Annotated in this window: 47 protein-coding genes (2 of these 47 cut by a window edge); 31 read left to right on the top strand and 16 right to left on the bottom strand. The window is 60.3% G+C overall.

Features of this window, described 5'->3' with window-relative positions:
• The 6 genes from AC07V8_RS06640 to AC07V8_RS06615 form a co-directional block, all read left to right on the top strand.
• Positions 1 to 1,573: the 3' portion of an acetolactate synthase 3 catalytic subunit gene (locus tag AC07V8_RS06640; RefSeq protein WP_494679535.1), read on the top strand. It extends 155 nt beyond the left edge of the window; 1,573 of the gene's 1,728 nt are visible here — the last part of the coding sequence; its start codon lies off the left edge, out of view; its stop codon occupies positions 1,571 to 1,573.
• A 2-nt stretch (positions 1,574 to 1,575) separates the two neighbouring features.
• Positions 1,576 to 2,067, top strand: a complete 492-nt coding sequence (gene ilvN, locus AC07V8_RS06635) for an acetolactate synthase small subunit (protein ID WP_014005248.1) — start codon at positions 1,576 to 1,578, stop codon at positions 2,065 to 2,067.
• Between the two features lie 87 nt (positions 2,068 to 2,154).
• Complete coding sequence (ilvC, locus tag AC07V8_RS06630; RefSeq protein WP_494679534.1) at positions 2,155 to 3,171, top strand: ketol-acid reductoisomerase; 1,017 nt, start codon at positions 2,155 to 2,157, stop codon at positions 3,169 to 3,171.
• Positions 3,172 to 3,443: 272 nt separating this feature from the next.
• A complete protein-coding gene (locus tag AC07V8_RS06625) occupies positions 3,444 to 4,394 on the top strand; it encodes an ion transporter (protein ID WP_494679533.1) in 951 nt (316 codons plus the stop codon).
• 163 nt (positions 4,395 to 4,557) lie between these two features.
• Positions 4,558 to 5,325, top strand: coding sequence for an SIMPL domain-containing protein (locus AC07V8_RS06620; RefSeq protein WP_494679532.1), 768 nt, complete (start codon positions 4,558 to 4,560; stop codon positions 5,323 to 5,325).
• Entirely contained in the window at positions 5,322 to 5,516 is a 195-nt protein-coding gene (locus tag AC07V8_RS06615; RefSeq protein WP_494679531.1) for a hypothetical protein, read from the top strand. The genes AC07V8_RS06620 and AC07V8_RS06615 overlap by 4 nt, the downstream gene beginning before the upstream one ends.
• Before the next feature lie 70 nt (positions 5,517 to 5,586).
• On the opposite strand, the gene AC07V8_RS06610 is transcribed toward AC07V8_RS06615, so the two are convergent.
• The gene (locus AC07V8_RS06610) at positions 5,587 to 5,856 is read right to left on the bottom strand and encodes a hypothetical protein (protein ID WP_494679530.1); all 270 of its coding nucleotides are present in this window, start codon (positions 5,854 to 5,856) and stop codon (positions 5,587 to 5,589) included.
• Positions 5,857 to 5,893: 37 nt separating this feature from the next.
• On the opposite strand from AC07V8_RS06610, the gene AC07V8_RS06605 reads away from it, so the two are divergent.
• The 4 genes from AC07V8_RS06605 (at position 5,894) to AC07V8_RS06590 (ending at position 9,781) form a co-directional block, all read left to right on the top strand.
• A complete protein-coding gene (locus AC07V8_RS06605) occupies positions 5,894 to 6,538 on the top strand; it encodes a phosphatidylserine decarboxylase (protein ID WP_211445283.1) in 645 nt (214 codons plus the stop codon).
• 91 nt (positions 6,539 to 6,629) lie between these two features.
• Positions 6,630 to 7,502, top strand: a complete 873-nt coding sequence (gene pssA / locus AC07V8_RS06600) for a CDP-diacylglycerol--serine O-phosphatidyltransferase (RefSeq protein ID WP_494679529.1) — start codon at positions 6,630 to 6,632, stop codon at positions 7,500 to 7,502.
• A 113-nt stretch (positions 7,503 to 7,615) separates the two neighbouring features.
• Positions 7,616 to 8,098, top strand: a complete 483-nt coding sequence (gene lysM / locus AC07V8_RS06595) for a peptidoglycan-binding protein LysM (protein ID WP_494679528.1) — start codon at positions 7,616 to 7,618, stop codon at positions 8,096 to 8,098.
• A 132-nt stretch (positions 8,099 to 8,230) separates the two neighbouring features.
• Positions 8,231 to 9,781, top strand: a complete 1,551-nt coding sequence (locus AC07V8_RS06590; RefSeq protein ID WP_494679527.1) for a 2-isopropylmalate synthase — start codon at positions 8,231 to 8,233, stop codon at positions 9,779 to 9,781.
• Between the two features lie 432 nt (positions 9,782 to 10,213).
• On the opposite strand, the gene AC07V8_RS06585 is transcribed toward AC07V8_RS06590, so the two are convergent.
• Together AC07V8_RS06585 and AC07V8_RS06580 are read right to left on the bottom strand one after the other, a co-directional pair.
• Complete coding sequence (locus AC07V8_RS06585; RefSeq protein WP_494679577.1) at positions 10,214 to 10,903, bottom strand: gamma-glutamylcyclotransferase; 690 nt, start codon at positions 10,901 to 10,903, stop codon at positions 10,214 to 10,216.
• 92 nt (positions 10,904 to 10,995) lie between these two features.
• The gene (locus AC07V8_RS06580) at positions 10,996 to 11,322 is read right to left on the bottom strand and encodes a hypothetical protein (protein WP_494679526.1); all 327 of its coding nucleotides are present in this window, start codon (positions 11,320 to 11,322) and stop codon (positions 10,996 to 10,998) included.
• Between the two features lie 187 nt (positions 11,323 to 11,509).
• Between AC07V8_RS06580 and AC07V8_RS06575 the strand changes: the two genes are divergently transcribed.
• Positions 11,510 to 13,006: an aminotransferase-like domain-containing protein gene (locus AC07V8_RS06575; protein ID WP_494679525.1), complete on the top strand. Its 1,497-nt coding sequence runs from the start codon at positions 11,510 to 11,512 to the stop codon at positions 13,004 to 13,006.
• Here the strand turns inward: AC07V8_RS06575 and AC07V8_RS06570 are convergent.
• Positions 12,998 to 13,939 carry a sugar kinase gene (locus AC07V8_RS06570; RefSeq protein WP_494679524.1) on the bottom strand — a complete coding sequence of 314 codons (942 nt, stop codon included), beginning with the start codon at positions 13,937 to 13,939 and terminating at the stop codon, positions 12,998 to 13,000. The two genes, AC07V8_RS06575 and AC07V8_RS06570, sit on opposite strands and share 9 nt — an antisense overlap.
• 31 nt (positions 13,940 to 13,970) lie before the next feature.
• Positions 13,971 to 15,275, bottom strand: a complete 1,305-nt coding sequence (locus AC07V8_RS06565) for an amino acid deaminase (protein ID WP_494679523.1) — start codon at positions 15,273 to 15,275, stop codon at positions 13,971 to 13,973.
• Between the two features lie 183 nt (positions 15,276 to 15,458).
• Between AC07V8_RS06565 and AC07V8_RS06560 the strand changes: the two genes are divergently transcribed.
• From AC07V8_RS06560 to ppk1, 5 genes are all read left to right on the top strand, one after another.
• On the top strand, positions 15,459 to 16,340 hold the full coding sequence (locus AC07V8_RS06560) for a MurR/RpiR family transcriptional regulator (RefSeq protein ID WP_494679522.1): 882 nt from the start codon (positions 15,459 to 15,461) through the stop codon (positions 16,338 to 16,340).
• A 1-nt stretch (position 16,341) separates the two neighbouring features.
• Positions 16,342 to 17,859: an N-acyl-D-amino-acid deacylase family protein gene (locus AC07V8_RS06555; RefSeq protein ID WP_494679521.1), complete on the top strand. Its 1,518-nt coding sequence runs from the start codon at positions 16,342 to 16,344 to the stop codon at positions 17,857 to 17,859.
• Positions 17,860 to 17,926: 67 nt separating this feature from the next.
• Positions 17,927 to 18,310, top strand: coding sequence for a RidA family protein (locus tag AC07V8_RS06550; protein WP_325669624.1), 384 nt, complete (start codon positions 17,927 to 17,929; stop codon positions 18,308 to 18,310).
• Between the two features lie 118 nt (positions 18,311 to 18,428).
• A complete protein-coding gene (locus AC07V8_RS06545) occupies positions 18,429 to 19,781 on the top strand; it encodes a GntP family permease (protein WP_494679520.1) in 1,353 nt (450 codons plus the stop codon).
• 198 nt (positions 19,782 to 19,979) lie between these two features.
• Complete coding sequence (gene ppk1, locus AC07V8_RS06540) at positions 19,980 to 22,034, top strand: polyphosphate kinase 1 (RefSeq protein ID WP_494679519.1); 2,055 nt, start codon at positions 19,980 to 19,982, stop codon at positions 22,032 to 22,034.
• A gap of 22 nt (positions 22,035 to 22,056) precedes the next feature.
• Here ppk1 and AC07V8_RS06535 read toward each other — a convergent pair whose 3' ends face one another.
• The 10 genes from AC07V8_RS06535 to dapC form a co-directional block, all read right to left on the bottom strand.
• Positions 22,057 to 22,719, bottom strand: a complete 663-nt coding sequence (locus AC07V8_RS06535) for an amino acid ABC transporter permease (protein WP_494679518.1) — start codon at positions 22,717 to 22,719, stop codon at positions 22,057 to 22,059.
• Between the two features lie 89 nt (positions 22,720 to 22,808).
• Positions 22,809 to 23,612: a cystine ABC transporter substrate-binding protein gene (locus tag AC07V8_RS06530; protein ID WP_494679517.1), complete on the bottom strand. Its 804-nt coding sequence runs from the start codon at positions 23,610 to 23,612 to the stop codon at positions 22,809 to 22,811.
• A 460-nt stretch (positions 23,613 to 24,072) separates the two neighbouring features.
• Complete coding sequence (locus tag AC07V8_RS06525) at positions 24,073 to 24,984, bottom strand: Rossmann-like and DUF2520 domain-containing protein (protein WP_494679516.1); 912 nt, start codon at positions 24,982 to 24,984, stop codon at positions 24,073 to 24,075.
• Positions 24,942 to 26,957 (bottom strand): ATP-binding cassette domain-containing protein, encoded by a 2,016-nt coding sequence (locus AC07V8_RS06520; RefSeq protein ID WP_494679515.1) that lies wholly within the window; start codon positions 26,955 to 26,957, stop codon positions 24,942 to 24,944. The genes AC07V8_RS06525 and AC07V8_RS06520 overlap by 43 nt, the downstream gene beginning before the upstream one ends.
• A gap of 129 nt (positions 26,958 to 27,086) precedes the next feature.
• Positions 27,087 to 27,971, bottom strand: coding sequence for a 50S ribosomal protein L3 N(5)-glutamine methyltransferase (gene prmB / locus AC07V8_RS06515; RefSeq protein ID WP_494679514.1), 885 nt, complete (start codon positions 27,969 to 27,971; stop codon positions 27,087 to 27,089).
• Positions 27,972 to 28,197: 226 nt separating this feature from the next.
• On the bottom strand, positions 28,198 to 29,346 hold the full coding sequence (gene dapE / locus AC07V8_RS06510; protein ID WP_494679513.1) for a succinyl-diaminopimelate desuccinylase: 1,149 nt from the start codon (positions 29,344 to 29,346) through the stop codon (positions 28,198 to 28,200).
• A 77-nt stretch (positions 29,347 to 29,423) separates the two neighbouring features.
• Complete coding sequence (locus tag AC07V8_RS06505) at positions 29,424 to 29,777, bottom strand: ArsC family reductase (protein ID WP_061942358.1); 354 nt, start codon at positions 29,775 to 29,777, stop codon at positions 29,424 to 29,426.
• A 135-nt stretch (positions 29,778 to 29,912) separates the two neighbouring features.
• The gene (locus tag AC07V8_RS06500) at positions 29,913 to 31,058 is read right to left on the bottom strand and encodes a PilT/PilU family type 4a pilus ATPase (RefSeq protein ID WP_494679512.1); all 1,146 of its coding nucleotides are present in this window, start codon (positions 31,056 to 31,058) and stop codon (positions 29,913 to 29,915) included.
• 86 nt (positions 31,059 to 31,144) lie between these two features.
• Positions 31,145 to 31,972 (bottom strand): 2,3,4,5-tetrahydropyridine-2,6-dicarboxylate N-succinyltransferase, encoded by an 828-nt coding sequence (gene dapD / locus AC07V8_RS06495; RefSeq protein WP_494679511.1) that lies wholly within the window; start codon positions 31,970 to 31,972, stop codon positions 31,145 to 31,147.
• Between the two features lie 135 nt (positions 31,973 to 32,107).
• Positions 32,108 to 33,310, bottom strand: a complete 1,203-nt coding sequence (dapC, locus tag AC07V8_RS06490; protein ID WP_494679510.1) for a succinyldiaminopimelate transaminase — start codon at positions 33,308 to 33,310, stop codon at positions 32,108 to 32,110.
• Between the two features lie 395 nt (positions 33,311 to 33,705).
• On the opposite strand from dapC, the gene smc reads away from it, so the two are divergent.
• The 8 genes from smc to AC07V8_RS06450 all read left to right on the top strand — a co-directional run bounded on the left by smc (position 33,706) and on the right by AC07V8_RS06450 (position 46,526).
• Positions 33,706 to 37,236 (top strand): chromosome segregation protein SMC, encoded by a 3,531-nt coding sequence (smc, locus tag AC07V8_RS06485; RefSeq protein ID WP_494679509.1) that lies wholly within the window; start codon positions 33,706 to 33,708, stop codon positions 37,234 to 37,236.
• 335 nt (positions 37,237 to 37,571) lie between these two features.
• On the top strand, positions 37,572 to 38,702 hold the full coding sequence (locus tag AC07V8_RS06480; RefSeq protein WP_494679508.1) for a cell division protein ZipA C-terminal FtsZ-binding domain-containing protein: 1,131 nt from the start codon (positions 37,572 to 37,574) through the stop codon (positions 38,700 to 38,702).
• 2 nt (positions 38,703 to 38,704) lie between these two features.
• On the top strand, positions 38,705 to 40,792 hold the full coding sequence (ligA, locus tag AC07V8_RS06475; protein WP_494679507.1) for an NAD-dependent DNA ligase LigA: 2,088 nt from the start codon (positions 38,705 to 38,707) through the stop codon (positions 40,790 to 40,792).
• Positions 40,785 to 41,660 (top strand): UTP--glucose-1-phosphate uridylyltransferase GalU, encoded by an 876-nt coding sequence (galU, locus tag AC07V8_RS06470; RefSeq protein ID WP_494679506.1) that lies wholly within the window; start codon positions 40,785 to 40,787, stop codon positions 41,658 to 41,660. Before ligA ends, galU begins: the two co-directional genes overlap by 8 nt.
• A 22-nt stretch (positions 41,661 to 41,682) precedes the next feature.
• Positions 41,683 to 42,219, top strand: a complete 537-nt coding sequence (def, locus tag AC07V8_RS06465) for a peptide deformylase (RefSeq protein WP_494679505.1) — start codon at positions 41,683 to 41,685, stop codon at positions 42,217 to 42,219.
• Between the two features lie 278 nt (positions 42,220 to 42,497).
• A complete protein-coding gene (locus AC07V8_RS06460) occupies positions 42,498 to 44,258 on the top strand; it encodes a cation:proton antiporter (RefSeq protein ID WP_494679504.1) in 1,761 nt (586 codons plus the stop codon).
• 90 nt (positions 44,259 to 44,348) lie between these two features.
• Positions 44,349 to 45,020 carry a ribose-5-phosphate isomerase RpiA gene (gene rpiA / locus AC07V8_RS06455; RefSeq protein WP_494679576.1) on the top strand — a complete coding sequence of 224 codons (672 nt, stop codon included), beginning with the start codon at positions 44,349 to 44,351 and terminating at the stop codon, positions 45,018 to 45,020.
• A gap of 447 nt (positions 45,021 to 45,467) precedes the next feature.
• Positions 45,468 to 46,526: an NAD(P)-dependent alcohol dehydrogenase gene (locus AC07V8_RS06450; RefSeq protein WP_494679503.1), complete on the top strand. Its 1,059-nt coding sequence runs from the start codon at positions 45,468 to 45,470 to the stop codon at positions 46,524 to 46,526.
• 73 nt (positions 46,527 to 46,599) lie between these two features.
• Here AC07V8_RS06450 and AC07V8_RS06445 read toward each other — a convergent pair whose 3' ends face one another.
• A complete protein-coding gene (locus AC07V8_RS06445) occupies positions 46,600 to 47,703 on the bottom strand; it encodes a YeiH family protein (RefSeq protein WP_494679502.1) in 1,104 nt (367 codons plus the stop codon).
• 171 nt (positions 47,704 to 47,874) lie between these two features.
• On the opposite strand from AC07V8_RS06445, the gene AC07V8_RS06440 reads away from it, so the two are divergent.
• The 7 genes from AC07V8_RS06440 to araD1 all read left to right on the top strand — a co-directional run.
• Entirely contained in the window at positions 47,875 to 48,765 is an 891-nt protein-coding gene (locus tag AC07V8_RS06440) for a LysR family transcriptional regulator (RefSeq protein ID WP_494679501.1), read from the top strand.
• Positions 48,766 to 48,873: 108 nt separating this feature from the next.
• Positions 48,874 to 50,280 carry a M14-type cytosolic carboxypeptidase gene (locus tag AC07V8_RS06435; RefSeq protein ID WP_494679500.1) on the top strand — a complete coding sequence of 469 codons (1,407 nt, stop codon included), beginning with the start codon at positions 48,874 to 48,876 and terminating at the stop codon, positions 50,278 to 50,280.
• 535 nt (positions 50,281 to 50,815) lie between these two features.
• Entirely contained in the window at positions 50,816 to 51,874 is a 1,059-nt protein-coding gene (gene chvE, locus AC07V8_RS06430) for a multiple monosaccharide ABC transporter substrate-binding protein (RefSeq protein WP_494679575.1), read from the top strand.
• 185 nt (positions 51,875 to 52,059) lie between these two features.
• Entirely contained in the window at positions 52,060 to 53,655 is a 1,596-nt protein-coding gene (gene mmsA / locus AC07V8_RS06425) for a multiple monosaccharide ABC transporter ATP-binding protein (RefSeq protein ID WP_494679499.1), read from the top strand.
• 1 nt (position 53,656) lies between these two features.
• Entirely contained in the window at positions 53,657 to 54,889 is a 1,233-nt protein-coding gene (gene mmsB / locus AC07V8_RS06420) for a multiple monosaccharide ABC transporter permease (protein WP_494679498.1), read from the top strand.
• A gap of 24 nt (positions 54,890 to 54,913) precedes the next feature.
• Complete coding sequence (locus AC07V8_RS06415) at positions 54,914 to 56,659, top strand: IlvD/Edd family dehydratase (protein ID WP_494679497.1); 1,746 nt, start codon at positions 54,914 to 54,916, stop codon at positions 56,657 to 56,659.
• 95 nt (positions 56,660 to 56,754) lie between these two features.
• Positions 56,755 to 57,671: the 5' portion of an AraD1 family protein gene (araD1, locus tag AC07V8_RS06410; protein WP_494679496.1), read on the top strand. 79 nt of this gene lie beyond the right edge of the window; only the first 917 of its 996 coding nucleotides appear in the window; its start codon is at positions 56,755 to 56,757; its stop codon lies off the right edge, out of view.

Here is a 57,671-nt window from a genome sequence, read left to right as displayed (position 1 = left end):
GGTACGTCATGAGCAAGCTGCGATTCACGCAGCCGATGCCTATTCCCGTAGTTCGAACAAGGTTGGCGTGGCCATCGTCACGTCCGGCCCCGGCGTCACCAATGCGGTGACCGGCCTGGCCACGGCCTATATGGACTCGATCCCGATGGTGGTGATTTCGGGTCAGGTGCCGTCCTACGCGATCGGCGAAGATGCGTTCCAGGAATGCGACACAGTCGGCATTACACGCCCGTGCGTCAAGCACAACTTCCTGGTCAAGGACGTCAAGGATTTGGCGGCCACTATCAAGAAGGCTTTCTTTATCGCCAGCACCGGCCGTCCCGGTCCCGTGCTGGTGGATATCCCAAAAGACATCACCATGCACCGGCACGTCTTCGAGTATCCGAAGGAAATCGAGATGCGTTCGTACAAGCCGGTGGACAAGGGCCATTCGGGCCAGATCCGCAAGGCGGTGCAGCTGCTGCTGACGGCGGAACGGCCGATGATCTACGCCGGCGGCGGCGTGATCCTGGCGAACGCCTCGCCGGAGCTGAACAAGCTGGTCGACCGCCTCGGCTATCCGTGCACCACGACACTGATGGGCTTGGGCGGCTACAAGTCGTCGAGCGACAAGTTCGTCGGCATGCCGGGCATGCACGGCACCTACGAAGCCAATATGGCGATGCAGAACAGTGACGTGCTGATCGCCATCGGCGCCCGTTTCGACGACCGCGTGATCGGCAATCCGAAGAATTTCTCTTCGGTCTCGCGCAAGATCATCCATATCGACATCGACCCATCGTCGATCTCCAAGCGCGTCAAGGTGGATATCCCTATCGTCGGCAACGTCAAGGATGTGCTGCAGGAACTGCTGGCGCAGCTGGACGCTTCGGAGACCAGGCAAAATACGCCGGCCCTGTCCAGCTGGTGGAAGCAGATCGAGGAATGGCGCGGCCGCGATTGCCTGAAGTTTACCGATTCGAAAGAAGTCATCAAGCCGCAGTCCGTGGTGCAGAAGGTCTGGCAGATCACCGACGGCGATGCGTTCATCACCTCCGATGTCGGCCAGCACCAGATGTGGGCGGCGCAGTACTACGGCTTCGACAAGCCGCGCCGCTGGATCAATTCCGGCGGTCTCGGCACCATGGGCGTCGGCCTGCCGTACGCGATGGGCGTGCAGATGGCCAACCCGGGTGCGACGGTGGCCTGCATCACCGGCGAAGCCTCGATCCAGATGTGCATCCAGGAACTCGCCACCTGCAAGCAATATCATTTGACGCCGAAGATCATCCTGCTCAACAACCGCTTCCTCGGCATGGTCCGGCAATGGCAGCAGATCGACTACGGTTCGCGTTATTCCGAGTCCTATATGGATTCGCTGCCGGACTTCACCAAGCTGGCCGAATCGTTCGGCCACGTCGGCATGAAGATCGAGAATCCGGCTGACGTCGACGGCGCGCTGAAGGAAGCATTTGGCATGAAAGACAGGCTGGTATTCATGAATTTCATCACGGATCAAACCGAAAACGTCTGGCCGATGGTCAAGGCGGGCAAGGGCTTGACTGAAATGCTGCTCGGTTCGGAGGATCTGTAATCATGCGCCATATCGTTTCTGTACTGCTGGAAAATGAAGCCGGCGCGCTGTCGCGCGTGGTTGGTCTGTTTTCGGCCCGCGGCTACAACATCGAGACATTGACGGTCGCACCGACCGAAGATGCGACCTTGTCACGCATGACCATCGTGACAAGCGGTTCGGATGACGTGATCGAACAGATCACCAAGCACCTGAACCGTCTGATTGAAGTCGTCAAAGTGGTCGACCTGACCGAAGGCGCGCATATCGAACGCGAGCTGATGCTGATCAAGGTGCGCGCGGTCGGCAAGGAACGCGAAGAGATGAAGCGCACCGCGGATATTTTCCGCGGCCGCATCATCGACGTCACCGACAAGTCCTATACCCTGGAACTGACAGGCAACAAGGGCAAGCTGGATGCGTTCATCGATTCGATCGACCGTGCGGCGATCCTGGAAACCGTCCGTACCGGCGGCTCCGGCATCGGTCGCGGCGAGCGCATTCTCAAAGTTTAAGCAAACAGTAAATAAGACAGCGCGCTGAGACGCTCAGCGCAATTCACATCAAACATCAAACATCAAATTACATATATAGGATTAAAAATGAAAGTTTTCTACGACAAAGACAGCGACCTCTCCCTGATCAAAGGCAAGAACGTTGCCATCATCGGTTACGGTTCGCAGGGCCACGCCCATGCACAAAACCTGAATGACTCGGGCGTGAAAGTCACCGTCGGCCTGCGCAAGGGCGGCGCTTCGTGGGACAAGGCAAAGAACGCCGGCCTGAACGTGGCCGAAGTCAACGATGCCGTCAAAGCTGCCGACGTCATCATGATCCTGCTGCCGGACGAAAACATCGCCCAGGTTTACGCAGAAAACGTTGCGCCGTTCGCCAAGCAAGGCGCCACGCTGGCGTTTGCCCACGGTTTCAACGTCCACTACGGCCAAGTCGTGCCGCGCGCCGATCTCGACGTAATCATGATCGCACCTAAGGCGCCAGGCCACACTGTCCGCGCGACCTACACCCAGGGCGGCGGCGTGCCGCACCTGATCGCGGTTTACCAGGACAAATCCGGCAGCGCCCGTGAGATTGCCCTGTCGTACGCAACCGCTAACGGCGGCGGCCGTGCCGGCATCATCGAAACCAACTTCCGCGAAGAAACCGAAACCGACCTGTTCGGCGAGCAAGCAGTTCTGTGCGGCGGCGCGGTTGAACTGATCAAAGCTGGTTTCGAAACCCTGGTGGAAGCCGGCTATGCTCCGGAAATGGCTTACTTCGAGTGCTTGCACGAACTGAAGCTGATCGTCGACCTGATCTATGAAGGCGGCATCGCCAACATGAACTACTCGATCTCCAACAACGCTGAATACGGCGAATATGTCACCGGCCCGCGCATCGTTACAGAAGCGACCAAGGACGCGATGCGTCAGTGCCTGAAAGACATCCAGACCGGCGAATACGCGAAGAGCTTCATCCTGGAAAACAAGGCTGGCGCACCGACCCTGATTTCCCGTCGTCGTATCACTGCCGAGCATCAGATCGAGCAAGTTGGTGAGCAGCTGCGCGGCATGATGCCCTGGATCAAAAAGAACAAGATGGTCGACCAGTCGAAGAACTAATCAGGGCTTGGTTGTTTTGAGGTCAGGCATCATGCAGCAAGCGCCTGCATGCGCTTGCTGGGCCGGACGGCGCAAAGCAGTGCTTTGCGAAACCCCGTCCAGCCTGCCTTGGATCAAAAAGAACAAGATGGTTGATCAGTCGAAGAACTAATAGCCTTTCTCTGATCGAAAGCAAAAAAGGACGGCATTGCTGTCCTTTTTTGCTTTCTTGACCTGCATCCATACATTGTTTAGATTGTGCCATCGCCAATCACCCGACGCATCTAGGAAATATGGCAACAAACGCTATAAGCAATAAATTCGGCAAGCCCGACCGCGGCTGGCGCGAGCGCCTGTACACGATCATTTTCGAAGCCGATACCGAAGCAGGGCGGCGTTTCGACACAGCCTTGCTGATCATTATCGTCCTCAGCGTGGCGACGGTCATCATCGACAGCGTCGGCGCCGTGCGTGCGCGCGAATATGCGGTCCTGAATGTTCTCGAGTGGACCTTCACGGCCTTGTTCACCATCGAATACGTGGTGCGCCTGCTGTGCGTCAAGCGGCCCTTGCGTTACGCCCTGAGCCTGTTCGGCATCATCGACCTGCTGTCCATCCTGCCGACCTACCTGGCGATCCTGCTGCCGGAATTCCATTTCCTGATCGACGTCCGTCTGCTGCGCATGCTGCGCGTGTTCCGCGTGATGAAGCTGCCGCGCTACTTCGACGAGTCGCAGGTGCTGTGGCAGGCGCTGCGCAACAGCCGCCACAAGATCCTGGTGTTTCTCGGCGTGGTGCTGATCATGAGCGTGATCCTGGGCACCATCATGTATGTGATCGAAGGGCCGGAAAACGGCTTCACCAGCATCCCGGTCGGCATGTACTGGTCGATCGTGACGCTGACCACCACCGGCTACGGCGATATCCATCCGAAGACGCCGATGGGCCAGCTGATCACTTCCTGCGCCATGCTGCTGGGCTACGGCATCATCGCGCTGCCGACCGGCATTGTCGGCGTCGAGCTGGCGATGACCATGATGAAGGGGACGCCGACCACGCGCACCTGCAGCCACTGTCTGACCGAGGGGCACGAAGCCGATTCGCTGTTCTGCAAGCACTGCGGTGAAAAGCTGGAGCCCTATCAGTATGACGCGGCCGCGGCCGGCGCCGACCCGTCCGCCAACCTGGCGGATTTCAAGGCGCGCATGGGGCTCAATGCGCACCGCGATCCGCCTCAAAAATAAGCTCACCTTGCCGCTCGCCGTTTTTGTGACCTTGCGTTTGAATCTAACAACAGGCAACATTGTGAGCGAACCAAATTGACAGAATATAATCGAAGGGTGGTCTGTAATTAATAATCCTTGGAGCGCACTGTCTGTAGCGCTCCTTTTTTTCTTGGAGAAAAATATGTCGCGATCACGCAAATTGATGTTGTCGTCCCTGCTGGCTGCCACCGGTTTTGCCGCACACGCTCAGGCGCCTGCGCCGACGCTGTCCAGCGGCACCCTGGTGATCGTGCCGGCCTACGGCGAAGTCAAGCACGCCAATGACCAGGTCAGGATCACCTTTAACGTTGAAGAGCAGGACAAGGACAAGGCTGCCGCGGCGTCGCGCGTCAACGTCAAGATGAAGCAGGGCACCGATATCCTCAAACGCCAGGATCCGCAAGCGATCCTGCAGACGCGCGGCTACTACACCTATCCGGTCTATCCGGAAGAGCAGCCGCAACCGCGCGGCAACGCCAACAAGCCGCGCCAGCCGACCGGTTGGCGTGTCGGCCAGTACCTCGACGCCACCACCACCAACCTCAACAACCTGCCGAAAACCGTGGCGGCGGCGCAAAGCGTGATGGGCCTGAACGGCTTGTATTTCGGCTTGAGCGATGCCACCAGCAAGAAGCTGGATGACCAGCGCATCGCTGCCACCTACAAGAACCTGACTGAGCGGATCGCCTCGATCGCCCATGCAATGGGCCGCAATCCTGCGGACGCCGTGCTGGACACCGTGGATTTCGAGGGTTCCGGCAACTATGCCCAGGAATCTTCGGCCGCACCGAAGGCCATGATGATGCGCGCAGCCTCTATGAATGATGCGGCGCCGGTGGAAGAGCCCAGTTTTGAGCCGGGCGAAACCACCCTGAATATGCGCGTGGTCGGCAAGGTCCGTTTCAAATGATGCGCTCCGCTGTCATTGGCCTGAGCCTGGCCGCCGCCGCATTGGCGCTGGCCGGCTGCAAGCCTTCGGCGCCGCCGCCGCAGATTTTCAAGACCCAGACCGATGCGCTGGAAAAGGCCAAAGGGGTGGAGAAGCAGTTGCAGGATGAGCAAGTCAAGCACAGCGCGGAGGAAGCAGAGCAGGAGAAATAGGCAAGAAGGGCTGGGCGACTATCTGCCTATGTCTGTTAGAGGCCGGGTCAAGCTACGCTAGCCCGGCCTTTCATTTCGCAGCGATCTGTCGATTTGTTGCGGTATGATCAATGTCTCTCTGACTATATTTACTCACGTCAATAAAATCGAGCGAGAAGCTTGGTCTTTTTATACAATGCCGAAGATCATCTAGTATCATGCTGACGGCCTGCAGCGTTGATTTGGCTTCCTTATCCAGTACTACATTGGGCGGCACGGCGGCTGGCATGGCTGATTTCCGGCCTGCAGTAATCGTTATGCGGCAGGTTACATTTAATCCCTGCTCGACTAGAATAGCCACGCTTTCCAATTTCCATCATTTACCAAAATAATCCGGAGTGCAGTTGAATAATTACCCCCATCCTATTATTGCCCGCGAGGGTTGGCCGTTTTTGGGCATCGCCTTTGCGGTCGCGCTGCTGATCACGTTTTTTTCCCTGGCATGGTCGCTGCCGTTCTGGATTATTGCCTTGTTCGTATTGCAATTCTTCCGTGATCCGGGCCGTGTGATCCCGCAAAATCCGGCGGCGGTGCTGTCGCCTGCCGACGGCCGCATCGTCGTGGTTGAAAAGACCATGGATCCTTACGCCAATCGTGAAGCCCTGAAGATCAGCGTCTTCATGAATGTCTTCAATGTTCATTCGAATCGCGCGCCGGTCGACGGCAAGATTGAAAAAGCAGAGTATTTCCCGGGCAAGTTCGTCAATGCCGACCTGGACAAGGCATCGGTTGAAAACGAGCGCAACGCCCTGGTGATCACTGCCGCCAACGGCCAGACCGTGACTTGCGTCCAGGTCGCCGGCCTGATTGCGCGCCGTATCCTGTGCTACGTCAAGGTCGCCGATGTCCTGGCGCGCGGCCAGCGCTACGGTTTTATCCGTTTCGGTTCGCGCGTCGATGTCTATCTGCCTTTGACAGCCACCCCCAAGGTTGCCGTCGGCGACAAGGTTTCCGCTACAGAGACCATCCTGGCCGAGTTTTAAACGCTGCCCCTTCAAGGCGCAGCTTGCAGGATTGTTTGCATAGTTGTTGTTTGTATGTTGTTTGTATTGAGTTGATTGAAACGGAACTTACATGGCCACATTCAAGCGCCGTAAAGCGAAGAGTAACGTCGCACAGTTCCCCAAAGCGTTGCGCCCGTACAAGAATCCCGAGCGCAGCGAATATCTGGACGAAGACGATATCAGCCCGCCGGCGCGGCGCCGGCGCGGCATCTACCTGCTGCCGAATGCGTTCACCACGGCGGCCTTGTTTTGCGGTTTCTATGCCATCGTGATGGCCATGAACCTGCGCTTCGACCAGGCTTCCATCGCGATCTTCGTGGCGATGGTGCTGGACAGCCTCGACGGCCGGGTGGCGCGTCTGACCAATACCCAGAGTGAATTCGGCGCCCAGTACGACAGCCTGTCCGACATGGTGTCGTTCGGCGCCGCACCGGCGCTGGTGGTCTACGAATGGTCCTTGCGCGGCATGGGCAAGCTGGGCTGGCTGGCGGCTTTCGTCTATTGCGCCGGCGGCGCCTTGCGCCTGGCGCGCTTCAACACCAATATCGCGGTGGTGGATAAACGTTATTTCCAGGGCTTGCCCAGTCCTGCGGCAGCGGCATTGGTGGCCGGTTTTGTGTGGCTGATGGACGACCTCGGCTTCCAGGGCACGTCGCTGAGCTGGGCGGCCTGGGCAATCACCTTGTACGCCGGCCTGACCATGGTCAGCAACGTGCCTTTCTACAGCTTCAAGGACATCAACCTGCGCAAGCCGATGCCCTTCATTGCGGCGTTCCTGGTGGTGCTGGGGCTGGTGGCGATTTTCAGCGATCCGTCAAAAGTATTGTTCGGCCTGTTCGTGCTGTATGCCTTGTCGGGCTTTGGCGTGTATTTCTGGCGCTGGTTCAAGGGCAAGCCGGTCAGCATCGTGCAGACGGAACTAGAGCACGACGATAAGGACTAAGGTAATGCCTGTGAAATATTGGTAAGGTTAAATGTTGTTAAACCTTGTGTTGCAAGCGGCACGGTAGCGAGGCTAGTGGCATCATCCTTTTTCAACTATTACTGGAGAAAAAAATGGGATTACTTTCTTTTATCAAAGATGCGGGTGAAAAGCTGCTGGGACACAAGCCAGAAGAAGTGGCGGCAGCGCCGAATGTCGAAGAACTGCAGAATGCCGCAGCTGACGCAATCAAGACCTACGTCGGCACCCAAGGGATTGATACCAGCAATCTGACGATCGCCTTCGATGCCGCTTCTTCCAGCGTCACCGCCAGCGGCGAAGCGCCGGACCAGGCAACCCGCGAGAAAATCATTTTGTGCTGCGGCAACGTCAAGGATGTCAAGGACGTCAATGACAACCTGACCGTCGCAGAAGCTGCCGACGAATCGCAATGGTATGACGTGGTCAGCGGCGACAACCTGTCGAAGATTTCCGCTCGTTACTATAATGGTGATCCAAACAAGTACCAGGTAATTTTCGAAGCCAACAAGCCGATGCTGAGCAGCCCGGACAAGATTTACCCAGGCCAGAAGCTGCGCATTCCGCCGCTTGCCTGATCACCGGCAACACCTGGCAGCCGCCCGCTTAGCCCCGGGCGGTTTTTTTACGCCTGCAATCTGGTTAATTTAAACCGCAAGTTGCCAAAGCCTTTAAAATGGAAGGTTCACAAGACCAATCTGGAGCACAGCATGGCAGCCAACTCGCCCGAAAAACTGATCATCTTCGACACCACCTTGCGCGATGGCGAACAATCGCCCGGCGCCTCGATGACCAAGGATGAAAAGATCCGCATCGCCCGCCAGCTGGAGCGCATGAAGGTGGACGTGATCGAAGCGGGGTTTGCCGCTGCGTCGCCCGGCGATTTCGAGGCGATCAAGGCGATCGCTGGCATCATCAAGGATTCCACGGTGTGTTCCTTGTCGCGCGCTAACGACAGGGACATTGCACGCGCAGCAGAGGCTCTACAGCCGGCGGAACGCAAGCGGATCCATACCTTCCTGGCAACTTCGCCGCTGCACATGGAAAAGAAGCTGCGCATGACGCCCGACCAGGTGTTCGAGCAAGCCAAGAACGCGGTGCGCTTTGCCCGCAAGTTCACCGATGACGTCGAGTTCAGCCCGGAAGACGGCAGCCGTTCCGACATGGATTTCTTGTGCCGCGTGCTGGAAGCGGTGATTGCCGAGGGCGCCACCACCATCAATTTTGCCGACACCGTCGGTTACGGCGTGCCGGAACTGTATGGCCACATGCTGAAGACCTTGCGCGAGCGGATTCCGAATTCCGACAAGGCGATCTGGTCGGTGCATTGCCATAACGACCTGGGCATGGCGGTGGCCAATTCGCTGGCGGGCGTCATGATCGGCGGCGCGCGCCAGGTCGAGTGCACCATCAATGGCCTGGGCGAGCGGGCCGGCAATACGGCGCTGGAAGAAATCGTGATGGCGGTGCGGACGCGCCGCGATTACTTCAACCTGGATATCGGCATCGATACCACGCAAATCGTGCCGGCTTCCAAGCTGGTGTCGCAGATCACCGGCTTTGCGGTGCAACCGAACAAGTCGGTGGTGGGGGCCAATGCCTTCGCGCATGCTTCGGGGATCCATCAGGATGGCGTGCTGAAGGCGCGCGACACCTATGAAATCATGCGGGCCGAGGATGTCGGCTGGAGCGCCAACAAGATCGTGCTGGGCAAGCTGTCTGGGCGCAATGCCTTCAAGCAGCGGCTGGAGGAGCTGGGGATTGCGCTGGAGTCGGAGACCGAGGTGAATGCGGCGTTTGCGCGTTTCAAGGAGCTGGCGGATCGCAAGTCGGAGATTTTCGACGAGGATATCATCGGGCTGGTGTCGGAAGAGCAGCAGTCGCATGATCAGGAGTTTTATCGTTTCGTGTCCTTGTCGCAGCATTCTGAGACTGGCGAGAAGCCTAGTGCGCAGGTGGTGTTTTCGATCGATGGCAAGGAGGCGGCTTGTGCGGGCGAGGGCAACGGGCCGGTGGATGCGATTGTGAATGCGATCGAGACCAAGGTGGCGAGCGGGGCGGAGTTGTTGCTGTTCTCGGTGAATGCGATTACTACGGGTACGCAGTCGCAGGGTGAGGTGACCATGCGTTTGTCCAAGTCAGGACGGATTGTCAACGGCGTTGGCGCGGACCTGGATATCGTGGTGGCATCGGCCAAGGCCTATCTGTCGGCGTTGAACAAGCTGCATTCCAAGTCAGAAAAACTGAATCCGCAGCTGTAATCACGCACCTGCGCAGTCAAATGGGGTCAGTTTTTTTTCGCGGTTTTTGCGGAAATTACTCTGACCCATTTGACGTTCTACGGAGTGAGGGCGGTGGCGCGCTACGAACGGTTAGTGCGTAAATAAAATGTTCGCTACTCCGTGGATGCTTGCCGGGGGTAGCCCGGCAGCTACTTACTTTCTTTTGCTTCGCCAAAAGAAAGTAAGCAAAGAAAAGGCGACCGCAAAGCCGTTGCCCTCCCTGCGGTCGGGTCCCCAAATCCGGCGCGTATCAGCCGGGTGAGGGGCAAAACTCGCCTTCGGCTCAAACATGCCCCTCACAATTCCCGGCTGACACGCGCCGGATTTGGCAACGTCTCAATGCGGAACACGTCAAAAGCAACGGCAACGGCAACGTCAAAAGCAACTCCAACGGCTACAACACCAGACTCGCTATTTTTTTACTTCAGGCCGATGCTCGCTCGATTGCAGCTGCGCCCACAAGCGCGCCAGATAAGGATCCTGGAAGCCTTCCTTGAGCAGGCCTTCGAGGGTGTTGCGCAGGTATTCCTTGGCTGGGCCGTAGAGGCCGCAGGCGTCGCGCAGGTGGGAAACCACTTGCAGGTCCGGCAGGCGGCCGGTGTAGCTGTTGTGGTTGCGGTTCATGACGAAGGCCAGGGCCTTGATGCGGGGGCCGTGCTTGTCTTTCAGTTGCATGGGCAGCCAGCGCGGCAGGTAGGCGCCGGTCAGCATTTCGCGGCGCCATAGCATTTTCAGTTCGGTTTCTATGCTGACGGCGGGAATGCGGAAGGCGACGCCCTGGCAGGATCCGCCGCGGTCCAGTCCCAGCACCAGGCCGGGATTGTCCCAGGTGCCGCGGTTGATGCGCGAATACAGGTAGAAACCGCGGTGATAGCCGTACAGCTTGGCGGGTACGCGCTCGCTGTGTTCCACCATCGGATTCCAGATCAGCGAACCGTAGCCGAACAGCCAGACGTCGCCGTCGGGATCCGGCAGCGACGCCAGCGCGGCGCGCCATGACGCCTCCAGCGCTGCTTCCGACAACAGGGCGGAGGCAATCGGGGTGTTATCCAGGATGGTCCGCAGACGGTCCTGTTCAAGGTCTTCACGGGTGATGCTCATGCCTACAGAATAAAGCAGATCGGCATTGCGCAACAAGTGCTTTGCCATATCGAAACCAACAGTCGCAACAGTTGTGGTTGCTTGTTGATAAATCAGCATAGTTCAGGTGCGGGAGTGCGCCGCCGCCAGCGTTGCCAGAGCGTCGCCAGGCGGGTTTCCGCCGGCGCAATCACCAGGCAGGCGGCGCGTTCGGCGCTGCCTGCTTGCAAGCGCACCCAGCCGCCCCGTTGCAGCATGTGGCATTCGCCCTCGGCGATGACGGTGCGACCGGCGAGCGTGATGCCGGTCAGGCATTCCTCTGCTGCCGCAATCAGGATATTGCCCCGCATGGAGACGATCGCCGTGCCGCGGCTGGCATGGAACAGGGTGCTGCTGTCGCGGTTCAGGCTGAGAGTGATATTGCCGGCAGGGCTGTCCATGGCGTTTTCCAGAGTCAAGAAGATGACTCAAGCGTAACTGCCCATGCGGCGCTGAAACAGGCACAGCAGTCGGCAGAATGCAACGCAACAGCGAGCGCTTTAACCATCTGTTGCTGTCCATTTTGACTTATTCTGTATCTGTTCCGTTTCCCGCAAATGCACCACACTGGTCCACTCCGTCACCGCCATGAGCAAGCCTCCCTTGTCACACTCTCCCGCCAGGTCCTTACCCCAGCAATTGCTCTATCGTCAGCTTGCCGAACATTATCTGGCCGCGATCCAGGCCGCTGCGCTGGCGCCGGGCGACCGCATGCCTTCAGTGCGCGAACTGATGCGGCAGCACCAGGTCAGCCTGTCGACTGCCTTGCAGGCGCTGCGCTACCTGGAGCAAGGCGGCTGGCTGGAGGCGCGGCCGCGTTCCGGTTATTTCGTGCTGCCGGCGCGACGGCTGGCGCTGGCGGAGGAGGCCGATCTGGCGACCGCGCCGGCGCTGATGTCGGCCCAGTATGCGGGCATCCATGAGCGGGTATCGGAAGTGATTGCCCGCGGCCGCGCCAGCAGCGTCACGCTGGACCTGAGCAGCGCCAGCTGCGCCCCCGAGCTGTACGCGGTGGAAGCCTTGAAAAATGCGGCGATCCGTACCTTGCGCCGGCGGCCGCAGGTGTTGACCAGCATGATGTCGCACAGCGCCAACCCGGCGTTCCGGCAAATCCTCGCCAAGCGCAGCCTGGCCATCGGCATCCAGCTGGCGCCGGAAGATGTGATCGTCACCCACGGCTGCATCGAGGCGATCAACCTGGCGCTGCGCGCGGTGGCGCAGCCGGGCGACACCATTGCGGTCGAATCGCCCACTTACTACGGCCTGCTGCAGGTGCTGGAAAGCCTGGGCATGCGCGCGCTTGAAATCCCGACCAGCGCGCGTACCGGCATCTCGGTGGAAGCATTGCAGCTGGCGCTGCAGACCTATGACAATATCAAGGCGGTGGTGGTGGTGCCGAACCTGCAGAATCCGCTCGGCAGCATCATGCCCGATGCACACAAAGAGCGCCTGGCGGCGCTGTGCGAGCAGCACGGCATGGCCGTGATCGAGGATGATTCCTATAGTGAGCTGGTGCCGGAGTGCAGTTCGGCGAGCGCCTTGAAGGCTTGGGATCGCAGCGGCAATGTGATCTACTGCGCTTCGCTCAATAAAGTCCTGGCGCCCGGCATGCGGCTGGGATGGATGGTCGGCGGCCGCTGGCAGGCGCGCATCGAGATGCTGAAATTTGCGCATACGCGCGCCAACGAGGAATGGGCGCAGATGGCCGCCGCGGAATTCATGGCTTCCAGCGCTTATGAGCGCCATCTGCGGCGCCTGCGCGAGGCTCTGCGGGTGCAGCGCGCTCGCACCGCGGAGGCGATCGCCACGCATTTTCCGGCCGGCACGCGCATCAACACGCCGGATGGCGGCGCCCTGCTGTGGGTCGAGCTGCCGCGGCTACTGTCGTCGCGGGCGGTGTTTGAAGCAGCGCTGCGGGAAGGGATACGGATCGCCCCCGGCCTGATGTTTTCCAATTCGCAGCGCTTCGATCACTATCTGCGTCTATGCTGCGGTCAGCCGTTTTCGCCGCAGATCGAGCGGGGTATCAGGCGGCTGGGGGAAATCGTCGAAGCGCTGCTCGCGCAGCAGCCTGGTTCAGAATAAGATGCTTGCGCCGCGCGCCGATCCAAGTATTTCCTCAACCTGCCGCGCCTGCGGAATCGGCGCCACCGCGCCGTAGCCGGTGGTCGACAAGGCCGCGCATACATTAGCGTAGCGGGCCGCGCGGAAAGGGTCGTCGCCGGCCACGATGCGAGCGATGAAGGCGCCGCCGAAGCAGTCGCCGGCGCCGGTGGCGTCAATCGCTTCGACGCTGAACGGCGGCACCAGGCGGCGCTCCTTGGCTGTCGCCACATAGCAGCCCTCGGCGCCGAGCTTGAAGGCGATCAGGCCGATGCCGTAGGAGAGCAGCTCGTCGACAATCGCGTCGCGCTCGTCGAGGCCGGTGAGGACGCTGATGTCGTCCCAGCTGGGCAGGCAGATATCGCACAGCGCAAAAGCCGCGCGCATTTTTTCCCGGGCCCGTTCCAGCGGCCACAGTTTCAGCCGCAGGTTGGTGTCCAGCGACGTCTTGACGCCGTGCTTGCGCGCATGCGCCATCGCCGCCAGGCCGGCGTCGCAGGCCGATGCGCTGATCGCCAGGCTGATGCCGGACAGGTGCAGCACCTTGGCCGCGGCGATCGCAGCCAGCGGCAACTGCGCGCTGCTGTAGCGGCTGGCGGCAGAACCGGCGCGCAGGTAATCGAAGTGGTGGCCATCGCGGTCGTGCGAGACAAAATACACACCGGTGGCCGCACTTGCGTCGCTGGCCACGTGGCTGGCGTCAACCTCTTCGGCCTGCCACAGTGCGCGCAGCTTGTCGCCGAAGTGATCGTTGCCGAGCGCGCTGATATAACCGCTGCGCGCGCCCTGGCGGGCTGCGGCGATGCAGAAATTGGAGGTGTCGCCGCCAAAGCCTTGCAGGTACATGCGGGCATCGTGAACCCGCTGGTTGAATTCCACCATCGCTTCGCCGTAGGCCAGGATATCTAAGGTCATTGCTTTGCTCATTGCGGTGCCGGAATCAGGATTAAAAGAAAGTCTGGATCACATCCACGACCTGATGCTGCGGATTGAGCACGGCGATCTGGCGCCACTTGTCGAAGGTCAGGCAGGGATGCGAGATATCGAAGCCGAGCATGTCGCCGACCTTGATGTCGTCGCCCGCGCTGATCTGCAGATAAGCGTGCTGGTCCATCATGCCGGTCAGCTGCCAGTGCGCCGGCGTCGCTGTCGGCGCCGCATTGCCCGGGCGATATTGCAAGGCAGGCAAAGGCAGGCCGGCATCGAAAGCGGCGTCGCGCTTGCCGAGTGCGATGATGGCCTTGCCGGCTTCCGGAATCGATTGCACGTAGGCCCACAGCTGCAAGGCCGGCTGCAATTCGGTGCGCATCTTGCGGGCGATAGGATTGCGGGTCTGGATCTGCGCCTGCGCCGCGCGATAGATGCCGACGTCGTGCGTCAGATAGCAGCCGGGGCGCAGCACTACGTCCAGCGGCAAGCCGATATCGGTCGTGGCGAATTCCTCGGCGACCACGTCGTACCAGGCCGAACCGGCCCCGGTCAGGACCACCGGGCGTACGGCGGCGCGGGCGGCAAAGCGGCCATCCGCGGCCAGCTGTTTGGCACAGGCGACAGCGTGCTGCAGGAAAGCGCGGATGTCGGCTTCTTCTTTCAGCACGCCTTCATAGACTTCGACCCCGGCCAGCACCAGGCTGTCGGGCCAGCGCGCCAAGGCCGCCAGCACGGCTTCCTGCTGTTGCGGATTGCGGATGCCGGTGCGGCCGCCGTCGGGGCCCAGTTCCAGCAGCACGTGCAGCTTTTGCCGGCGCGCCTGGAAGAAGGCGCCCAGCTGATCGGCGCCGTCGGCCGAATCGACCAGGCAGCAGAAATCAAACGAAGTATCGTCCAGCAGATCGGCAATAGTTGCCATGTTCTGCTTGCCGACCAGCTGGTTGGCCATGATCACGCGCCGCACGCCGTGCTGATAGGCGACCCGGGTCTGGTGCGCAGTGGCCAGGGTGATGCCCCAGGCGCCGCCGGCCAGCTGGCGCGCGAACAGCTTCGGCGCCATGGTGGTTTTGCCGTGCGGAGCCAGCTTGACGCCGTATTCGCTGACGAATTGCTGCATCCACTGCAGATTGTGGTTCATGCGCTCTTCATACAGCACGGCGGCCGGCAGGCTCAGGTCTTCCCGCAGCAGATTCCAGTTGAGCGCCTTGGCGTCGGCGGCAGTCAAAGCTTGCTGAAATGCGCCAAGGCCCTTGTTCAGAGGATCGATCAGGGTGTCATCGGCATTGCGTGCAGCAAGCGTGTGATTGTTTGTAACATTCATGTTCAAATCCCTTTCGTCATAATTCGTTTGACGTAATCATATCCTTGAATTTACTATATTAAAAGCATGTTACAAAGTAACATGGAAATTTTCCAGGTGATAAGCTGATTGCGCCAACGTTGGCTGCATATTGTCTTTAATGCCATGGCTGCGCGGAATCGCCCTCGGATCAGATTAGGATATATGAGCCATTCCTTCGATATTGTCTCGCGGATTGCCGAACGCAGCGGCCAGTTGCGGCTGGCCGAGCAAAAAGTGGCGCAGGCGATCCTGGGCGACTTGCCGTTTGCCGCCAGCGCCAGCATCCAGACACTGGCCAGCCAGGCAGGCGTCAGCGAAGCCAGCGTCACCCGTTTCGCCAAAGCCATCGGCTGCCGCGACGTGCGCGAGCTGAAGATGAACCTGGCGCAGGCGGCGGCCATCGGCCAGCGCTTTTTGCGGGTGGAGGATACGGCCGGGGAACAGCAGTTGCCGCAGATCGTCGACATGGTGTATGCCGATATCCACAAGGTATTGGAAGTGAACCGCAGCCTGCTGAACCAGGAAATGCTGCTGCAGGCGGCGCAGACGCTGCTGCAGGCGCGCATGATTTACGCCTTTGGCATGGGCGGCGGCTCGACTATGCTGTCAGATGAGGCGCGCTACCGGCTGGTGCGACTGGGGCGCCCGGTGGCCACCTACCACGACGCCATACTGCAAAAAATGGTGGCGGCCACGCTCGACAAGAATGATGTGGTGCTGGCCTTGTCCACCACCGGCAACGTCGCTGAGCTGAACGCCAGCTGCAAGGTCGCGAAGGAATACGGCGTGCGCGTGGTGGCGATCACTGCGCTCGGTTCGCCGCTGGCGGCGCTGGCCGATGTGCTGCTGCCGCTGAAGTCGATGGAAACCGATTTTATTTTCAAGCCTTCGTCATCGCGCTACGCCATGATGATGGCGTTGGATGTGCTGATGACAGAACTGGCGCTGCTGCAGAAGGATCGCAGCCAGGAGTTGCTGCGGCGCCTGAAATTTACGCTGGATACGCATCGCGGCGGCAGCAGCCGCGAGCCGTTGGGGGATTGAAATGAGCAGTGAACTGAACACAGACAAGCAGGCCGCGATACGCCAATGCGATACGCTGATACTCAACGTTGCCGTGATCGATGGCAGCGGCGGCGCGCCGTTCGCCGCCGATGTCGCGCTCGACGGCGGCCGCATCGTGCAGATCGCCAGCGACGGCGCCTTGCTCGGCTGGCATGCGCGCCAGGTGATCGACGGCAAGGGCAAGGTGCTGAGCCCCGGTTTCATCGACGTCCATACGCATGACGACACCAATGTGATCCGCACCCCGGTGATGCTGCCCAAGCTGTCGCAAGGCGTGACTACCGTGGTGGTCGGCAATTGCGGCATCAGCGCCGCGCCGGTCAGCCTCAAGGCGGAACCGCCGGATCCGATGAACCTGCTGGGCGAAGCGAGCGCCTTCAGCTATCCCACATTCGCCTCCTACGTAGAAGCAGTCAACCAGGCCCAGCCGTCCATCAACGTGGCGGCGCTGATCGGCCACACCGCCTTGCGCAGCAACCAGATGGACCGCCTCGACCGCGCTGCCAGCGACAGCGAGATCGCTGCCATGTGCGAGCAGTTGCGCGAAGCGCTGGCGCATGGCGCGCTTGGCCTCAGCACCGGCCTGGCCTATGGCAATGCGATCATGGCGCCGACCGCGGAAGTGCTGGCGCTGGCAGAGCCGCTGGCCGAGGCTGGCGCTCTCTACGCCACCCATCTGCGCAGCGAATTCGCCGATATCCTGGAAGCCATGGATGAAGCCTTCCGCATCGGCAAGCACGCGCGCGTGCCGGTGGTGATCTCGCACATGAAATGCGCCGGCGTCGAAAACTGGGGCCGCAGCGGCGAGGTGCTGGCGGCGCTGGAGCAGGCGCAGCGCTACCAGCCGGTCGGCTGCGACTGCTATCCCTACACCGCCAGTTCCTCCACCCTGGATTTGAAGCAGGTGACCGACACCATCGACATCATGGTGACCTGGTCCGAACCGGAGCCGGCGATGGGCGGCAAGATGCTGGCCGCCATCGCCGCCGAATGGCAAGTCAGCCTGATGGACGCGGCACGCCGCTTGCAGCCGGCCGGCGCGGTCTATCACTGCATGACGGACGACGACGTCAACCGCATCCTGAGCCATCCGGCGACGGTGGTCGGTTCCGACGGGCTGCCTAACGATCCCTTGCCGCATCCCCGTTTGTGGGGTGCGTTCCCGCGCGTGCTGGGTCACTACAGCCGCGAGCAGAAGCTGTTTCCCCTGACCGTGGCGATCCGCAAGATGACCGGCCTCTCGGCCGAGCGTTTCGGCTTGACCGAACGCGGCCTGGTGCGCGAGGGCTATTGGGCCGACCTGGTGCTGTTCGATCCGGAAACGGTGCGCGATGCCGCAACCTTCGCCGATCCGATGCAGCCGGCCGAAGGCATCGAGGCGGTCTGGGTCAACGGCGCCTTGTCTTACCTGGGCGGCGCCGAGAAAGCGCCGACAGCATTGCGGGCAGGGCGCTTTCTGGCCAGGCAGGCGGGCGTCAAGGGAAGTCTTTATAGGTAGTTGGGCGGACCGGCGGCAGAGGCCGGCCGCTGTCAGTTGAATTTCATTTTTTTACAGAGGAACAATCATGACGATCAAACGATACGGTGTTGAAGGTGGTTCTGGAACCGGCGGTCAGCATCTGCCATTCGCCCGCGCGGTGGAAGCCGACGGCTGGCTGTACGTGTCCGGCCAGGTGGCGATGGTGGATGGCGAAGTGATCGACGGCGGCATCGTCGCCCAGTCGCACCAGGCCATCCAGAACGTGCTGGCGATCCTGAAGGAAGCCGGCTATGGTCCGGAACACGTGGTACGCTGCGGCGTCTGGCTCGACGATACGCGCGACTTCCAGTCGTTCAACCGCGTCTTCAAGGAATATTTCGGCGCCAATCCGCCTGCCCGCGCCTGCGTGCAATCGGCGATGGTGGTCGATTGCAAGGTGGAAGTCGATTGCATCGCTTATAAAAAATAAGTCGGCCAATATGGGGCCCCGCGTTCGCGGGGGCGACATGGCTGGCGGTTTGTCAAAAAATAGTCATGCCAGCTTTACTGGCAGCGTCACAAAATAAATCAGACTTTAGGAGGATTTGATGGAGATGGTTCAGGGAAATCTGTTGCTGCTCTACGCGGTGATTGCAGTGATCGCATTGGTGGTGCTGATCGCCAAGTTCAAGATGAATCCGTTCATCGTGCTGATCGTGGTATCGGTGATCTTGGGTCTGGTGGTCGGCATGCCGATGGCCAGCATCGTCAAGTCGTATGAAACCGGAGTCGGCGGGGCGCTGGGGCACATCGCGCTGGTGGTCGGCCTGGGCACCATGTTCGGCAAGATGATGGCCGAATCGGGCGGCGCCGAACGGGTCGCCAACACGCTGATTGGCGTGTTTGGTCCGAAGCGAGTGCACTGGGCCATGATGGTGGTGGCGCTGATCGTCGGTTTGCCGGTGTTCTTTGAAGTCGGTTTCGTGCTGCTGATCCCGATCGCCTTCAACATCGCCAAACGCACCGGGACTTCGATGATCATGGTCGGGATTCCAATGGTTGCCGGCCTGTCCGTGGTGCACGGCTTGATCCCGCCGCATCCGGCCGCACTGTTCGCCGTAACCGCCTACAACGCCGATATCGGCCGCACCATCATGTACGCGCTGATCGTCGGCGTCCCTACTGCGATCATTGCCGGCCCGCTGTTTGCCAAGCTGATCAGCCGCTTCGTCGTGCCTAATCCTGACAATCCTCTGATTGCGCAATTTGTCGAGGAAGACAAAGGCCGTGAATTGCCGGGTTTCGGCGTCACCATTGCCACCATCCTGTTGCCGGTAGCGCTGATGTTGATCGGCAGCTGGGCCGACGTGTTTTTCACGCCCAAGACTTTCGCCAACGATTTCCTGCGCCTGATCGGCAATTCGGTGATCGCGCTGTTGATTGCCACGCTGGTGAGTTTTTACACCTTCGGCAAGGCACGCGGCTTTGATCGCGCAGCGATTCTGAAATTCACCACGGAGTGTCTGGCGCCTATCGCCGGGATCACGCTGATCGTCGGCGCCGGCGCGGGTTTTGGCCGGATCCTGATCGACGGCGGGGTGTCCAAGGCGATTGTCGAACTCGCCAATAATGCGCATTTGTCGCCATTGCTGCTGGGCTGGTTCGTGGCGGCGCTGATCCGCGTCGCCACCGGTTCGGCCACCGTCGCCATGACCACAGCCTGCGGCATCGTGGCGCCTATCGTCACCGCCGGCGGCGTCGCCGTCAGGCCGGAACTGATGGTGCTGGCGACCGGCGCCGGCTCGCTGATCCTGTCGCACGTGAACGACGGCGGCTTCTGGCTGGTCAAGGAATACTTCAACATGACCGTGACGGAAACCTTCAAGACCTGGACTGTGGCCGAGACGATCATTTCGGTGGTGGCGTTGTTGCTGACCTTGGGCCTGGCTACCGTGATCTGATCGATCTCAAGCTTGCGGCAATATCGCAAACAGCCTGCAGGATGTGATCCTGCAGGCTGTTTTTCTTTCCGGGCCGAGCGCAAGCGTCGTTCGTGGCTTTGTCATTCTTGCGTCACATTGCGTCCTTACAATCAAAAATGTCATATTGGTAATCGCTGGCTTTTTTTTTGCAACCTCGCTCACTCTCCCGACCGGACCATGACTTTCCCACTGCTCAACCGCGAACTCGGCGTCCTTGCCTTCAACGAACGCGTCCTGGCGCAAGCCGAGGACCCTGCGGTGCCGCTGCTGGAACGGCTGCGTTTTGTCTGCATCACCAGCAGCAACCTGGATGAATTTTCCGAAATCCGCATGTCCGGCTTGCAGGAGCAGATCCGGGTCGCGGTGGATGGCGTGACGCCGGATGGCATGTCGCTGCAGCATGCCTACAGCACCATCAGCGAGCGCGCCCAGAAGCTGGTGGCGCGCCAGTATGCCTTGTTCAATGAGGTCTTGCTGCCGGCGCTGAATGCCGAGGGCATCGCGTTTTACCAGGAATCCGAATGGACCGATGAGCAGACCGCCTGGGCTCACGAATTTTTCAAGACCGAGCTGTTGCCGGTGCTGACGCCGATCGGCCTCGATCCTGCCCATCCCTTCCCGCGGGTATTGAACAAGAGCTTGAATTTCGCCGTCAAGATGAGCGGCAAAGATGCCTTCGGGCGCGAAACCGAACTGGCCATCGTCCAGGCGCCGCGGGTCTTGCCGCGCCTGGTGCGGATGCCGGAACATCTGTCGCGCCATGCCTATGGCTTCGTGCTGCTGAGCAGCTTCATGCAGCGCTTTGTCGGCGAACTGTTTCCGGGCTTGTCGATCGGCGGCTGCTACCAGTTCCGCGTCACCCGCAACAGCGACCTGTTTGTCGACGAGGACGAAGTCACCGACCTGCGCCTGGCGCTGCAAGGCGAACTGCCGACGCGCCAGCTCGGCAACGCGGTGCGGCTGGAAGTGGCCGACGGCACGCCGGCGTCGCTGGTGCAGCGCCTGCTGAACCAGAACGGCCTGGCGCCGGCCGACTGCTACCGGGTCAACGGCGCCGTCAACCTGGTGCGGCTGATGCCTTTGCCCGATCTGGTCGATCGTCCGGACCTGAAATTTGCGCCGCATTCGCCGGTGCTGCCGAAAGCCTTCGTCACCGGCGCTTCGGTGTTCGATATCATCGACCAGAACGATGTCTTGCTGCACCACCCCTATGAAAGCTTCCAGCCGGTGCTGGAGCTGCTGCAGCAGGCGGCGATCGATCCCGATGTGCTGGCCATCAAGCAGACCATTTACCGCACCGGCAACGACTCGCCGCTGATGGGCACGCTGATGCAGGCGGCCAAGAACGGCAAGGAAGTCACGGTGGTGCTGGAACTGATGGCGCGCTTCGACGAAGAAACCAATATCGGCTGGGCCGCCAAGCTGGAGGCGGTCGGCGCCCATGTGGTGTACGGCGTGTTCGGCTACAAGACGCATGCCAAGATGCTGCTGATCGTGCGCCGCAAGCGGCACGCCAAGCACACCAAGCTGAAGCGTTATGTGCATCTCGGCACCGGCAACTATCATCCGCGTACTGCTCGCTTGTATACCGACTTTGGCTTGTTGACCAATGACGACAAGATCTGCGAAGACGTGCACAACGTGTTCCAGCAGCTGACCGGTTTCGGCAAGCAGGTGCCGCTCAAGCGCCTGTGGCAATCGCCGTTCACATTGCACGCGAATGTGCTGCATGCGATCCAGAAGGAAGTGGATGCGGCCAAGGCCGGCAAGCAGGGTTACATCATCGCCAAGATGAACGCCTTGCTGGAACCGACCGTGATCGAAGCCCTGTACCTGGCTTCCCAGGCGGGGGTCAAGATCCAGTTGCTGATTCGCGGCGTCTGCGCCTTGCAGCCGGGCGTGCCGGGATTATCGGAAAACATCAAGGTGCGCTCGGTCATCGGCCGTTTCCTGGAGCATCACCGGGTGTTTTATTTCTACGCCGACGGCGAGGAGCACGTGATGCTGTCAAGCGCCGACTGGATGGACCGCAATCTGTTTCGCCGCATCGAAACCGCGTTCCCGATCCTGGACAGCAAGCTCAAGCGGCGCGTGATCGAAGAGAGCTTGCTGGTGCATCTGCAAGACAATGCCTCTGCCTGGGACATGGATAGCGAAGGCAGCTACCAGCGCGCCAATCCGGGCGAAGACGCGCCGCTGGTCAGCCAGATCGACCTGTTGTCGCGTTTCTGATTCACGCTTCTGATTCCCAATATCAGTTGGCTTTGTGCGCCTGCCCGAGCTTGCGCTCAAGCCGGCTCTGCAGGCGTTCAAAGCAGATGCTCAGGCACCAGTAGATCGCGGCGGCTGCCAGGTACAGCGGCAGCGGTCGGAACGTTACGGCAATCACTTCCTTGGTCGCCAGCATCAGTTCGGTCACAGTGATGACCGAGACCAGCGAGGTATCCTTGATCAGGCTGATCAAGGTGTTGCTCATGGATGGCACGGCAATCCGGATCGCCTGTGGAATGATGATGTGGCGCAGGGTTTGCCAGTAGTTCAGGCCGAGGCTGTAGCTGGCCGACCACTGGCCGACATGCACGCCCAGGATCGCGCCGCGCAGGCTTTCCGAGAGGTAGGCGCCGGCGTTCAGGCTGAGCGCCAGGATGCCGGCCGTCAATGGCGAGAAGCTGATGCCTATGCTCGGCAGGCCGTAATAGATCACAAAGATTTGCACCAGCAGCGGCGTGCCGCGCATCAGGCTGACGTACACGGTGGCCGGCCATTGCGCCCAGCGCGACGGCACGATGCGGGCGATCGCCAAAGGGAAGCCGAGCAACAGGCCGCCCAGCATCGACGCAACTGCAAATATCAGGGTGTAGCCGACGCCGCGGAACAAGGTGGGCGCTGCCTGCTCCAGCAAATCCAGTAATTCCATAGGCTCTTTGTTCTAGATTTTCTTGCTTAAAAAAACATCCCCGCGGTGGGCGGGGATGCTGGTTTGAGACAAGTGTAGCGCGAATCAGCTTATTGCGCTGATGGCGCTTTGCTAACATCGAAGCCGAACCATTTGAACGAGACTTGCTTGAAACTGCCGTCTTTCAGGATGTCATCGAGCGCCTTGTTCAAGGCCGCTTCAAATTTCGGATTGCCTTTTTGGAAAGGAATGCCGATCTTGTCGATATCGCCGAAAGTAGCGCCGGCCTTCAAGGGCAGGTTCGAGCTTTTCAGCAGATAGCCTACCAGCAGGCGGTCGTTCAAGGCGGCGTCGATACGGCCGCTGGCCAGGTCGGCCAGGTATTCAGGCGAGCCGGGATAGGTTTTGACATCGATGCCCGGCACGGCCTTGGCTTTTTGCTCGAAATTGGTGCCCTGGCCGAGGCCGAGCTTGTAGCCCTTCAGCGATTCCAGGGTCGGGAAGCTGCGCTTCTCGTCCTTGCGGACAATCAGCTGGGCGCTGGAGAGGGTGTAGGGCTGCGAAAAATCGAAGGTTTTCTGGCGCGCTTCGGTAATGCCGACCTGGTTCAGGATGACATCGTATTTGCCGGCGCCCAGGCCTGCCAGGATGCCGCTCCATTCCGTTGTCGTGAATTCCGGCTTGACGTCTAGCTTGGCTGCCAGCAATTTGGCGACGTCGACTTCAAACCCGCTCAGCTCGCCGCTTTTCTGATCCTTGAAATTGAATGGCGGGTAGTTGCCTTCCATGGCGACCCTCAAGGTGCCGCGGGTTTTGACGGTATCGAGCAGATCCGCTGCGAAGGCGTTCAGCGTGACGCCGGTGATCAGGATTGCCGCTGCAATCTTGCTGAGTCGGGACAGTGTTGTGGCCATTTTTTTTCCTTAGGTTGAGGGCACAGACAAGCACAAGGAGGTGTTGCTGGTGACGACTATGTTAAGGCGTTTCCAGGTCAAACGTAAAATGAAGCTTTCTCCATTCTATATGCACTTATTGTCTTTGCATTTCAGATTTTTTTCAGATAACGAATATTGTCAATGAAGCAGCGGCTTGAGTCATCTGGCGTCAGGAGTCATCTGGGGGCGGAGTCGACTTTCGCGGCGCTTTTTCGCGAAAGTCGACTCCGACCCCACATGACGGAATTGGAGAAAGACAGAACGCGCTGCATGGTTTTGTTTTCCGGTGGCGAGGCATGTACTCTGTAGCTCGCTAAGTGGGGTCCGAGTGAAGTTTCTGCAAAAAACGCGCAGAAAGTTCACTCGGACCCCAGTTAGCTGCCGCAGTTAGTTGCATATATCTGGCGCGACGGAAAGCGGGCTACGGCCTTGCCGCGCTTTATGAATTCTTCTTGCGCGAGGCGAGTTCGCTGGTCACTGCTGCGAATTGCTCATACAGGCCGGCAAGCTGCGGTTGTCGCTGCTGCAAGGCTTGCAATTGCCGCGCCACCGTCGCCAGGTCGCCGCGCGCAATGGGGCCGGTGAGGGCGGCGGCAGGGCCGAGCCGGAAGGCGTTGGCGGCGCTTTCCGATAATAGCGGTTCAATCAGCTTGAGCGCCAGTTCTGGCGCTATGCCTGCAGCCACATACGCCTGCTGGGCGACATCGATCAGGGTCACCAGATAGTTGGACGCAAATACGGCGGCTGCATGGTAAAGGGTTTTTTGTTCGCGCTCGATGGCGACCAGCTGCGCACCGATGGCCTCGAAGGCCGGGCCGAGAATTGCCAGTGCTGCGCTATCGCCTTCGCTGCCGCACCAGGTGCCGGCAAAGCTGTCGGCCACTTGTTGCGGCGAGGCGAAACTGCGGACCGGATGGATGCTGGCCACTGCAGCGCCAAGCGCGCTGGCAGAGGCAAGTTCGAGCGACGACAGGGCGCCGCTGCAATGAAACACGATGCTGCCGGGCTGCAGTTTGCCGGCGGCGGCAAGAGCGTTGCAGCAGGCGGCGATCTGGTCGTCGCCGGCCGCAATCAGGTAGACGTCTGCGGGACGCAGATCGTCAAAGGACGACGCCACCCTGCCGGCGCCGATAAAAGCGCTGGCCTGTTGCGCGCTGGCGGCAGAGCGGTTCAATATGTCGAGCAGGGTAAAAGCCCGGAGATCGTCGCTGCGACGCTGCCACAGGAAACCGAGGCTACGCCCGAGCTTGCCGCAGCCGATGATGTTCAACGTTCCGGGGCGATGCGCAGCGCCGCCCTGGCCGGCGCCTAGTTGCCCAGTTGCTCCAGCGCTTCCTGCTGTTCCAGCCATTCCGCCTCCAGTTGCGTCAGTTCCTTGCTGTAGAACGCCTGATCGGTCAGCAGCGTCGCCAGTTCCTTTTTCTTCTCTTTGTCGTAGATTTCCGGATCGGCCAGGCGGGTGTCGACAGCCGCCTTCTGGGCGCTGCGCTTGGCGATCTGCTCGTCCAGGCGCTTGATGCGCGATTCGATAGGCTTCTTCTGCGCCGCCAGCTTTTGCCGTGCATCCGCTTCCTGCCGCTTCTGCTCGCGACGGTCGGCGTTGTCGACCACAGGCGCTGCCGGTGCTACCGCGCTGGCGATCTTGGCCTTGCTGCTGGCTTTCGGCAGCGCAGTAAGGCTAGGACCAGCGGCAGCGCTGTTCTTGGCCGCCAGCTTGGTCTTGAACAGCCAGTCCTTGTAGTCGTCGAGGTCGCCGTCGAACGGCGCTACCTTGCCGTCGGCGACGATGATGAACTGATCGGTGGTGGCGCGCAACAGGTGGCGATCATGCGATACCAGCACCAGCGTGCCTTCGAACTGCGCCAGCGCCATGGTCAAGGCTTCGCGGGTTTCCAGGTCCAGATGGTTGGTCGGCTCATCCAGCAGCAGCAGGTTAGGGCGCTGCCAAACGATCAGGGCCAGCGCCAGACGCGCCTTTTCGCCGCCGGAAAACGGCTTGATCGAACTGGTCACCATCGGGCCGTTGAAATTGAAGCTGCCGAGGAAGTTGCGCAGTTCCTGCTCGCGCGTGGTCGGCGCGATCTTGCCCATGTGCCACAGCGGCGATTCGTCGTGGCGCAGCATTTCCACCTGGTGCTGGGCGAAGTAGCCGATCGACAAGCCTTTGCCGAACTGGGCCACGCCGTGCAATGGCTTCAACTCTTCCGCGATGGTCTTGATGAAGGTCGATTTGCCGGCGCCGTTGACGCCCAGCAGGCCGATGCGCTGGCCGATCTGCAGCGAGAAATTGATGCCTGCGACGATCACTTTTTCGGTGACATCGTGGCTGGTTTCGCTTTCCGTGCGATAGCCGGCGCTGACGTCTTCCATCACCAGCAAAGGGTTTGGCGCGTTGAGCGGCACGCGGAACTCGAACGAGAATTCGGCGGCGGCGCGCAGCGGCGCCAGCTCTTCCATCTTGGCCAGGGCCTTCATCCGGCTCTGGGCCTGGCGCGCCTTGCTGGCCTGGGCCTTGAAGCGGTTGATGAAGGACTCCAGGTGGGCGCGCTGGCGCATCTGCTTTTCCAGCGTGCCGGCGGCCAGTTCCAGCTGCGCCGAGCGCTGGCGCTCGAAGGACGAATAGTTGCCGGAATAGCGTTTCAGCTTGCGTTCGTCGATATGCACGATCACGTTCACCACGCCGTCGAGGAAATCGCGGTCATGGGAAATGATGATCAAGGTGCCGGGATAGCGCTTGAGCCAGTCTTCCAGCCAGATGATGGCATCCAGGTCCAAGTGGTTGGTCGGTTCATCGAGCAGCAGCAAGTCGGACGGACACATCAGCGCCTGCGCCAGGTTGAGGCGCATGCGCCAGCCGCCGGAGAAGCTGGCCACCGGCTGGTCCATCTGCGACAGCGAGAAGCCGAGGCCGGTCAGCAGCTGCTCGGCGCGCGAGCGCACGGTGTAGGCGTCAGCGTCAGCTAGTGCGCTGTACAGTTCGCCGATCAGGATGCCGTTGGAGGTGCTTTCCGGCTCGCTCTCCAGGAACGCCAGTTCTTCCTCCAGGCGGCGCAGGGTGACGTCGCCGTCGATCGCGTATTCGATGGCAGGGCGGTCCAGCGCCGGGGTTTCCTGGGCGACGTAGGCCATGCGCCATTTCGACGGGAAATCGATTTCGCCGAGGTCGGCATGCAGCTCCCCGCGCAGCAGCCCGAACAGGCTGGACTTGCCGGCGCCGTTAGCGCCGATCAGGCCGATCTTGTCGCCCGGGTTGAGGGTGACGTCGACATTGTCGAGCAAAGGCTTGACGCCGCGCATCAGGGAAACTTGTTGAAAACGTATCATGTCTACTATCTACTTGCTAAATGAATGGCCATGCATGCGTCAGCGGCATGCAGGTCGTGATGATCGTGCTGATTGTGCTGATTGTGCTCAATACGGCAAAGGCAGCAGGCCCTTGCCGGGGGCACTGGATTATGGCAGCTGGTCGGCGGTCAGCAGGAACACCATGTCGTCGCCGGCGCTGGTCGAGACCCAGGTCATTTCCAGATCCGGGAAGGCCGCTTCGGCGAAGGCGCGCTCGTTGCCGATCTCGACCACCAGGATGCCGTTGGCGGTCAGGCGCTGCTTGGCGCCGGCCACGATCTGGCGCACCAGGTCCATGCCGTCGCTGCCGCCGGCCAGGGCGATCTGCGGTTCGCGCAGGTATTCCTGCGGCAGCTTGCCCATCGAACCGGAGTTCACGTACGGCGGGTTGGTGACGATCAGGTCGTATTTCTTGGCCGGCACCTTGCTGTACAAATCGGATTCGATCAGCGTGATGCGGTCCTGCAGCTCATAGTCGTCGACGTTGCGGCGCGCTACCGCCAGGGCGTCCGCCGAGATATCCGCGGTGTCGACATGGGCTCCGGGGAAGGCATCGGCCAGCATGATCGGCAGGCAGCCGGAGCCGGTGCACAGTTCCAGGATGTTGCTGACCGCCGACGGCTCTTGCAGCCACGGCGAGAAATGGTCGGGGATCAGTTCGGCGATGAAGGAACGCGGCACGATCACGCGCTGGTCGACATAAAACCGGTAATCGCCCAGCCAGGCTTCGTTGGTGATGTAGGCGGCCGGCAGGCGGTCGACGCTGCGTTTTTCAATCACTTGCAACACGGCTTCGATTTCATGCGGCAGCAGGCGGGCGTCAAAAAAAGGCTCGATCTTGTCCAGCGGCAGCTTCAGCGTATGCAGGATCAGGTAGGCTGCCTCATCCAGCGCGTTGCTGCTGCCGTGGCCGAAGAACAGGCCGGCGGTATTGAAGCGGGTCACTGCATAGCGCAGCAAGTCGCGGATGGAGGTAAAGGATTGTGGTGTCATGGTGCAGATTATAAAGGTAGGGCGGGTGTGCGGCGGCTTGGCCGCCGGGGTCGCAAAAGTGTCAGGCGGATTTTATCGGAAATGCCAGGCCGAATGGGTCTTGGCGAGATAAGAAGCCCGCTAAGACCTTGATTTTGTTGTTATTTGTTCAAATTAGCGCAAATAAGAGCGCCACAATGTGCGGCCATCTGTGGCTGCGAACCGTTTGTGCAACATTTGTGTGCCGCTAAGCGGTTGAAGACGGCAGCAAGTTTTCCAGGGTGCGCCGGTAAATGTTTTTCAGCGGATCGATGAACTGGACTTCCACGTGTTCGTCGATCTTGTGGATGCTGGCGTTAGGCGGGCCGAATTCGATCACCTGCGGACAGATCTGCGCGATGAAGCGGCCGTCGGAGGTGCCGCCGGTGGTCGAGAGCTCGGTGTTGATGCCGGTTTCCACCTTGATCGCAGAAGAAATCGCTTCACTCAATGTGCCGCGCGGCGTCAGGAACGGCCGGCCGCCGACGGTCCAGGCCAGCGTGTATTCCAGGCCGTGCTTGTCCAGGATCGCATGCACCCGCTGCTGCAAGCCTTCGACCGTGCTGGCGGTGGAAAAGCGGAAATTGAAATCGATCACCACTTCGCCGGGAATCACGTTGGAAGCGCCGGTGCCGCCGTGGATGTTCGACATCTGCCAGGAAGTCGGCAGGTAGTATTCATTGGCCTCATCCCACGTTTCGGCAGCCAGTTCAGCGAGCGCCGGAGCCGCCAGGTGGATAGGGTTTTTCGCCAGTTGCGGATAAGCGATGTGGCCTTGCACGCCTTTCACGGTGAGCTTGCCGGACATGGTGCCGCGGCGGCCGTTCTTGATCATGTCGCCCAGCGTCGAGCTGGAGGTCGGCTCGCCGACGATGCAGTAATCCAGCTGTTCGCCGCGCGCCTTGAGCTTGTCGCATACCACTACGGTGCCGTCGGTGGCCGGACCTTCTTCGTCGCTGGTGATGAGGAAGGCAATCGAGCCGCTGTGGTCGGGACGGGCCTGGGTGAACTCTTCCACCGCCACCACCATCGCCGCGATCGAGGTCTTCATGTCGGCCGCGCCGCGGCCGTATAGCTTGCCGTCGCGATGGCTGGGCAGGAAAGGATCGGATTGCCATTGCTCGCGCGGCCCGGTAGGGACCACGTCGGTATGGCCGGCAAACACCAGCAGCGGCCGTTCAGTGCCCTTGCGCGCCCACAGGTTGGTGACGTCGCCGGACTGGATGGTTTCGCAGGCGAAGCCGAGCGGCGCCAGCAGTTCGACCAGGAGCGCCTGGCAGCCCTTGTCCTGCGGCGTGACGGAGGAGAGGGCGATCAGTTGTTCGGCCAGTGCCAGGGTTTTGCTGTGCTTGTTCATGTGCGGCATTTCAATGGTGTTGCGGTAATGGGTTTGCTGGCTTATTGGCCGGCTTATTGACCGGCTTATTGGTCGGATTACTGGCTGAAGATTTCCTGGTACAGCGCATCCGAAAAACCGACATAGGCTTGCTTGCCGGTGTATAGCACAGGGCGCTTGATGATGGATGGCAGCTCCATCATCAAGGGCGTGGCGCTGATGCCGTCGGTGATGCCGTTGCGGCGCTGTTCCGACAGGCCGCGCCAGGTCGTGCCCTTGCGGTTGACCAGCGTATCCCAGGGAATGTCCGCCAGCCAGGTGGTGATCAGCTCGGCGCTGACGCCGTCTTTCTTGAAATTGTGAAACGTGTAAGCGATCTCCTGGTCTTCCAGCCAGGTGCGGGCTTTCTTGACCGTGTCGCAGTTGGGAATGCCGTAAAGAGTAATTGCCATATCAGTATCAGTTATAACCGTTCTATCTTAATCAGTTGAGGAGAGAGTCGCACGGGGTGTGTAATTCGCCACGCTTCGGTGGCTCTTAAACCCTACCCGGGCAGCACTATCCCTGCGACTCTGTCCCGCGATTATTTACAAATCCAGGGTAAATTCGGTGAAGGTCGCGCCTTCGACGCGTTCCGGTTCCGGAGCAATCGGCGCCAGGTTTTTCTTCGAGCTCGGCGTGTGGTTGTTGATCAGCCAGTACAGATTGCTTGGCGAATCGGCATGCTCCAGCGCTTCGTCCTGGGTAATGACGCCGTCCTCGATCAGTTGCATCAGCGCCTGCTCGAAAGTCTGCGAACCGGGCGCCAGGCTCTTTTCCATCGCTTCCTTGATCTGGCTGATATTGTCTTCCTCGATCAGTTCGGAAACGTGGCGCGTGTTGAGCATGATTTCCACCGCCGGCGTGCGCTCGCCGTCGACGGTCCGGATCAGACGCTGTGAAACGATCGCCGCCAGAGTCGAAGCCAGGTCTTCCAGCAGCGCCGGACGGTTTTCCATCGGATAGAAACTGATCACGCGGTTCAGCGCGCGGTAGGTGTTGTTGGCGTGCAGCGTCGAGACCACCAGGTGGCCGGACTGAGCATAGGCGAGGGCGGCCGACATGGTCGCCTTGTCGCGGATTTCGCCGATCAGGATGCAGTCCGGCGCCTGCCGCAGGGCGTTCTTCAGGGCGCCGTTGAGATCGGTGGTGTCGCTGCCGATTTCGCGCTGGTTGACGATGGAGCGATGGTTCTGGAACAGGAATTCGATCGGATCTTCCAGGGTCAGGATATGGCCTGCCTGGGTCTTGTTGCGATAGTCCAGCATCGAGGCGATAGTGGTCGACTTGCCGGAGCCGGTGGAGCCGACGATCAGCAGCAGGCCGCGCTTGCGGCCGATCAGGTCGAGCAGCGCCGGCGGCAGGCGCAGTGTTTCGAATGCAGGAATATCGATCGGGATATACCGGATCACGGCCGAAATGCTGCCGCGCTGGCGGAATGCCGAGAAACGGAAACTGCCGACGCCGGCGATCGGTACGCCCAGGTTCAATTCATTGTTGCGCTCCAGCTCCTGCAGCCGTTCGGCGGGCAGCACTTCCTTCAGCAGCAGCAGGATGGTGTTGTCATCCATGTTCTGCTGATTGACCGGGACCATCTGGCCCTTGATCTTGAGGTGAATCGGCGAGCCCGGCGCCAGGAACATGTCCGATGCTTCCTTCTCCCGCATCAGACGAAACAAGCGATCCATTGCCATCAAAAACTCCTTAATTTATTTTTTTTTGTTTTATCTGGTCGCTGGGGACGGAGCGGCACTATCCGCGCAGCTCCGTCCCGCAATCATCAAGCTTCGCGCAGCAGTTCGTTGATGCCGGTCTTGGCGCGGGTCTTGGCGTCGACGCGCTTGACGATGACCGCGCAGTACAGGCTGTACTTGCCGTCGGCCGAAGGCAGGCTGCCCGATACCACTACCGAGCCCGACGGGATGCGGCCATAGCTGACTTCGCCGGTGGCGCGGTCATAGATCTTGGTCGACTGGCCGATGTAGACGCCCATCGAGATCACCGAGTTTTCTTCAACGATCACGCCTTCGACGATTTCCGAACGGGCGCCGATGAAGCAGTTGTCTTCGATGATGGTCGGGTTGGCTTGCATCGGTTCCAGCACGCCGCCGATGCCGACGCCGCCGGACAGGTGGACGTTCTTGCCGATCTGCGCGCAGGAGCCGACGGTGGCCCAGGTATCGACCATGCTGCCTTCATCGACATAGGCGCCGATGTTGACGTAGGAAGGCATCAGCACCACGTTCTTGCCGATGAAGCTGCCGTGGCGCGCCACTGCCGGCGGCACCACGCGGAAGCCGCCCTTGGCGAAATCTTCGGCGGTGTAATTGGCGAACTTGGTCGGCACCTTGTCGTAGAACTGCATATTGTCGCCGGCCGGCATCGGCAGGTTGTCTTCCAGGCGGAACGACAGCAGCACAGCCTTCTTGATCCATTGATTGACGACCCAGTTGCCGTCGATTTTCTCGGCCACGCGCAGGCTGCCCTGGTTCAGTTCGGCGATGACCTTGGCGACCGCTTCGCGGACATCGGCGGGGGCGGTCTTCGGGGAAAATTCGGTGCGCTGTTCCCAGGCTTGGTCGATAAATGCTTGCAGAGATTGAGTCATGATAGGTCGCTGATAAAAAAGTTAAAAACATGGATTTGACCATGACGACGGTCAAACTTTATCGTCACGGTGCAATACGTAAGATCAGGCCGTTGCTGCAGGGCGCCCGCCGTCAAGGCCGATGCTGACGAGAGGCTAAAGGCTACGGCAAAATGCGGCAATGCGCTGCGCTGCTTCCAGGCATTCATCGACTTCCGCCACCAGCGCCATGCGTATCCGTTGCCGGCCCGGATTGCTGCCATGGGCGTCGCGCGCCAGATAACTGCCGGGCAATACCGTTACATTATATTCGGCATATAGCCGCTTGGCGAAGTCGGTGTCGGAGATTGCTGCCAATTTGTCTACCTTGGCCCAGAGGTAAAAGCCGGCATCCGGCAGCGCCACGTCCAGTACGGTTTGCAATACAGGCGTGACCTGTTGAAATTTAGCCATGTATTTGGCGCGGTTTTCGACGACGTGGGTTTCGTCGTTCCAGGCGGCGACCGAAGCCGCTTGCACTGGCGGGCTCATGGCGCCGCCGTGATAGGTACGATACAGCAGGAATTTTTTCAGGATGGCGGCATCGCCGGCGACAAAGCCGGAGCGCATGCCAGGCACATTCGAACGCTTGGACAGGCTGGAAAAAGCGATCAGGCGCGGATAACCGGCGCGGCCCAGGATATTGGCGGCTTGCAGGCCGCCCAGCGGCGCTTCCGGCTTGAAATAAATCTCGGAATAGCATTCGTCGGCGGCAATCACGAAGCCGTGGCGGTCCGACAGCGCAAACAATTCCTTCCAATCTTCCAGCGACAGCACGGCGCCGGTCGGATTGCCGGGCGAGCATAGGTAAAGCAGCTTGACGCGCGGCCAGACGTCGTCCGGCACGCTGCGGTAATCCGGGGCGAAATTGCGGCTGGGGTCGGAATTGACGAAATACGGCTGGGCGCCGGACAGATAGGCCGCGCCTTCGTAAATCTGATAAAACGGATTCGGGCACATCACCAGCGCATCCCGTTGCGACGGATCTACCACCGTCTGCGCCAGCGCAAACAGCGCTTCGCGCGAGCCGTTGACCGGCAGGATCTGGGTCGCCGGATCCAGCGCCGGCAAGCCGTAGCGGCGCTCCAGCCAGCCGGCGATCGCGGCTCGCAAGGGTTCGGCGCCTATGGTGCTCGGGTAGCTGGCCAGGCCGCTCAGGTTGTCGGTCAGCGCTTGCTGGATGAATTTCGGGGTCGGGTGCTTGGGTTCGCCTATGCCCAGGCTGATGGGCTGGTACGCGGGGTTGGGCGTGACGCCGGCGAACAGCGCGCGCAGTTTTTCAAACGGGTAGGGTTGCAGCCGGTCTAGTAATGGATTCACGTGGTTGATGACGGACGAATAACAAAGATGGAAAGAGGGAAAACTGCCGTAAACGTGCTGTTTGCATTATATACAGAAGTGACCTGTTTGATTGCCGCCATTGCGGATCCGAGAGGGCGGCAAAGACAGATTCAGCGCTTTTTTTGCTTTTCATTGTCTTCTTGGAATTTTTCGAGTGCTCGTTCCACGCCGAACACACATCCCCTTGTTCTCAGGCCTTGTCGCGCATGAAGGGTTTGCATCCGAAGTAACAATCATATTTCCTGCGGTTCACAGCCATTCAGATCGCATATATGATGGGACGGAATGTTATGATGTCGCCCTCCTGCGGGGTTTTTCCCGTTTTTAGTATGACGGCAGCTTTTTCGCCGACTTTGATAAGAACAGTCGATAACGTGCGTCTAACTTCCATTAAATTATCGGGATTCAAGTCTTTCGTCGATCCCACCAATTTCCAGGTTCCAGGCCAGCTGGTCGGCGTGGTGGGGCCTAATGGCTGCGGCAAGTCCAATATCATCGACGCGGTGCGCTGGGTCTTGGGGGAATCCAAGGCTTCCGAGCTGCGCGGCGAATCGATGCAGGACGTTATTTTCAACGGCTCTTCGCACCGCAAGCCGGCCGGCCGTTCATCGGTCGAGCTGGTGTTCGACAACGGCCTCGGCAAAGCTGCCGGCCAGTGGAGCCAGTACGCTGAAATCGCCGTCAAGCGCACGTTGACGCGCGACGGCACCTCGACTTATTACATCAATAACCAGGCGGTACGGCGCCGCGATATCCAGGATATCTTCCTGGGCACCGGCCTCGGCCCGCGCGCTTACGCGATCATCGGGCAGGGCATGATCTCGCGCATCATCGAGGCGCGTCCGGAAGAATTGCGGATTTTCCTGGAAGAAGCCGCCGGCGTGTCGAAGTACAAGGAACGCCGCCGGGAAACCGAAAACCGCCTGAACGACACCCGTGAGAACCTGGTGCGGGTGGAAGACATCCTGCGCGAGCTGAACGCCAACCTGGAAAAGCTGCAGGCGCAGGCTGCGGTTGCGCAAAAATTCCACGAGCTGCAGGGCGACCAGGAAGAGAAGCAGAAGCTGCTGTGGCTGCTGCGCAAGAATGAAGCCAAGAGCGAACAGGAAAAATTCTTCCGTGATATCGAGAAGGCGCAGACCGAGCTGGAAGAGCAGACCGCCAAGCTGCGCCACGTGGAAACCGAGCTTGAGCACATGCGCCAGGCGCATTATGCCGCCGGCGACCGCATGCACCAGGCGCAAGGCCATCTGTACCAGACCAATTCCGAGATCGGCAGCCTGGAAGCGCAGATCAAGTTCGTGATCGAATCGCGCAACCGCCTGCAGTCGCAGCTCAACTCCTTGACCGCGCAGCGCGATCAATGGCAGCGCCAAGGCACGCAGTTCCAGGACGACCTGGTGGAAGCCGAGATGCATCTGGAAGAGCTGATGGCGCGCGTCGAGCAATCGCAGGTGGCGTCGCAGCAGCATAACGACCAGTTGCCGGCGCTGGAGCAGAGCTGGCGCGAGGCGCAGCTGAAGAGCACCGAATCGCGCGGCAAGATCATGCAGATCCAGCAGCAGATCGAACTGGAATCGACCCATCAGCGCAACGCCTCGAACATCCTGAACGGCCTCGCCAGCCGGCGCGAACGGCTGGCGCAGGAAAAGAATGGCTTGAACCTGCCGGACAATGCGCATCTGACCAATCTGCGCATGCAGCTGGAAGAGAAACAGGCCGGACTGGAAGAAGTCGGCATGCAGCTGGAAGAGCTGCAGGAACAGCAGCCGCGGCTGGAAGAAGAACGGCGCGATGCGCAGCAGCAGGTCAATACCGAAAGCGCCAACAATGCACAGCTGGAAGCGCGCCTGACGGCGCTCAAGCAGCTGCAGGAAAGCGTGCAGACCGAAGGCAAGGTGCAGCCCTGGCTGCAAAAGCATGAGTTGGCCGAATTGCCGCGCCTGTGGCAGAAGCTGCATATCGACGGTGGCTGGGAAACGGCGCTGGAATCGGTGTTGCGCGAGCGCACCTCTGCATTGGAAATGTCCAACCTGGATTGGGCCAAGGCCTTCTTCAACGATGCGCCGCCGGCCAAGCTTGCCTTGTTTTCACCGAACGGCGTGGCCTCTGCCGCACCGGCCGACGCGCCCGCCGGCTTGAAGCCGTTCATCAATCTGCTGCAGTTGAACGATCCGGGCTTGCGCGTGCTGATGCAAGACTGGCTGCACAATTTCTACGCCGCCGACGATACCGTGACGGCCTTTGCCGAGCGCAGCAAGCTGCCGCTGGGCGCCAGCTTTGTGACGCGCCAGGGCCATGTGATCAGCAAGAGCGGCGTGCGCTTCTATGCTTCCGATTCGGAGCAGGACGGCATGCTGGCGCGCCAGCAGGAAATTGAAAACATCACCAAGCAGCTGCGCGCCCAGCAGATGCTGGCTGACGAAGCGCGTTCGCGCTCGGTGCGGGCGGAAGCGGCATTGTCGCAAGCCACCCAGCGCCTGCAGGAAATGCGCCTGCGCCACACCAGCCTGACCCAGGCGGTGCACGGCTTGCAGATCGATGTCATGAAGCTCTCCGAATTGCAGGAGCGCTTCAACCAGCGCAGCTCGCAGATCGCTTCCGACCTGGCGGAAATCGCCGCGCAGGAAAGCGAGCAGCAGCAAGTCAAGATGGAGTCGGAAGCCAAGTTCGAACAGCTCGACATGGAGCTGGCCGAGCTGCAGGAAAAGCATGAAGACGGCCAGACCGACTACCTGGGCAAGGAACAGCAGCTCAACGATGCCCGGCAACGGCTGCGGGAAATGGAGCGGGCGGCGCAAGAAGCGGAGTTCGCGGAAAAATCCCATCGCAACAAGATCGAAGAACTCAAGCGCAGCATCGCCACCGCGCTGGAGCAGGCGGCGCAGTTGTTCGCCAATATGCAGCAAGGCCATCTGGAACTGGAAAGCCTGGATGACCAGGCCGCGCAAGCCGGTCTGCAGGATTTGCTGGACAAGCGCAGCGAGCAGGAAAGGGCATTGGCCGATACGCGTCACGAGCTGGACCAGGTGTCGCAGAATCTGCGCCAGCACGAAGAAACCCGCTTGCAGGCCGAGCGCAGCCTGCAGCCGCAGCGCGAGCGCATCATGGAATTGCAGCTGAAAGAGCAGGCAGCGCGCCTGAACCAGGAACAATACGTGCAGCAGCTGCTCGAAGCGCAGGCGGACGAAGCAGCCCTGAGCGAAAAACTGACCGCCGACATGCGGCCGTCGTATCTGCAAGGCGAAGTCACGCGCCTGACCAATGCGATCGCCGGCCTGGGCGCGGTCAACCTGGCGGCGCTGGACGAGCTGGCGCAGGCCTCCGAGCGCAAGAATTTCCTGGATGCGCAAAACGCCGACCTGACCGAAGCCATCAACACGCTGCAGGATGCGATCCACAAGATCGACAAGGAAACCCGCGATCTGCTGCAGGATACCTTCGACAAGGTCAATCATCATTTCGCCGAGCTGTTCCCGATCCTGTTCGGCGGCGGCCAGGCCAAGCTGATCATGACCGGCGACGAAATCCTCGATTCCGGCGTACAGGTGATGGCGCAGCCGCCGGGCAAGAAAAATGCGACGATTCATTTGCTGTCGGGCGGCGAGAAGGCGCTGACGGCGACCGCGCTGGTGTTCTCGATGTTCCAGCTGAATCCGGCGCCGTTCTGTCTGCTCGATGAGGTCGATGCGCCGCTGGACGACGCCAACACCGAACGTTTCTGCAATATGGTGAAGCGTATGTCCGCCAACACACAGTTCCTGTTCATTTCGCATAATAAGATTGCGATGGAAATGGCGCAGCAGCTGATCGGGGTGACCATGCAGGAGCAGGGCGTATCGCGGATTGTTGCGGTGGATATGGAAGCGGCCAGAAGTTTCGCCAACGATGCGGTTCCCGCTTAATGGCGGCTGCGAAGTCCAATGCGGTGCGGCTTGGCTCGCTTGACAACTTTTTGCAGCGACACTAAGCTGAATTAAGTGTCGCGATGCAATATATTGTAAAAAAATGTCTCAATAATTTTACCTTGAGGGCATATACAGTAATACTAGTAACGTTTTTATAAGAACCGCTGGACTACCAGCATGACGTAATTATTCGCGTGGTCACTGACAACTATTTTTGAAGTGTTTTTTCCTCGGATCTAATCAATGACCAGACCACGATTTCAATCGCAGATTTATATTTCAAGCGCGTATGCCGTTGACATGGCAGTGTTCGCTATTAAGGCATCAGCAGAATGACAGATTTACAGACCAGCCTGTTCATCATTGGAGGCGCGTTTCTTGTTGGCGTCATTTCCTACAATAAATGGCAGGAATACAAGGCCAAGAAGAGTGTCGAGCGGGCCTTTTCCGGGTCGCATGACGATGTCTTGATGACGCCGCCGAGCAAGGACGACGGCGAGGCGCCGGTGCGCCACGAGCCGAAACTGTTCGAGAGCGAACATGACGCCGACGCCAAGATGGCGGCCGTGCCGCATGACGATATCGAGCAAAGCGCGGAGCAGCAGGCGCTGGAGCCGCAGTTCGGCAATCCGGCGGCCGGCGCTCCGGTCGCGGCGCCGGCTGCGCGCCGGGATTTGCCGGTCGATGAACTGATCGATTGCGCCATTCCGCTGGCGCTGGAAGCGCCGGTGCGCGGCGACAAGATACTGCCTGCGCTGCAAAGTCTGCGCCATGTCGGCAACAAGCCTATCCATTTCATCGGCGAGGACGCCAACGGCGACTGGGAGCCGGTGGCGCACGGCGGCGTCTACAGCACGTTGCTGGCGGGCGTGCAGCTGGCCAACCGCACCAATCCCCTGAATGAAATCGAATATTCCGAACTGGTCAGCCGTTTGCGCCAGATCGCCGATGACCTCGGCGCCGAGCCGGACCTGCCGGACATGATGGAAGTGATGCACACCGCGCGCTCCCTGCATCAGTTCGTGATCGAACACGATGCGCAACTGGGCGTGAATATCCAGTCGAACGGCGCGCCCTGGGCCATCAGCACCTTGCAGGCGGCGCTGACGCGGCAAGGCTTCGACGCCCGGCCGGAAGGCCGCATGGTGATGTCGGACGGCGACGGCGGCCTGCTGTTTTCCTTGTCGACCAATGCCAGCGCCGTTGCCGAAACCACCAGCCGCCTGACCCTGTTGCTGGATGTGCCGCGCGTCGCTCCCGACCGCGACGGCTACGGCGCCATGGTGGCCTGCGGCCGTTCGCTGGCGGCGCGCCTTGGCGGCGTGCTGGTCGACGACAGCAACCAGCCCCTGGCCGACGTCCAGCTGGCCGAGATCGCCGGCCAGGTCGATGCCTTCTACCGTGAAATGGATGCCGCGGAAATCCCAGCCGGCTCAGTGCGGGCCTTGCGTTTATTCAGTTAATTATGTCATTACAATCATCACATGCCGGCGGCACGGGGAAGCTTACCGATGCCGCCGAATGGCGCTTGCGCGCCGCCTGGCTCGCTGCCGAGCTGAATCGCCACAATCATTCCTACTACGTACTCGACAATCCCTCGATTCCCGATGCCGAATACGACAAGCTGTTTCGCGAGCTGCAGGCGCTGGAGCAGGAGCATCCCGAACTGAATACGCCCGATTCGCCGACCCAGCGCGTCGGCGCAGCGCCTTTGCCGCAGTTCGAACAGGTAACGCATTCGATTCCCATGCTATCGCTGGGCAACGGCTTTGAAGACAACGATATCGTCGAATTCGACCGCCGCGTCAGGGATGGCCTCGACACTCAGGTCGACAGCGAGATCGAATATGCAGCCGAATTGAAATTCGACGGCCTCGCGATTAATCTGCGCTACGAAGACGGCGTGCTGGTGCAGGCAGCCACGCGCGGCGACGGCACTACCGGTGAAAACGTCACCAGCAACATCCGCACCGTGCGCGCGATTCCCTTGCGCCTGCACACCGATAACCCGCCGAAGGTGCTGGACGTGCGCGGCGAGGTGCTGATGTTCAAGGAAGACTTCGCCAAGCTCAACGCCCGCCAGCGCGAAGCGGAAATGAAAGAGTTCGCCAATCCGCGCAATGCCGCGGCAGGCAGCTTGCGCCAGCTCGATTCGCGCATCACCGCGCAACGCACCTTGCGCTTCTTTGCTTACGGCATCGGGACGCTGGAGGGCGCGGCCATGCCGGCTTCGCACTCGGCATTGCTGGACTGGTACAGCGAACTGGGCCTGCCGGTATGCAAGGAGCGCAGCGTGGTCAAGGGCGCCGCCGGCCTGCTGGAATTTTTCCGCGGCATCGGCAGCAAGCGCCCGCAGCTGCCTTATGAAATCGATGGCGTGGTGTACAAGGTCAACCGCCTGCTGCAGCAGCAGACCCTGGGTTTCGTCTCGCGCGCGCCGCGTTTCGCGCTGGCGCATAAATTTCCGGCGGAAGAGGCTACCACCCAGGTGCTCGGCATCGAAGTGCAGATCGGCCGCACCGGCGCCGTGACGCCGGTGGCGCGGCTGGCGCCGGTGTTTGTCGGCGGCGTCACGGTCACCAACGCTACCTTGCATAATGAAGACGAAGTGCGGCGCAAGGATATCCAGATCGGCGATACCGTGATCGTGCGCCGCGCCGGCGACGTGATTCCGGAAGTGGTGGCCTTCGTGGCAGACTTGCGGCCGGCCGATGCGCAAGCGTTCGTCATGCCGACCGCATGCCCGGTCTGCGGCTCGGCGATCGTCAAGCTGGAAGACGAAGCGATCGCCCGCTGTTCCGGCGGCTGGGTCAAGTGCGCCGCGCAGCGCAAGGGCGGCCTGCAGCATTTTGCCTCGCGCCGGGCGATGGATATCGAAGGCCTGGGCGACCAGCTGATCGAACAGATGGTCGACCGCAATATCATCACCACCGCGGCCGACCTGTACAAGCTGGGTTTGCTGAAGCTGGCGGAGCTGGACCGCATGGCCGACAAATCGGCGCAGAATGTCATATCCGCATTGGAGAAATCTAAATCGACCACCCTGGGCCGTTTCATTTATGCACTAGGCATCCGCCATGTCGGCGAGGCCACGGCGAAAGAGCTGGCGGCGCATTTCGGCGGCATCGACGGCGTCATGCAGGCTTCTGAAGAGCAATTGCTGGAAGTGGCCGATATCGGTCCCGTGGTGGCCCGTTCGTTGCTGGCTTTCTTTGCCGATCCGCTGAACCGCGAGCTGGTGGAGCAGTTGCGCGCGGCCGGAATTCACTGGCCGGAGAACTTGCCGGCGGAAAGCGCGTCCAAGTTCTTGTCAGGCAAAACCTTCGTGCTGACCGGCAGCCTGCCCACGCTCACGCGCGATGCCGCGGCGGCCATGATTGAAGCGGCCGGCGGCAAGGTGACCGGTTCGGTTTCCAAGAAGACCAGTTATGTGGTCGTAGGAGCCGAGGCCGGCAGCAAATTGACTAAAGCGGAAGAATTGAACATCCCGATTCTGGATGAAGCTGCGTTCCGCACTCTTATAGAAAGCGAACAAGGGAACCAACATGAGTAAGATCACAAAAGCTGTATTTCCTGTCGCCGGCCTGGGCAGCCGCTTTTTGCCGGCCACCAAGGCCCAGCCTAAAGAAATGCTGCCTATCGTCGACAAGCCGCTGATCCAGTATGCGGTGGAAGAGGCGGTCGCCGCCGGCATCACCGACATGGTGTTCATCACCGGCCGCAACAAGCGCGCGATCGAGGATCATTTCGACAAGGCCTACGAACTGGAGACCGAGCTGGAAGCGGCCGGCAAGGACCGCCTGCTGGATCTGGTGCAGAACGTCATCCCAAAACACATCAACTGTATCTTTATCCGCCAGTCGGAAATGCTTGGCCTGGGGCATGCGGTGCTGTGCGCGCGTCCGGTGGTCGGCAATGAACCGTTTGCCGTCTTGCTGGCGGACGATTTCATGGATGTGGCGGCCGGCCAAAAGCCTGTGCTGGCGCAGATGACGGATATTTTCGCTGAAGAGAATGCCAGCATGCTGGCGGTGCAGGACGTGCCGCGCGCCGACACCAAGCAGTACGGCATCGTCAGCATCGATGCCTACAAGACCCATCTGGAAAAGGTCAACAGCATCGTCGAGAAGCCGCAGCCGGACCAGGCGCCTTCGACCCTGGCGGTAGTGGGACGCTATATCCTGAGCAACAAGATTTTCGATCACCTGGAAGGCCTGGGCAAAGGCGCCGGCGGCGAAATCCAGCTGACCGACGGCATCGCCGCGTTGATGAAAACCGAACGGGTGCTGGCTTACCGCTACGCCGGCCAGCGTTATGATTGCGGTTCCAAGCTGGGCTACCTGAAGGCGACCCTGGCGATGGGCCTGAAGCACCATGAAACCGGCGCCGAGTTTGCCGAGTATCTCAAGCAGTTCAAATAATCATCCTATCGAAGAGCAGATCATGACCGTTCGCGAAATCCTGAAGATGGGCGATCCGCGCCTGCTGCGGCAGGCCGAGCCGGTGACGGCTTTCGGCACGCCGGAGCTGGAGAGCCTGGTCGCCGACATGTTCGAAACCATGCATGCGGTGAATGGCGCCGGCCTAGCGGCGCCGCAGATCGGCGTGAACCTGCAGCTGGTGATCTTCGGCTTCAGGAACAACGTCCGCTATCCGGATGCGCCGGCGGTGCCGGAGACGGTCCTGATCAATCCGTTCTTGCGCCCCTTGTCGGAGGAAGTCGAAGACGGCTGGGAAGGCTGCCTGTCGGTGCCCGGCATGCGTGGCGTGGTGCCGCGCTGGACCCAGTTGCATTATGAAGGTTTCGATCAGTCTGGCGCCCACATCAGCCGCGATGTCGACGGCTTCCACGCGCGCGTGGTGCAGCACGAGTGCGATCATCTGAACGGCATCCTGTATCCGATGCGCATCAAGGACTTTACGCAGTTCGGCTTTACCGAAGTATTGTTCCCTGAACTGGATCCCAATCACGACGATTGAGCGGCGTAGGGTGGGCACGCCTTTGTGCCCACGCGTGAACTCCGGTCATCGCAGGTCCGCGTGGGCACAAAAGCGTGCCCACCCTACCATGACATATCGCTGCATAAATTCACCGGGCTATTGAAAATAAATATTCGATAGCAGATGGAATTTCAATTAAGCCAAGACCAATGCAGTTGCCGGTCTCGCTGTAGCAGTACCCATCACTGCCTTGCAGGCGGCGCTGCTTGCGCCGCGTGCGCCTCCCCTATAGCCGCTGACTTCTATTCGAAAAGCCTATGCACCATGCAGTAGAAACCTTCATCCAGGATCTTGCGGTCATCATGCTGATCGCCGGCGTCGTCACGGTGCTGTTCAACCGTTTCAAGCAACCGGTGGTGCTTGGCTACATCGTTGCCGGCGTCATCATCGGCCCGCATACGCCGCCGTTTTCCCTGATCACCGATGAGCGCACGATCCAGATCCTGGCGGAGCTGGGGGTGATCTTCCTGCTGTTTTCGCTGGGGCTGGAATTCAGCCTGAAGAAACTGGCCAAGGTCGGCGCCACCGCGTTTGTCGCGGCGCTGGCGGAGATCACGCTGATGCTGTGGATAGGCTATGAAATCGGCATCTATTTCGGCTGGAAGAAGATGGATGCGGTGTTCCTCGGCGCCATGCTGTCGGTTTCCTCCACCACCATCATCGTCAAGGCGCTCGACGAACTGGGCATGAAGCGGGAAAAATTCGCGCAGCTGATTTTCGGCATCCTGATCGTCGAAGATGTGCTGGCGATCGGCATGATCGCCTTGCTCTCGGGCGTGGCCACCAGCGGTTCGGTGGATGCCGGCGACGCCGTGACGACGATAGGCAAGCTGCTCCTGTTCATGATCGTGGCGCTGGTGTCAGGCATCCTGATCGTGCCGCGCCTGCTCGACTACGTGGCCAAGTTCAAGAGCAAGGAAATGCTGCTAGTGACCGTGCTGGGACTGTGTTTCGGCTTCTGCCTGCTGGTCATGAAAATGGAATACAGCGTGGCGCTGGGCGCTTTCATCATCGGCGCGGTAATGAGCGAATCGCGTCATCTGCACCAGATCGAACGGCTGATCGAGCCGGTGCGCGATATGTTCAGCGCGATCTTTTTCGTCGCCATCGGCTTGCTGTTCAATCCCTCCATCCTGGCGCAGTACTGGCTGCCGATTGGCGTCATCACGATCGCGGTGGTGCTGGGTAAAGTGGTCAGCTGCGGGCTGGCGACTTTCCTGTCCGGCCAGGATGGCCGCACCTCGATGCGGGTCGGCATGGGCTTGTCGCAGATCGGCGAGTTTTCCTTCATCATCGCCGCGCTCGGCGTCAGCCTGAAAGTCACCAGCGACTTCCTGTATCCGACCGTGGTGGCGGTGTCGGCGGTGACTACCTTGCTGACCCCGTACCTGATCAAGCTGGCCGATCCGCTTTCAGGCCGCCTGGCGAAAGCCATGCCGAACAAGCTGTCGGCAGTGTTCGGCATGTACTCGACCTGGCTCGCCAGCCTGCAGCCGCAGGGCGACCTGGCTGAGCTGTCGCGCATCATCCGCCGCATCTTGCTGCAGGTGGTGGTGAACCTGGCGCTGGTCGCGGCGATCTTCATCATCGGCGGCTATTTTGCCGGTGTCCTGGGTGAGCACCTGGCGGCGTGGGTTGCGGATCCTCAGGTACGGGACGCGATCGTGTGGGGCGGGGCGCTGCTGCTGTCGCTGCCTTTCCTGATTGCGACCTACCGCAAGCTGCACGCGCTGAGCATGCTGCTGGCGGAAATCAGCGTCAAGCCGGAATGGGCCGGTTCCTATAATCATGCGGTGCGACGCGTGATCGCGGAAGTCATCCCGGTGGTCTCCATCGTCGGCATCATGCTGATGATCGCCGCGCTCAGCAGCCGCATCCTGCCGCCGACCAATCTGCTGATCCTGGTGCTGGTCGGCGCGGCGGTCCTGGTGCTGTGGCAGCGCTTTGTCAAACTGCATTCCAGGCTGCAGATCGCCTTGCGCGAAACGTTGGAGCAACAGCCTGACGAGAAGCACTGAACGCCGGTGTGGGCGATTGATTTGAGTTTAGTGGCTGTCGATTGGTTAAAATAACGTTTTTATCTCTTTCAAGACAATGCCATGACTGCCATGACCCAGGATCAACTCAAGCAAGCTGTTGCCCGCGAAGCAATTAAATACGTGGTGGACGGCCAGATTGTCGGCGTCGGCACCGGCTCTACCGCCAATTTCTTCATCGACGAACTGGCCAAGATCAAGCACCGCATCAAGGGCGCCGTGGCTTCCTCGGAAGCGACCGCGGCGCGCCTGCGCGGCCATGACATCGAAGTGTACGACCTCAACCAGGTCGCCACCATGCCGGTGTATGTCGACGGCGCCGATGAAATCACTGCCGAGGGCGCCATGATCAAAGGCGGCGGCGCAGCGCTGACACGGGAAAAGATCGTTGCTTCGGTGGCGGAGAAATTCATCTGCATCGCCGACGGCTCCAAGCTGGTCAAGACGCTCGGCAAGTTTCCGCTGCCGATCGAAGTGATCCCGATGGCGCAGGCCGTGGTGGCGCGCAAGCTGGTCAAGCTGGGCGGCGAGCCGCGCCTGCGTTTCAAGGATGGCATTCCGCTGATTACCGACAATGGCAATGTGATCATCGACATGTTCGATCTGAAGATCACCGACCCGGTCGAACTGGAACGGCAAATCAACCAGATCACCGGCGTCGTGACAGTCGGCCTGTTTGCCCAGCAGGGCGCCGATGTCTGCCTGCTTGGCACGCCGGATGGCGTCAAGACCTTGACCTTCTAAGTTTTCTCTCCTGCCGCAGGAAGAGGCGAGGGAAACGCGGTTTCCCTCGGGCTTGCTGCTCACTACTTACCACACACTTACCACTGCCTTACATCAGAACTTGTCGGAATCGATGCTGAAGCGGCTATCGTTCTCGGCGCCGACCTTGCTGGCGTGGGCCAGGCTGGTATCGACCACGCCGTAGATGGCGACATTGCTTTGAGCGTGTGCATTAGCGCCGATCAGGGCGAAGGTGGCTAGTGCGAAATTAGATGACGTTGCATGTTTATGTTATTTTTTGACAGTGGTTTATGACATTGATGACTGAACGTATGATTTATTCGAGCAGGCGTATAGTGAGAGTTCGCTGTTGTCATTGATTGTGCCTGCCTGGTGCGTGGCGGTTGCCTGCAGAGCCTTGCTCAGGCGTCCCCGGTTTGTCGTTCCATATATCAAAAAGGAAATGTCATGCTGAAAGCTTCAGGATATGCCGCGCATAATGCGCACACGCCTTTGACGCCATTCGCCTTTGAGCGGCGGGAGCCGGGCCCACAGGATGTGCAGATCGAGATCCTGTTTTGCGGCGTCTGCCACTCGGATCTGCATACCGCCCGCAACGAATGGCACAACACCGTCTTTCCGGCGGTGCCGGGGCATGAAATTGTCGGCCGGGTGGTCGCGGTCGGCGCTCAGGTGGAACATTTCAAGGCCGGCGACCTGGCCGGCGTCGGCTGCATGGTGGATTCCTGCCAGCATTGTCCGAGCTGTGCCGAAGGGCTGGAACAATATTGCGAGAACGGCTTCACCGGCACCTACAACGCCGATGACAAGCATAGCGGCGGTATCACTTACGGCGGCTATGCCAGCAATATCGTGGTCGACCAGAAATTCGTCCTGCATGTCTCGGACAAACTCGATCTGGCGGCGGTGGCGCCGCTGCTGTGCGCCGGCATCACCACCTATTCGCCGCTGCGCCGCTGGAAAGTCGGCAAGGGCCACAAGGTCGGCATCGTCGGCCTGGGCGGGCTCGGCCACATGGGCGTCAAGATCGCCCATGCGATGGGAGCGCATGTGGTGCTGTTCACTACTTCGCCAGGCAAGACCGAAGATGCCTTGCGGCTCGGCGCCGATGAAGTGGTGGTCTCCAAGGACGCCGCGCAGATGGCGCAGCACGCCAACAGCTTCGATTTCATCTTGAATACCGTGGCGGCGCCACATAACCTGGACACCTTCCTCAATCTGCTGAAACGCGACGGCGCCATGACGCTGGTGGGGGCGCCGGCTGAGCCGCATCCGTCGCCCAACGTGTTCAACCTGATCATGAAGCGCCGCACCCTGGCCGGCTCGCTGATCGGCGGCATCAGGGAAACCCAGGAAATGCTGGATTTCTGCGCCGAACACGGGATAGTCTCGGATATCGAAATCATCGGCATCCAGGACATCAATCAAGCTTACGAAAGAATGCTGAAGAGCGACGTCAAGTATCGCTTTGTGATCGACATGGCGTCCTTGCCCGCGGCTGCCTGATGGACTGAGCGGCCCTGCAAGGTATTTCCTTGCAGGGCCGCCCGGGTTCTATTGCTGGATGTGAAGCTGCAGATCAGGCAAACAAACGCAGCACCACATTGTTGATCATTGCACCGCCGGCGATCAGCCAGCCGAACAGGCAGGCGGCGAACAGCAGGGGTTTGATGCCGGCCGTGCGTATCGAAGAAAAATGGGTGGAGATGCCCAGCGCCGCCATCGCCATCGCCAGCAGCACGTTGTCGGCGTCGTTGACATGCGCCACCAGCGTGGTCGGCAGCGCGGCCAGCGAATTGATTGCCACCACCGCGACAAAACCGAAGGCGAACCAGGGAATCGCCAGGCGGCCGGCGCCGGAGGATTTGCTGCCGCCAGTCTTGCCTGCGGCCGCCGATTTCTTCGCCGCGTTCTTTGCCACATAAGCCGACAGCAGCATCAGGAACGGCGCCAGCATCATCACCCGCACCATCTTGGCGATCACCGCGGTATTGGCGGCATCAGGACTGACGGCGCGGGCAGCAGCCACCACCTGGGCCACTTCATGCACGGTCGAGCCGGTGAATATTCCATAAGCCAGCGGCGAAGCCGCCAGGAACTGCCAGTGCAGGTTCAGCTGGTACAGCAGCGGATAGAGGAAGATCGCCAGCGAACCGAACACCACCACCGTGGCCACCGCCACCGTGACTTGCGCCGGGTGGGCGCGCAGCACCGGTTCGGTCGCCATCACCGCCGCCGCGCCGCAGATCGAGCTGCCGGCGCCGATCAGCATGGTGGTATTGCGATCCAGCTTGAAGACGCGGGTGCCGAGCAGCAGCGCCATGCCGAAGGTCGAGCACAGCACCAGCGCATCGATCAGCACGCCGCTCAGGCCGACATGGCCGATATCCTGGAAGGTCAGGCGGAAGCCGTACAGGATGATGCCCAGGCGCAGCAGGTTTTGCTTGGAAAAATTCACGCCTGGTCCGCAGGCCGGGGCGATGCGCCGGTAGCCCAGGTTGCCGACCAGCATGCCGATCACGATCGCCAGCGTCAGGGCGCTGAAGCCGTGCGCCTGCAGCCAGTCTATCCTGGCGGCGGCGATGGCAGCCGCGGCGATCAGGCCGCTTAACGCGAGGCCGGCCAACAGAGGCGGCCGGGTCTTGGGTGGTGTGACAGCGCTTGCCAGCGTCGAGGTATTCATGATGGCTCCAATCTTGATGCGGCGCTCGAATGCGTCGGTATGGAAACCACTATAACCAAGCATGCTTTAAAAGAAAAACTGATTAATTTTGTATAATTGACCTGTTTTATAGGTAGGTTGCGATTTCCTTTCGCAATTCCTCTGTTCTTGCCACTATCAAGGGCACCCAAGATGCGTCTCACCCTCCGCCAATTGCAGATATTCCTGGCCGTGGCCCAGTCCGGCAGCACCACGGCGGCGGCCGATCAGGTGGCCTTGTCGCAATCGGCGACCAGCGCCGCTCTGAACGAACTGGAAAACCTGCTCGACTGCCGCCTGTTCGACCGCGTCGGCAAGCGCCTGATCCTGAACGACAACGGCCGCCTGCTGCTGCCGCAGGCGGCGCAGGTGGTGGATGGCGCCAAGACCATAGAGCAGCAGTTCCTGATGCCGGGCATGGCGCAGGGCGGCGGTTTGCAGATCGGCTCCAGCACCACCATCGGCAGCTACCTGCTGCCGTCGCTGATCGCCTCTTACCGCGAGCAGCACAGCCAGCTGCAAGTGCGGGTGACGATTGCCAATACCGCCGACATCGTCGCCGCCGTGCTCAATTTCGAGGTTGACGTCGGCCTCATCGAAGGCCCCAGCCGCGCCGCCGACCTGCAGGTGGAACCGTGGATGGTCGATGAATTGCTGATCGTGGCGTCGCCGCAGCACCCTTTGGCTGCCGGCGGCAAGAAGATCGGCGTGGCGCAGCTGCGCGCGGCCGAATGGCTATTGCGCGAACCGGGCTCCGGCACGCGCGAAGCGGTCGAGCAAGCCTTGCTGCCGCATCTGCACTATTTGCAGCAAAGCTATGAGTTCGGCAATTCCGAAGCGATCAAGCATGCCACCGCGGCCGCTCTTGGCATCAGCTGCCTGTCGCATGCGGTGGTGGCGGATTTCCTGCAGAGCGGACGGCTGGTGGCGCTGAACACCTCGCTGCCGCGCCTGCACCGGCACTTCTACCTGATCCACAGCAAGCACAAGATACTGTCGCTGCGGCTGATGCAGTTCCTGGCTTTTTGCCGCGGCTGGTCCTGAGCGGCGCGGGTTTTGTCAATGCCGTTTGCTGCAAGAAATGGCTTATTTAAAAAGCATTATTTCAAATGTGTATTTTGTTATCATAAAAACACATTTACGGAGGCGGCCATGACCAAATTCTACAAACTGCTGTGCCGATATGCATTTCCCTTGTTGCTTTGCGTGGCGCTGGCAAGCTGCGGCGGTTCCGGATTCGTCACCGGCGACACAATACGCTTCTCAGCCGATTTCGAGTCTGGCAGCCTGCCGCTCGCCAGGCAGCTCGATCAGCACGGGCTGGCATGGGAACTGGCGTTGCGCAACGACAACGACAATGCTGAATTACCGAAAAGCTTCCGCACCTGGTGGTACCTGCGGGCAGACGATGTGCCGACCCGGCAAAGCGTGCATCTTGAATTTACGCGGCTGGGCTTTCCCTATTATTTTGTGCCGGTGTACTCCTATGATCAAAAAGACTGGCGCTATTTTGATGAAAAGGAGGCGACGCTGACGCCTGGTTGCGACGTTGCCGTTCCCGACAGCTGCCGCCTGGTCGTGAACAAGCAATTCTCCCAGCCTACCGTATGGATAGCCAGGACCTTTCCCTACACGACCCAGGATCTGTCGTCTTTTTTGAGTTCTGTTTCAGGCAGCCGCTACCTGCAGGCCGATACGCTGGGAGCTTCTCCGCATTTCCAGAAGCCTTTGCAATTGCTGACGCTGGCTGACGCCGCGGTGCATGCGCCTAAGCAGACGGTCTGGATACACGCCAGGACCCATGCCGCCGAAACCGGCCCCTCATTCGTGCTGGAAGGACTGATCCGCGCCGTGCTGGCGGAAGATGCGGCGGGCAGGGCGCTGCGCCAGCGCTATGTCTTCAAGATCGTCCCCATGCATAACGTCGATGGCGTCATCTTGGGCAACTATCGCACCAATGCCGCCAGCATCAATCTGGAAAACCAATGGCTGCCTGCTGCCGGCAATCTCTATCTGAGCGCCGCGGCGCCGCTGGAGAACCGGCTGCTCAACCAAGGCGGCATGGTGCCGGTCCTGCTGGACCAGGAAGCGCCGGTGGCGCTGGCGCTGAACCTGCATTCCTCCAATTCCGAGCCGGATACCGCCGCCTTCTTCTTCCCGCACTTCGGCAGCGATCCTGCGATCTACACCGCGGCGCAGCGCAATCTCTGGCAAAAGCAGATCGCCTTCATCAAGTCGCTGGCCGGCCACTACGGCGGCCTGATCGAACAGCCGCCGGCCGACGGCGGGGCAGGATTCCTGGGTTCGCCTTTTTCCGAGACGTGGTGGTGGGCAAACAAGCAAGACGCAGTCAACGCCATCACCTTGGAAACCACCTATGGACGCGCTGGTTTCGACCACTGGATAAGCAGAGACGACTTGCGTCATCTAGGAAGCGCGCTGGCCAGGGCGATCGGCGACATGGATATGCGGGCGCGTAGCGCCGGCGCCGTCGATGCCGACGACATGTCGATGTTCCGCCTGCCGTTCAAGCCCCAGATCTATGGCGAACAGGAATAAGCCTTCAACTGTTCCGAGGTGAACCGTGCCAGGCGCGGTTCACTATCCCTTCCTTTTTATTTTTCCTGGCGCCGGCTGGATATTCCCATCGGCAAGGAAAGGCGTTTCGCCTTGAAACGCATGCTGGCCGCTATTTGCAAAAAATCCTCCCCTTAATGATATCCAGATCGATATCAGTTCCACTAAAAAAGTGATTAGTAAGACCAGCCAAGTGTTTTTACACTGGCTTCGGTATTTGTTCTCTTGGAAACGGCCTTGCAAGGGCGTCGAGAGACAGTTTATTTTCTTTGTAGTAATATCGAAATAGATATCAAAATAATGAAAAATTTCATTTGTTTGATATCAGTGATGTTCGTAAGATAGCGAGGAAATCCATCAGGAAAGGTCTATATTGACAGTTTCGGCATTGCTGTTTGGAAAATACCATACTGTACCCGCACAACTTCCATCGCTGACCGGACCAACCATGCAGTAGCAGTCGCTTTACCATGTTCTGATAGAAAATCAAAATAACTCAAGGAGACAAGCTGTGAAAATGATTAAAACAACGATTGTTGGATTGATGATAGGCATGTTCGGCCTGGTGTCCCATGCCAGCGCGCAGGACAAGGGTCTGATCGGGATCTCGATGCCGACCAAATCCTCCGCCCGCTGGATCGCCGATGGCGACAATATGGTCAAGGTGTTCAAGGAAAAGGGCTACAAGACCGACCTGCAATACGCGGAAGACGACATCCCGAACCAGCTGGCGCAGATTGAAAACATGGTGACCAAGGGCGTGAAAGTCCTGGTGATCGCGGCGATCGACGGCACCACGCTGACCAATGCCCTGCAAAAAGCGGCCGACAAGGGCGTCAAGATCATCGCCTATGACCGCCTGATCCGCAACTCCAAGAACGTCGATTACTACGCGACCTTCGACAACTTCCAGGTCGGCGTGCTGCAAGCGAGCTATATTGAAAAAGCGCTGGACCTGAAGGGCGGCAAAGGCCCGTTCAATATCGAACTGTTCGGCGGCTCGGCCGACGACAACAACGCCTTCTTCTTCTACAACGGCGCGATGTCGGTGCTGCAGCCATACATCGACAAAGGCAAGCTGGTAGTGCGCAGCAAGCAGGCCGGCATGGACAAGGTATCCACCTTGCGCTGGGATGGCGCGGTGGCCCAGGCGCGCATGGATAACCTGCTCAGCGCCTACTACGGCAATGCCCACGTGGATGCGGTGCTGTCGCCGTATGACGGCATCAGCATCGGTATCCTGTCCTCTCTCAAAGGCGTCGGCTACGGCACGCCCAAGCAGCCGATGCCGGTCGTGACCGGCCAGGACGCCGAGATTCCTTCGGTGAAATCGATCCTGCGCGGCGAGCAGCGCCAGACCGTGTTCAAGGACACGCGCGAGCTGGCCAAGGTCACGGCTGGCATGGTGGATGCGGAGCTGAGCGGCAAAACCCCGGCCATCAACGATACCAAGACCTATAACAACGGCGTCAAGGTCGTGCCTTCCTACCTGCTGAAACCGGTCAGCGTCGACGCTTCCAACTGGAAGCCGGTGCTGATCGGCAGCGGTTATTACACTGAGAGCCAGATCAAATAAGCATCGGGCGCATCGCCACGGCGCGATGGTTTGAAGATCTTGTTTGACCGGACCTTGCAGCGCGCCTGCCGCTGTTGCAAGGTCCGTTTGTCAGGCGCCGGCGACATTGTGCGCGGTATCAGGTAAGGGGGCCCCAGGAACCGCGCAACAGGTTCATGGAGATTCCCGCAAGCGAGGTAACACAGATGGAAACTATCCTGGAGATGCGCGGGATCGGGAAGACATTCCCGGGGGTTAAAGCATTAGACAACGTCAATCTGGTGGTGCGCAGCGGCGAGATCCACGCCGTGGTCGGCGAAAACGGCGCCGGCAAGTCGACCTTGATGAAAGTGCTGAGCGGAGTCTATCCGCATGGCAGCTACACCGGCGATATCCACTATCAAGGGCAGACGCGAAAATTCGAAGGCATCGCCGACAGCGAAGAATGCGGCATCATCATCATCCATCAGGAACTGGCGCTGGTGCCCCTGCTGTCCATCACCGAAAATATCTTCCTCGGCAATGAACAGGCGAAGCATGGCGTAATCGACTGGGCCGGTTCCTATGCCAAGACCAAGGAGCTGCTGGCGAAAGTCGGTCTCAAGGAATCGCCCAGCGCGCTGATCACCAATCTCGGTGTCGGCAAGCAGCAGCTGATCGAGATCGCCAAGGCGCTCTCCAAGCAGGTCAAGCTGCTGATCCTGGACGAGCCTACCGCCAGCCTGAACGAGAGCGACAGCGACGCCTTGCTGGAACTGCTGCTGGAACTCAAGGCGCAGGGCATTTCCTCGATCCTGATTTCGCACAAGCTCAACGAAATTTCCAAGGTCGCCGATTCCATCACCATCCTGCGCGACGGCAGCACGGTCGATACGCTCGACTGCCACAAGGAAGTGATCAGCGAAGACCGCATCATCCAGAACATGGTGGGCCGCGAGATGGCCGACCGCTATCCCAAGCGCAGCCCGCAGATCGGCGAGACCATCTTCGAGGTCAGGCAGTGGCGCGTGCATCACCCCATCCATCCGGAGCGGCAGGTGATCAAGGGCGTGGATTTCAACGTCAGGAAGGGCGAGATCGTCGGCATCGCCGGCCTTATGGGCGCCGGCCGCACCGAGCTGGCGATGAGCATTTTCGGCCGCGCCTACGGCCAGCGCATCAGCGGCAAGGTCTTCTTGCGCGGCAAGGAAATCGATGTCAGCACCGTACAGAAAGCCATCGACAACGGCATCGCCTATGTCACCGAAGACCGCAAGGGCTACGGCCTGATCCTCGACCAGGATATCAAGAAGAACATCTCGCTCGCCAACCTGGATGGCGTGGCGGACAAGACCGTGATCGACGAGGGGCGCGAATATTCGGTGGCCGCGGATTATCGCCGCCAGCTGAAGATCCGCTGTTCCAACGTGTTCCAGAAAGTGCTCAACCTGTCGGGCGGCAACCAGCAGAAAGTGGTCCTCAGCAAGTGGCTGTTTTCCAACCCGGACGTGCTGATACTGGACGAACCGACGCGCGGCATCGACGTCGGCGCCAAGTACGAGATCTATACCATCATCAGCCAGCTGGCCAGCGAAGGAAAATGCATCATCATGATTTCATCGGAAATGCCGGAACTGCTTGGCATGTGCGACCGCGTCTATGTCATGAACGAAGGCAACTTCGTCGGTGAACTGACGGCGGCGGAAGCTTCGCAGGAAAAAATCATGCGCGCCATTGTGAGGAATGAGCGCGTAACAAGCAGTGAACAAGCAGCGAACAACGAAGCAGTGAAGAACGAAGCGGCGAAGAACGGAGACAACTGAAATGAACCACGATATTGCAACGCCTGCGGCTCCGACTGCGCAGGAAAACCGGGCTCAGCCCCAGCCCACGCTGGACAAGAAAGACTACGCCGGCTTCCTGAAAAACAATATGCGCGAGTACGGCATGCTGATGTCGCTGATCGCGATCATGGCGTTTTTCCAGTACATGACCAACGGCACCCTGATGGAGCCGCTCAACCTGACCAACCTGGTGCTGCAGAACAGCTACATCGTCATCATGGCGCTCGGCATGCTGATGGTGATCGTGGCCGGCCATATCGACCTGTCGGTGGGTTCGGTGGTCGGTTTCATCGGCGCGCTGGCGGCGGTGCTGATCGTCAACCTGCATGTCAATTTCGTCCTCGCCGGCATCCTGTGCATCCTGGCCGGCGGCGTGATCGGCGCGGCGCAGGGCTATTGGGTGGCTTTTTTCAAGATCCCGTCCTTCATCGTCACGCTGGCCGGCATGCTGGTGTTCAAGGGTTTGACGCTGGCGCTGCTGCAAGGGCAGTCGATCGGCCCCTTCCCGGACGATTTCCAGATGCTGAGTTCGGGCTTCATTCCCGATCTGTTCAATGGCGCCGACCTGCGCATCACTTCCTTGCTGGTCGGCGTGCTGGTGGCGGCCATCATGATCGTGGTCAAGGTGCGCGCGCGCGCCAAGCAAAGCAAGCACGGCATGGAAGACGAACCTTATCTGTTCTTCATCCTGAAGAACGCCATCTTCGCCGGCGTCATCATTTTCTTCAGCTATCTGCTGGCCTCCTATAAAGGCATGCCGAACGTGCTGATCATCATGTTCCTGCTGATGGTGGTGTACACCTTCGTCGCCAACCGCACCACCATCGGCCGCCGCATCTATGCGGTGGGCGGCAACGAGAAGGCGGCCAAGCTGTCGGGCATCAAGACTTCGCGCGTGTCGTTCTATACCTTCATCAACATGGGCATGCTGGCGGCGCTGGCCGGCCTGATATTCGCGGCGCGCCTGAATACCGCCACGCCCAAGGCCGGCACCGGCTTCGAGCTGGATGTGATTGCCGCCTGCTTCATCGGCGGCGCCTCGGCTTCCGGCGGCGTCGGCAAGGTGATGGGCGCAGTGATCGGCGCCTTCGTCATGGGCGTGATGAACAACGGCATGTCGATCATGGGCATCGGCATCGACTACCAGCAGGTGATCAAGGGCCTGGTGTTGCTGGCGGCGGTGTTTGTCGACGTCTACAACAAGAACAAATAAGCGTATTTCACGAGGAAGCCACAGATGACATTCGATAAGAAACGCCCGCTGCGCTCGGCCGGCTGGTTTGGCACCAACGACAAGAACGGCATGATGTACCGCAGCTGGATGAAGAACCAGGGCATTCCGGACCATGAATTCCAGGGCAAGCCGATCATCGGCATCTGCAATACCTGGTCCGAACTGACGCCCTGCAATGCGCACTTCCGCAAGATCGCCGAGCACGTCAAGCGCGGCATTTCCGAAGCCGGCGGCTTCCCGGTCGAGTTTCCGGTATTTTCCAACGGCGAGTCGAACCTGCGGCCGACCGCCATGCTGACGCGCAACCTGGCCAGCATGGATGTGGAAGAATCGATACGCGGCAATCCGATGGATGCAGTGGTGCTGCTGGTCGGCTGCGACAAGACCACGCCGGCCTTGCTGATGGGCGCGGCCAGCTGCGACGTGCCGGCGATCGTGGTCACCGGCGGGCCGATGTTGAACGGCAAGCACGAGGGCAAGGACCTGGGCTCCGGCACCGCCGTCTGGCAGCTGAGCGAAGCGGTCAAGGGCGGCCAGATCAGCATGCACCAGTTCCTGGCGGCCGAATCCGGCATGTCGCGTTCGGCCGGCACTTGCAACACCATGGGCACGGCTTCGACCATGGCGTGCATGGCCGAGGCGCTGGGCACATCGTTGCCGCACAACGCCGCGATTCCGGCGGTCGACGCGCGCCGCTACGTGCTGGCGCACATGTCCGGCATGCGCATCGTCGACATGGTGTGGGAAGACTTGCGCCTGTCGAAAATCCTGACGCGCGAAGCGTTCGAAAACGCCATCCGCGTCAATGCCGCGATCGGCGGCTCGACCAACGCCGTGATCCACCTGAAAGCCATCGCCGCCCGCATCGGCGTACCGCTGGAGCTGGAGGACTGGACCCGCATCGGCCGCGGCACGCCGACCCTGGTCGACCTGCAGCCGTCCGGCCGCTTCCTGATGGAAGAGTTCTATTATGCCGGCGGCTTGCCGGGCGTCTTGCGCCGTCTTGGCGAAGCCGGGCTGCTGCCGCACAAGGATGCGCTGACGGTGAACGGCAAATCGCTGTGGGAAAACAACCAGGATGCGCCTATCTACAACGATGAAGTGATACGCGTCATCGACAAGCCGCTGATCGCCGACGGCGGCATCTGCATCCTGCGCGGCAACCTGGCGCCGCGCGGCGCCGTGCTCAAGCCGTCGGCCGCCACCCCGGAGCTGATGAAGCATCGCGGCAAGGCCGTGGTGTTCGAGGATTTCGACCACTACAAGAAACGCATCAACGATCCCGAACTGGAAGTCGATGCCAGTTCGGTGCTGGTCATGAAGAACTGCGGCCCGAAAGGCTATCCCGGCATGGCGGAAGTCGGCAACATGGGTTTGCCGCCGAAACTGCTGGCGCAGGGCATCAAGGACATGGTGCGCATTTCCGACGCCCGCATGAGCGGCACCGCCTATGGCACGGTGGTCCTGCACGTGGCGCCGGAAGCGGCCGCCGGCGGCCCGCTGGGGATCGTCGAAGACGGCGACTGGATCGAACTGGATTGCGAAGCGGGGCGTTTGCACCTGGATATCAGCGACGCCGAAATGGCGCAGCGCCAGGTCGCGCGGGCGGCCATCAATGCCGAGACCGTGACTGCCCACAGCGGCTATCAGCGCCTCTACATAGACCGGGTGCTGCAGGCCGATGAAGGCTGCGATTTCGATTTCCTGGTCGGCTGCCGCGGCTCGGCTGTACCTAAGCATTCTCATTAATTGCAGTCGTAGGGTGGGCACATTTTTGTGCCTACGCTGTTTTGATATCCGCGTGAGCACAAAAGTGTGCCCACCCTACAACACCGGAGAAGTACATGTTGTTGGTTCAATTCAAGCAAGCCGACGGCCAGCGCCGCATCGGCGTACTGGAAGACGAAGGCAGGAAGATCCGCGCGATCGACGGCTATGCCTCGACCTACGCTCTGGCGCAGGCGGCGATTGCCGCGCGCAGCACGCTGAAAAAGCTGGTCGACGCAGCATTGGGCGCGACCGAGCTGGACTACGCCACGGTAGCGCGCGCCGGACGCCTGTTGCCGCCGCTGGACCATGACGACAGCGCGCATTGCTACGTCACCGGCACCGGCCTTACGCACCTGGGCAGCGCCGACGGCCGCGACGCCATGCACAAGAAAATCAGCGATGCCGACACGCTCACCGACAGCATGAAAATGTTCCGCATGGGACTGGAAGGCGGCAAGCCGCCGGCCGGCCAGACCGGCGTTCAGCCTGAATGGTTCTACAAGGGCGACGGCAGCATCGTCCGTGCCGCCGAGCAGCCCTTGGGCATGCCGCAGTTCGCGCTGGATGGCGGCGAAGAGCCGGAGATCGCCGCCCTGTACGTGATCGGCCCGGACGGCGCGCCTTACCGCCTCGGCTTTGCCATCGGCAACGAGTTTTCCGATCATGTCACCGAGCGCCAGAACTATCTGTACCTGGCCCATTCCAAGCTGCGCGTGTGCGCGGTCGGACCGGCCTTGCTGGTGGGCGACTTGCCGCGGCACGTGGCGGGCATGTCGCGCATCCGTGACAGCCGTGGCGAGGTGCGCTGGGAAAAGCCCTTCGTCAGCGGCGAGGACAATATGTCGCATACGGTCGCGAACCTGGAATACCACCATTTCAAGTACCCGCTGTTCCGCCGCCCGGGCGATGTGCATATCCATTTCTTCGGCACCGCCACCCTGAGCTGCGCCGACGGCATCCAGGTGGCGCCCGGCGAAACCTTCGAGATCGA

This window comes from Collimonas sp. GW821-FHT02H07, assembly GCF_059421505.1.
Note: the sequence above shows the minus strand (reverse complement) of the source record. Positions and strands in the feature narration are given on the sequence as shown.

What these genes read in the sequence shown, in the direction of transcription:
- AC07V8_RS06585 (WP_494679577.1), bottom strand. Translation starts at nt 10,903, where the DNA reads ATGAGCATCACCCGTGAAGACCTTGAACAGGACCGTCTGCGGACCATC.
- lysM (WP_494679528.1), top strand. Translation starts at nt 7,616, where the DNA reads ATGGGATTACTTTCTTTTATCAAAGATGCGGGTGAAAAGCTGCTGGGA.
- ligA (WP_494679507.1), top strand. Translation starts at nt 38,705, where the DNA reads ATGTCATTACAATCATCACATGCCGGCGGCACGGGGAAGCTTACCGAT.
- AC07V8_RS06435 (WP_494679500.1), top strand. Translation starts at nt 48,874, where the DNA reads ATGACCAAATTCTACAAACTGCTGTGCCGATATGCATTTCCCTTGTTG.
- ilvC (WP_494679534.1), top strand. Translation starts at nt 2,155, where the DNA reads ATGAAAGTTTTCTACGACAAAGACAGCGACCTCTCCCTGATCAAAGGC.
- mmsA (WP_494679499.1), top strand. Translation starts at nt 52,060, where the DNA reads ATGGAAACTATCCTGGAGATGCGCGGGATCGGGAAGACATTCCCGGGG.
- AC07V8_RS06480 (WP_494679508.1), top strand. Translation starts at nt 37,572, where the DNA reads ATGACAGATTTACAGACCAGCCTGTTCATCATTGGAGGCGCGTTTCTT.
- ppk1 (WP_494679519.1), top strand. Translation starts at nt 19,980, where the DNA reads ATGACTTTCCCACTGCTCAACCGCGAACTCGGCGTCCTTGCCTTCAAC.
- AC07V8_RS06450 (WP_494679503.1), top strand. Translation starts at nt 45,468, where the DNA reads ATGCTGAAAGCTTCAGGATATGCCGCGCATAATGCGCACACGCCTTTG.
- AC07V8_RS06535 (WP_494679518.1), bottom strand. Translation starts at nt 22,719, where the DNA reads ATGGAATTACTGGATTTGCTGGAGCAGGCAGCGCCCACCTTGTTCCGC.
- AC07V8_RS06530 (WP_494679517.1), bottom strand. Translation starts at nt 23,612, where the DNA reads ATGGCCACAACACTGTCCCGACTCAGCAAGATTGCAGCGGCAATCCTG.
- AC07V8_RS06555 (WP_494679521.1), top strand. Translation starts at nt 16,342, where the DNA reads ATGAGCAGTGAACTGAACACAGACAAGCAGGCCGCGATACGCCAATGC.
- ilvN (WP_014005248.1), top strand. Translation starts at nt 1,576, where the DNA reads ATGCGCCATATCGTTTCTGTACTGCTGGAAAATGAAGCCGGCGCGCTG.
- AC07V8_RS06620 (WP_494679532.1), top strand. Translation starts at nt 4,558, where the DNA reads ATGTCGCGATCACGCAAATTGATGTTGTCGTCCCTGCTGGCTGCCACC.
- AC07V8_RS06525 (WP_494679516.1), bottom strand. Translation starts at nt 24,984, where the DNA reads ATGGCTGGAACAGCAGGAAGCGCTGGAGCAACTGGGCAACTAGGCGCC.
- rpiA (WP_494679576.1), top strand. Translation starts at nt 44,349, where the DNA reads ATGACCCAGGATCAACTCAAGCAAGCTGTTGCCCGCGAAGCAATTAAA.
- AC07V8_RS06560 (WP_494679522.1), top strand. Translation starts at nt 15,459, where the DNA reads ATGAGCCATTCCTTCGATATTGTCTCGCGGATTGCCGAACGCAGCGGC.
- AC07V8_RS06505 (WP_061942358.1), bottom strand. Translation starts at nt 29,777, where the DNA reads ATGGCAATTACTCTTTACGGCATTCCCAACTGCGACACGGTCAAGAAA.
- AC07V8_RS06445 (WP_494679502.1), bottom strand. Translation starts at nt 47,703, where the DNA reads ATGAATACCTCGACGCTGGCAAGCGCTGTCACACCACCCAAGACCCGG.
- galU (WP_494679506.1), top strand. Translation starts at nt 40,785, where the DNA reads ATGAGTAAGATCACAAAAGCTGTATTTCCTGTCGCCGGCCTGGGCAGC.
- def (WP_494679505.1), top strand. Translation starts at nt 41,683, where the DNA reads ATGACCGTTCGCGAAATCCTGAAGATGGGCGATCCGCGCCTGCTGCGG.
- AC07V8_RS06460 (WP_494679504.1), top strand. Translation starts at nt 42,498, where the DNA reads ATGCACCATGCAGTAGAAACCTTCATCCAGGATCTTGCGGTCATCATG.
- AC07V8_RS06440 (WP_494679501.1), top strand. Translation starts at nt 47,875, where the DNA reads ATGCGTCTCACCCTCCGCCAATTGCAGATATTCCTGGCCGTGGCCCAG.
- AC07V8_RS06565 (WP_494679523.1), bottom strand. Translation starts at nt 15,275, where the DNA reads ATGAATGTTACAAACAATCACACGCTTGCTGCACGCAATGCCGATGAC.
- AC07V8_RS06500 (WP_494679512.1), bottom strand. Translation starts at nt 31,058, where the DNA reads ATGGCAATGGATCGCTTGTTTCGTCTGATGCGGGAGAAGGAAGCATCG.
- AC07V8_RS06575 (WP_494679525.1), top strand. Translation starts at nt 11,510, where the DNA reads ATGAGCAAGCCTCCCTTGTCACACTCTCCCGCCAGGTCCTTACCCCAG.
- AC07V8_RS06615 (WP_494679531.1), top strand. Translation starts at nt 5,322, where the DNA reads ATGATGCGCTCCGCTGTCATTGGCCTGAGCCTGGCCGCCGCCGCATTG.
- mmsB (WP_494679498.1), top strand. Translation starts at nt 53,657, where the DNA reads ATGAACCACGATATTGCAACGCCTGCGGCTCCGACTGCGCAGGAAAAC.
- AC07V8_RS06415 (WP_494679497.1), top strand. Translation starts at nt 54,914, where the DNA reads ATGACATTCGATAAGAAACGCCCGCTGCGCTCGGCCGGCTGGTTTGGC.
- AC07V8_RS06570 (WP_494679524.1), bottom strand. Translation starts at nt 13,939, where the DNA reads ATGACCTTAGATATCCTGGCCTACGGCGAAGCGATGGTGGAATTCAAC.
- AC07V8_RS06550 (WP_325669624.1), top strand. Translation starts at nt 17,927, where the DNA reads ATGACGATCAAACGATACGGTGTTGAAGGTGGTTCTGGAACCGGCGGT.
- AC07V8_RS06520 (WP_494679515.1), bottom strand. Translation starts at nt 26,957, where the DNA reads ATGATACGTTTTCAACAAGTTTCCCTGATGCGCGGCGTCAAGCCTTTG.
- AC07V8_RS06625 (WP_494679533.1), top strand. Translation starts at nt 3,444, where the DNA reads ATGGCAACAAACGCTATAAGCAATAAATTCGGCAAGCCCGACCGCGGC.
- dapE (WP_494679513.1), bottom strand. Translation starts at nt 29,346, where the DNA reads ATGAACAAGCACAGCAAAACCCTGGCACTGGCCGAACAACTGATCGCC.
- AC07V8_RS06580 (WP_494679526.1), bottom strand. Translation starts at nt 11,322, where the DNA reads ATGGACAGCCCTGCCGGCAATATCACTCTCAGCCTGAACCGCGACAGC.
- pssA (WP_494679529.1), top strand. Translation starts at nt 6,630, where the DNA reads ATGGCCACATTCAAGCGCCGTAAAGCGAAGAGTAACGTCGCACAGTTC.
- dapD (WP_494679511.1), bottom strand. Translation starts at nt 31,972, where the DNA reads ATGACTCAATCTCTGCAAGCATTTATCGACCAAGCCTGGGAACAGCGC.
- AC07V8_RS06545 (WP_494679520.1), top strand. Translation starts at nt 18,429, where the DNA reads ATGGAGATGGTTCAGGGAAATCTGTTGCTGCTCTACGCGGTGATTGCA.
- AC07V8_RS06590 (WP_494679527.1), top strand. Translation starts at nt 8,231, where the DNA reads ATGGCAGCCAACTCGCCCGAAAAACTGATCATCTTCGACACCACCTTG.
- chvE (WP_494679575.1), top strand. Translation starts at nt 50,816, where the DNA reads ATGATTAAAACAACGATTGTTGGATTGATGATAGGCATGTTCGGCCTG.
- prmB (WP_494679514.1), bottom strand. Translation starts at nt 27,971, where the DNA reads ATGACACCACAATCCTTTACCTCCATCCGCGACTTGCTGCGCTATGCA.